Annotated in this window: 57 protein-coding genes, 5 pseudogenes and 1 riboswitch (1 of these 63 cut by a window edge); of the genes and pseudogenes, 13 read left to right on the top strand and 49 right to left on the bottom strand. The window is 54.6% G+C overall.

The genetic code is table 11. The annotated features are described in order from the left end of the window. On the top strand, positions 1–284 hold a 284-nt coding region (locus CD000_RS08600), incomplete at its 5' end, for a zinc ribbon domain-containing protein (RefSeq protein ID WP_233130419.1). 60 nt (positions 285–344) lie between these two features. Here the strand turns inward: CD000_RS08600 and CD000_RS08605 are convergent. The 5 genes and pseudogenes from CD000_RS08605 to hutG all read right to left on the bottom strand — a co-directional run. Next, positions 345–932 (bottom strand): annotated as a pseudogene (locus tag CD000_RS08605) (YjiH family protein); the annotation flags it as partial. Positions 933–1,030: 98 nt separating this feature from the next. Further along, the gene (hutI, locus tag CD000_RS08610) at positions 1,031–2,305 is read right to left on the bottom strand and encodes an imidazolonepropionase (protein ID WP_096225457.1); all 1,275 of its coding nucleotides are present in this window, start codon (positions 2,303–2,305) and stop codon (positions 1,031–1,033) included. A 14-nt stretch (positions 2,306–2,319) separates the two neighbouring features. Then, entirely contained in the window at positions 2,320–3,975 is a 1,656-nt protein-coding gene (hutU, locus tag CD000_RS08615; protein ID WP_198962496.1) for a urocanate hydratase, read from the bottom strand. Between the two features lie 168 nt (positions 3,976–4,143). Beyond that, complete coding sequence (locus CD000_RS08620; RefSeq protein ID WP_096225459.1) at positions 4,144–5,625, bottom strand: helix-turn-helix domain-containing protein; 1,482 nt, start codon at positions 5,623–5,625, stop codon at positions 4,144–4,146. A 4-nt stretch (positions 5,626–5,629) separates the two neighbouring features. Next, complete coding sequence (gene hutG, locus CD000_RS08625; protein ID WP_096225460.1) at positions 5,630–6,598, bottom strand: formimidoylglutamase; 969 nt, start codon at positions 6,596–6,598, stop codon at positions 5,630–5,632. Positions 6,599–6,738: 140 nt separating this feature from the next. On the opposite strand from hutG, the gene CD000_RS08630 reads away from it, so the two are divergent. Then, positions 6,739–7,155, top strand: coding sequence for a PaaI family thioesterase (locus tag CD000_RS08630; RefSeq protein WP_096225461.1), 417 nt, complete (start codon positions 6,739–6,741; stop codon positions 7,153–7,155). Positions 7,156–7,510: 355 nt separating this feature from the next. Here CD000_RS08630 and CD000_RS08635 read toward each other — a convergent pair whose 3' ends face one another. The 9 genes and pseudogenes from CD000_RS08635 to CD000_RS08675 all read right to left on the bottom strand — a co-directional run bounded on the left by CD000_RS08635 (position 7,511) and on the right by CD000_RS08675 (position 14,164). Then, positions 7,511–7,993 (bottom strand): PaaI family thioesterase, encoded by a 483-nt coding sequence (locus CD000_RS08635; RefSeq protein WP_096225462.1) that lies wholly within the window; start codon positions 7,991–7,993, stop codon positions 7,511–7,513. Positions 7,994–8,173: 180 nt separating this feature from the next. Then, positions 8,174–8,557 (bottom strand): VOC family protein, encoded by a 384-nt coding sequence (locus CD000_RS08640; protein WP_014195529.1) that lies wholly within the window; start codon positions 8,555–8,557, stop codon positions 8,174–8,176. A gap of 16 nt (positions 8,558–8,573) precedes the next feature. Continuing rightward, positions 8,574–8,909 carry a hypothetical protein gene (locus tag CD000_RS08645; protein WP_096225463.1) on the bottom strand — a complete coding sequence of 112 codons (336 nt, stop codon included), beginning with the start codon at positions 8,907–8,909 and terminating at the stop codon, positions 8,574–8,576. 68 nt (positions 8,910–8,977) lie between these two features. Then, positions 8,978–9,082: riboswitch (SAM riboswitch) on the bottom strand. Positions 9,083–9,132: 50 nt separating this feature from the next. After that, positions 9,133–9,942 (bottom strand): annotated as a pseudogene (locus CD000_RS08650) (ABC transporter substrate-binding protein); the annotation flags it as partial. After that, positions 9,903–10,640, bottom strand: a pseudogene (locus tag CD000_RS08655) (ABC transporter permease); the annotation flags it as partial. The pseudogenes CD000_RS08655 and CD000_RS08650, both read right to left, overlap by 40 nt. 109 nt (positions 10,641–10,749) lie before the next feature. Continuing rightward, on the bottom strand, positions 10,750–12,240 hold the full coding sequence (gene glpK, locus CD000_RS08660; protein ID WP_096225464.1) for a glycerol kinase GlpK: 1,491 nt from the start codon (positions 12,238–12,240) through the stop codon (positions 10,750–10,752). A 49-nt stretch (positions 12,241–12,289) separates the two neighbouring features. Then, a complete protein-coding gene (locus tag CD000_RS08665) occupies positions 12,290–13,108 on the bottom strand; it encodes an MIP/aquaporin family protein (RefSeq protein ID WP_096225465.1) in 819 nt (272 codons plus the stop codon). Positions 13,109–13,316: 208 nt separating this feature from the next. Further along, the gene (locus tag CD000_RS08670; RefSeq protein ID WP_096225466.1) at positions 13,317–13,718 is read right to left on the bottom strand and encodes a sporulation protein; all 402 of its coding nucleotides are present in this window, start codon (positions 13,716–13,718) and stop codon (positions 13,317–13,319) included. 194 nt (positions 13,719–13,912) lie between these two features. Then, positions 13,913–14,164, bottom strand: coding sequence for a hypothetical protein (locus CD000_RS08675; RefSeq protein ID WP_014195521.1), 252 nt, complete (start codon positions 14,162–14,164; stop codon positions 13,913–13,915). Between the two features lie 320 nt (positions 14,165–14,484). Between CD000_RS08675 and cspD the strand changes: the two genes are divergently transcribed. Both cspD and CD000_RS08685 read left to right on the top strand, forming a co-directional pair. Continuing rightward, the gene (cspD, locus tag CD000_RS08680) at positions 14,485–14,685 is read left to right on the top strand and encodes a cold-shock protein CspD (protein WP_003251474.1); all 201 of its coding nucleotides are present in this window, start codon (positions 14,485–14,487) and stop codon (positions 14,683–14,685) included. A 129-nt stretch (positions 14,686–14,814) separates the two neighbouring features. After that, positions 14,815–15,084 (top strand): DUF2564 family protein, encoded by a 270-nt coding sequence (locus CD000_RS08685; RefSeq protein WP_096225467.1) that lies wholly within the window; start codon positions 14,815–14,817, stop codon positions 15,082–15,084. A gap of 153 nt (positions 15,085–15,237) precedes the next feature. On the opposite strand, the gene CD000_RS08690 is transcribed toward CD000_RS08685, so the two are convergent. Together CD000_RS08690 and CD000_RS08695 are read right to left on the bottom strand one after the other, a co-directional pair. Next, positions 15,238–15,453, bottom strand: coding sequence for a zinc-finger domain-containing protein (locus tag CD000_RS08690; RefSeq protein ID WP_020756082.1), 216 nt, complete (start codon positions 15,451–15,453; stop codon positions 15,238–15,240). Positions 15,454–15,459: 6 nt separating this feature from the next. Beyond that, positions 15,460–16,125, bottom strand: a complete 666-nt coding sequence (locus tag CD000_RS08695) for a ribonuclease H family protein (protein WP_011230849.1) — start codon at positions 16,123–16,125, stop codon at positions 15,460–15,462. Positions 16,126–16,357: 232 nt separating this feature from the next. On the opposite strand from CD000_RS08695, the gene CD000_RS08700 reads away from it, so the two are divergent. Then, positions 16,358–17,284 carry a DMT family transporter gene (locus tag CD000_RS08700; protein WP_096225468.1) on the top strand — a complete coding sequence of 309 codons (927 nt, stop codon included), beginning with the start codon at positions 16,358–16,360 and terminating at the stop codon, positions 17,282–17,284. A 97-nt stretch (positions 17,285–17,381) separates the two neighbouring features. Here CD000_RS08700 and CD000_RS08705 read toward each other — a convergent pair whose 3' ends face one another. Then, the gene (locus CD000_RS08705; protein WP_096225469.1) at positions 17,382–17,861 is read right to left on the bottom strand and encodes a divergent PAP2 family protein; all 480 of its coding nucleotides are present in this window, start codon (positions 17,859–17,861) and stop codon (positions 17,382–17,384) included. A gap of 81 nt (positions 17,862–17,942) precedes the next feature. Here CD000_RS08705 and sspL point away from each other — a divergent pair, with 81 nt between their 5' ends. Beyond that, positions 17,943–18,080, top strand: a complete 138-nt coding sequence (sspL, locus tag CD000_RS08710) for a small, acid-soluble spore protein L (RefSeq protein WP_096225470.1) — start codon at positions 17,943–17,945, stop codon at positions 18,078–18,080. Positions 18,081–18,120: 40 nt separating this feature from the next. Here the strand turns inward: sspL and acnA are convergent, their stop codons facing one another. Continuing rightward, the gene (acnA, locus tag CD000_RS08715) at positions 18,121–20,841 is read right to left on the bottom strand and encodes an aconitate hydratase AcnA (RefSeq protein ID WP_096225471.1); all 2,721 of its coding nucleotides are present in this window, start codon (positions 20,839–20,841) and stop codon (positions 18,121–18,123) included. A gap of 235 nt (positions 20,842–21,076) precedes the next feature. On the opposite strand from acnA, the gene sspO reads away from it, so the two are divergent. Then, a complete protein-coding gene (gene sspO / locus CD000_RS08720) occupies positions 21,077–21,226 on the top strand; it encodes a small acid-soluble spore protein O (protein ID WP_020959472.1) in 150 nt (49 codons plus the stop codon). A gap of 474 nt (positions 21,227–21,700) precedes the next feature. Here the strand turns inward: sspO and CD000_RS08730 are convergent, their stop codons facing one another. Further along, on the bottom strand, positions 21,701–21,961 hold the full coding sequence (locus CD000_RS08730; protein ID WP_011230844.1) for a hypothetical protein: 261 nt from the start codon (positions 21,959–21,961) through the stop codon (positions 21,701–21,703). 125 nt (positions 21,962–22,086) lie between these two features. Here CD000_RS08730 and CD000_RS08735 point away from each other — a divergent pair, with 125 nt between their 5' ends. Next, positions 22,087–22,233: a small acid-soluble spore protein P gene (locus CD000_RS08735; RefSeq protein WP_011230843.1), complete on the top strand. Its 147-nt coding sequence runs from the start codon at positions 22,087–22,089 to the stop codon at positions 22,231–22,233. A 210-nt stretch (positions 22,234–22,443) separates the two neighbouring features. On the opposite strand, the gene CD000_RS08740 is transcribed toward CD000_RS08735, so the two are convergent. From CD000_RS08740 to CD000_RS08765, 6 genes are all read right to left on the bottom strand, one after another. Continuing rightward, positions 22,444–22,770 carry a PTS sugar transporter subunit IIA gene (locus CD000_RS08740; RefSeq protein ID WP_096225472.1) on the bottom strand — a complete coding sequence of 109 codons (327 nt, stop codon included), beginning with the start codon at positions 22,768–22,770 and terminating at the stop codon, positions 22,444–22,446. 11 nt (positions 22,771–22,781) lie between these two features. Continuing rightward, a complete protein-coding gene (gene chbG, locus CD000_RS08745) occupies positions 22,782–23,519 on the bottom strand; it encodes a chitin disaccharide deacetylase (protein WP_062898544.1) in 738 nt (245 codons plus the stop codon). Between the two features lie 17 nt (positions 23,520–23,536). After that, positions 23,537–24,892: a PTS cellobiose transporter subunit IIC gene (celB, locus tag CD000_RS08750; protein WP_096225473.1), complete on the bottom strand. Its 1,356-nt coding sequence runs from the start codon at positions 24,890–24,892 to the stop codon at positions 23,537–23,539. 17 nt (positions 24,893–24,909) lie between these two features. Continuing rightward, a complete protein-coding gene (locus CD000_RS08755; protein WP_013145675.1) occupies positions 24,910–25,212 on the bottom strand; it encodes a PTS sugar transporter subunit IIB in 303 nt (100 codons plus the stop codon). 166 nt (positions 25,213–25,378) lie between these two features. After that, entirely contained in the window at positions 25,379–28,057 is a 2,679-nt protein-coding gene (locus CD000_RS08760; protein WP_062898542.1) for a sigma-54-dependent transcriptional regulator, read from the bottom strand. Between the two features lie 125 nt (positions 28,058–28,182). Next, positions 28,183–28,857 (bottom strand): cell wall hydrolase, encoded by a 675-nt coding sequence (locus CD000_RS08765; RefSeq protein ID WP_198962497.1) that lies wholly within the window; start codon positions 28,855–28,857, stop codon positions 28,183–28,185. 271 nt (positions 28,858–29,128) lie between these two features. Between CD000_RS08765 and CD000_RS08770 the strand changes: the two genes are divergently transcribed. Beyond that, positions 29,129–29,563 carry a DUF2621 domain-containing protein gene (locus CD000_RS08770; RefSeq protein ID WP_033010350.1) on the top strand — a complete coding sequence of 145 codons (435 nt, stop codon included), beginning with the start codon at positions 29,129–29,131 and terminating at the stop codon, positions 29,561–29,563. A gap of 189 nt (positions 29,564–29,752) precedes the next feature. On the opposite strand, the gene CD000_RS08775 is transcribed toward CD000_RS08770, so the two are convergent. The 3 genes from CD000_RS08775 to CD000_RS08785 all read right to left on the bottom strand — a co-directional run bounded on the left by CD000_RS08775 (position 29,753) and on the right by CD000_RS08785 (position 31,566). Continuing rightward, positions 29,753–30,232 carry a CcdC family protein gene (locus tag CD000_RS08775; protein WP_020278238.1) on the bottom strand — a complete coding sequence of 160 codons (480 nt, stop codon included), beginning with the start codon at positions 30,230–30,232 and terminating at the stop codon, positions 29,753–29,755. A 201-nt stretch (positions 30,233–30,433) separates the two neighbouring features. Beyond that, positions 30,434–30,790, bottom strand: a complete 357-nt coding sequence (locus CD000_RS08780) for a response regulator (protein WP_011230839.1) — start codon at positions 30,788–30,790, stop codon at positions 30,434–30,436. Positions 30,791–30,858: 68 nt separating this feature from the next. After that, entirely contained in the window at positions 30,859–31,566 is a 708-nt protein-coding gene (locus tag CD000_RS08785; RefSeq protein WP_021322230.1) for a cytochrome c biogenesis protein CcdA, read from the bottom strand. Between the two features lie 168 nt (positions 31,567–31,734). On the opposite strand from CD000_RS08785, the gene CD000_RS08790 reads away from it, so the two are divergent. Next, entirely contained in the window at positions 31,735–31,914 is a 180-nt protein-coding gene (locus tag CD000_RS08790) for an aspartyl-phosphate phosphatase Spo0E family protein (RefSeq protein ID WP_011230836.1), read from the top strand. 57 nt (positions 31,915–31,971) lie between these two features. Here CD000_RS08790 and CD000_RS08795 read toward each other — a convergent pair whose 3' ends face one another. The 8 genes from CD000_RS08795 to yneA form a co-directional block, all read right to left on the bottom strand. After that, positions 31,972–33,750 carry an ABC transporter ATP-binding protein gene (locus CD000_RS08795; protein WP_096225474.1) on the bottom strand — a complete coding sequence of 593 codons (1,779 nt, stop codon included), beginning with the start codon at positions 33,748–33,750 and terminating at the stop codon, positions 31,972–31,974. A gap of 89 nt (positions 33,751–33,839) precedes the next feature. Beyond that, positions 33,840–35,579, bottom strand: a complete 1,740-nt coding sequence (locus tag CD000_RS08800) for an ABC transporter transmembrane domain-containing protein (protein ID WP_096225475.1) — start codon at positions 35,577–35,579, stop codon at positions 33,840–33,842. 124 nt (positions 35,580–35,703) lie between these two features. Further along, positions 35,704–35,916 (bottom strand): YneF family protein, encoded by a 213-nt coding sequence (locus CD000_RS08805; RefSeq protein WP_096225476.1) that lies wholly within the window; start codon positions 35,914–35,916, stop codon positions 35,704–35,706. Positions 35,917–36,005: 89 nt separating this feature from the next. Continuing rightward, entirely contained in the window at positions 36,006–36,443 is a 438-nt protein-coding gene (gene sirA, locus CD000_RS08810; protein ID WP_011230832.1) for a sporulation inhibitor of replication protein SirA, read from the bottom strand. Between the two features lie 252 nt (positions 36,444–36,695). Continuing rightward, positions 36,696–38,702: a transketolase gene (tkt, locus tag CD000_RS08815; RefSeq protein WP_047757756.1), complete on the bottom strand. Its 2,007-nt coding sequence runs from the start codon at positions 38,700–38,702 to the stop codon at positions 36,696–36,698. 118 nt (positions 38,703–38,820) lie between these two features. Beyond that, positions 38,821–39,051, bottom strand: coding sequence for a DUF896 domain-containing protein (locus CD000_RS08820; RefSeq protein ID WP_096225477.1), 231 nt, complete (start codon positions 39,049–39,051; stop codon positions 38,821–38,823). Positions 39,052–39,180: 129 nt separating this feature from the next. Next, complete coding sequence (locus CD000_RS08825; RefSeq protein ID WP_011230829.1) at positions 39,181–39,834, bottom strand: YneB family resolvase-like protein; 654 nt, start codon at positions 39,832–39,834, stop codon at positions 39,181–39,183. Between the two features lie 19 nt (positions 39,835–39,853). Further along, positions 39,854–40,159, bottom strand: a complete 306-nt coding sequence (gene yneA / locus CD000_RS08830; RefSeq protein WP_011230828.1) for a cell division suppressor protein YneA — start codon at positions 40,157–40,159, stop codon at positions 39,854–39,856. Positions 40,160–40,311: 152 nt separating this feature from the next. Between yneA and lexA the strand changes: the two genes are divergently transcribed. Further along, the gene (gene lexA, locus CD000_RS08835) at positions 40,312–40,935 is read left to right on the top strand and encodes a transcriptional repressor LexA (RefSeq protein ID WP_011230827.1); all 624 of its coding nucleotides are present in this window, start codon (positions 40,312–40,314) and stop codon (positions 40,933–40,935) included. 63 nt (positions 40,936–40,998) lie between these two features. Here lexA and glnA read toward each other — a convergent pair whose 3' ends face one another. The 4 genes from glnA to hflX all read right to left on the bottom strand — a co-directional run bounded on the left by glnA (position 40,999) and on the right by hflX (position 45,385). Continuing rightward, a complete protein-coding gene (gene glnA, locus CD000_RS08840) occupies positions 40,999–42,333 on the bottom strand; it encodes a type I glutamate--ammonia ligase (protein WP_011230826.1) in 1,335 nt (444 codons plus the stop codon). A gap of 41 nt (positions 42,334–42,374) precedes the next feature. Then, on the bottom strand, positions 42,375–42,776 hold the full coding sequence (locus tag CD000_RS08845) for a MerR family transcriptional regulator (RefSeq protein WP_011230825.1): 402 nt from the start codon (positions 42,774–42,776) through the stop codon (positions 42,375–42,377). 76 nt (positions 42,777–42,852) lie between these two features. Further along, a complete protein-coding gene (locus CD000_RS08850) occupies positions 42,853–44,124 on the bottom strand; it encodes a methionine gamma-lyase family protein (protein ID WP_096225478.1) in 1,272 nt (423 codons plus the stop codon). 13 nt (positions 44,125–44,137) lie between these two features. Further along, positions 44,138–45,385: a GTPase HflX gene (hflX, locus tag CD000_RS08855; RefSeq protein ID WP_096225479.1), complete on the bottom strand. Its 1,248-nt coding sequence runs from the start codon at positions 45,383–45,385 to the stop codon at positions 44,138–44,140. A 159-nt stretch (positions 45,386–45,544) separates the two neighbouring features. Between hflX and CD000_RS08860 the strand changes: the two genes are divergently transcribed. Next, positions 45,545–46,162: a trimeric intracellular cation channel family protein gene (locus CD000_RS08860; protein ID WP_096225480.1), complete on the top strand. Its 618-nt coding sequence runs from the start codon at positions 45,545–45,547 to the stop codon at positions 46,160–46,162. A gap of 119 nt (positions 46,163–46,281) precedes the next feature. Here CD000_RS08860 and CD000_RS08865 read toward each other — a convergent pair whose 3' ends face one another. The 8 genes and pseudogenes from CD000_RS08865 to miaA all read right to left on the bottom strand — a co-directional run bounded on the left by CD000_RS08865 (position 46,282) and on the right by miaA (position 53,662). Next, a complete protein-coding gene (locus CD000_RS08865; protein WP_096225481.1) occupies positions 46,282–47,160 on the bottom strand; it encodes a DMT family transporter in 879 nt (292 codons plus the stop codon). Between the two features lie 98 nt (positions 47,161–47,258). Beyond that, complete coding sequence (locus CD000_RS08870) at positions 47,259–47,828, bottom strand: Uma2 family endonuclease (protein ID WP_050368544.1); 570 nt, start codon at positions 47,826–47,828, stop codon at positions 47,259–47,261. Between the two features lie 149 nt (positions 47,829–47,977). Further along, a pseudogene (locus CD000_RS08875) lies at positions 47,978–48,378 on the bottom strand (thiolase family protein); the annotation flags it as partial. After that, positions 48,363–49,982: a long-chain fatty acid--CoA ligase gene (locus CD000_RS08880; protein ID WP_096225482.1), complete on the bottom strand. Its 1,620-nt coding sequence runs from the start codon at positions 49,980–49,982 to the stop codon at positions 48,363–48,365. The pseudogene CD000_RS08875 and the gene CD000_RS08880, both read right to left, overlap by 16 nt. A 3-nt stretch (positions 49,983–49,985) precedes the next feature. Beyond that, positions 49,986–51,113, bottom strand: a pseudogene (locus tag CD000_RS08885) (AMP-binding protein); the annotation flags it as partial. Between the two features lie 85 nt (positions 51,114–51,198). Beyond that, the gene (spoVK, locus tag CD000_RS08890; RefSeq protein ID WP_033012147.1) at positions 51,199–52,131 is read right to left on the bottom strand and encodes a stage V sporulation protein K; all 933 of its coding nucleotides are present in this window, start codon (positions 52,129–52,131) and stop codon (positions 51,199–51,201) included. 318 nt (positions 52,132–52,449) lie between these two features. Next, positions 52,450–52,680 carry an RNA chaperone Hfq gene (gene hfq / locus CD000_RS08895; RefSeq protein ID WP_096225483.1) on the bottom strand — a complete coding sequence of 77 codons (231 nt, stop codon included), beginning with the start codon at positions 52,678–52,680 and terminating at the stop codon, positions 52,450–52,452. 34 nt (positions 52,681–52,714) lie between these two features. Further along, positions 52,715–53,662 carry a tRNA (adenosine(37)-N6)-dimethylallyltransferase MiaA gene (miaA, locus tag CD000_RS08900; RefSeq protein WP_096225484.1) on the bottom strand — a complete coding sequence of 316 codons (948 nt, stop codon included), beginning with the start codon at positions 53,660–53,662 and terminating at the stop codon, positions 52,715–52,717. A 306-nt stretch (positions 53,663–53,968) separates the two neighbouring features. Here miaA and CD000_RS08905 point away from each other — a divergent pair, with 306 nt between their 5' ends. After that, positions 53,969–55,519 (top strand): IS1182 family transposase, encoded by a 1,551-nt coding sequence (locus CD000_RS08905; RefSeq protein ID WP_198962498.1) that lies wholly within the window; start codon positions 53,969–53,971, stop codon positions 55,517–55,519. Positions 55,520–55,629: 110 nt separating this feature from the next. On the opposite strand, the gene CD000_RS08910 is transcribed toward CD000_RS08905, so the two are convergent. Beyond that, positions 55,630–56,279, bottom strand: partial view of a methyl-accepting chemotaxis protein gene (locus CD000_RS08910; RefSeq protein WP_096225485.1) — the 3' end only. The gene runs 1,048 nt beyond the window's last position; the window shows 650 of its 1,698 coding nt (coding positions 1,049–1,698); its start codon lies beyond the right edge, outside the window — the gene reads right to left on this strand; the stop codon is at positions 55,630–55,632.

The raw sequence follows: 56,279 nt of genomic DNA on the forward strand, positions 1-56,279 counted from the left end.
AATTTTACGGCATTGAATTCTTGAAACAGGAAGAATCCTATACGTCTCAAGCCAGCTTTTTTGACGGCGATGAGATTCCTGAATATAATGCCGACAATCCAAAAGAATATAAGTTCAGCGGCAAACGTATTAAGCGCGGCTTGTATCGAACAAAGTCTGGCAAACTAATTAATGCTGATGTCAATGGCGCATTAAACATCTTAAAGAAAAGTAAAGCTGTAGACCTGAGTGTCTTATGCTCTAGCGGCGAAGTGGACACGCCTCAAAGAATAAGGATTGCTTGAAGCAGTCAAACTTCTTTGGAAGCCCCCACTTCAAATTTTCGCTAGAAAATTAAGTGGGGGTAGTTCACTGGTGATCAATAGACCGATCGAGTAGCTGCCGACAAAGGAGGCGACGGCGTCGATCGCCGAACGGCCCGGCGTTTTCCAAATCGGACGCATGATCGGCTGCATCCACACACCGACGAATTCAAGCAGCCCGTAGCCAACAAGAAGAGCGAGAAAAACCGAGCCAATCGGCACAAGCAAGCCGACGGAAACGACGAGCTTATCGTACAAAAACGGCCCCATATTCGGTTGAAACAGCCATGCCGGACCAATCCGAAACACAAGCATAACGGCCACGATCAATCCAAGTACTTTGAGAATGGAAAAAACAGCGGTGACCGCGTCTTTGTTCCACGTCTTACTATAGAACGGATAAACCGCTCCAAGGGCAATAACGATAAGCGCATAATACGGGACGAGTCCCGGAAACTGCGCGCGAATCCATGTCACAATATGATCGAGCAAAATTGACGATGTGCCGCCGATCGAAACCGGGACGAAAAATACGAAAATGCCGATGGCGCTAAAGACGAAAAACTTCCATGCCCCGCTTGCCGGCGTTGGTGTCGGCGTGGATGGCGCCATGGTTGGATTCGCTTTCATTTCTCTCCACCCCCATTGTTCTTCGTTACGCAAGACTGGTACAACCGGAAGCATCCCGCTTCCGGTCGCCAACCGCTTCAACGGAAGACCATTCCCCTTCAAGCGCGCACCTTTCCTCCCGCCACCACCACCTTCCCATCCTTGATCACCGTCTCCGCATGGTTGACGCCGTAATAGTACATGATTTGCACGTAGTTCGGGACGTTGAAAACGACCAAATCCGCTTTCTTGCCTGGTTCAAGGCTGCCGATCATATGGGCGCGGCCGATGGCGTGGGCGGCGTTGATTGTGGCGGCGGCAAGCGCCTCGGCCGGGGTCATGCGCATATGCAAGCAAGCAAGGCTCATGACAAGCGGCAGCGAGACGGTCGGCGACGAACCAGGGTTGCAGTCGGTCGCTAAGGCGACGGGAACGCCGGCGTCGATCAGACGGCGGGCGTCGGCGGCTTGGGTCATGAGGAAAAACGCCGTGCCTGGCAAGAGAACGCCGATGACGCCGCCATCGGCCATGCGGCGGATTCCTTCGTCCGACGCCCGAAGCAGGTGGTCGGCGGAGATGGCGCCGACTTCGGCTGCCAGTTCCGCCCCGCCATACGGCTCGATTTCATCGGCGTGGATTTTCGGCGTCAAGCCGTGCTCTTTGCCTGCTTCGAGGATGAGGCGCGCCTGGTCGGGGGTAAAGACGCCGCGCTCGCAAAAGACGTCGTTGAACTCGGCGAGCCCCCGCCGGCTCACTTCGGGAATCATCTCGTCGATGACAAGGCGGACGTATTCATCCGGATCGTGCTTCCACTCCGGCGGAACGGCATGAGCGCCAAGAAACGTGGAGACGATATCGACCGGGTGGGTGTCATCGAGACGCTTGGCGACTTCAAGCTGCTTGATTTCGTGCTCAAGGCTTAAACCATAGCCGCTTTTTGCTTCGACGGTCGTGACCCCATGAAGCAAAAACTGATCGAGCCGCCGCTTGCTTTCTTCATACAACATCTCTTCCGACGCCTCGCGCGTCGCTTTTGTCGTGGCATGAATGCCGCCGCCTGCGTTCATGATTTCCATGTACGTCGCTCCATGAAGGCGCATCGTCCATTCGTGTTCGCGGCTGCCGGCGTAAACGAGATGAGTATGAGGATCGACAAGCCCAGGCGTCACCGTTTTGCCCTTAGCGTCAATGACTTCCGCTTCGGCGAGCCGATCGGCAAATTGGCGGGCCAGTTCATCGTCCGCACCAACCGCCACGATCGTGCCGTTTTCGATCCAGACGCTGCCGTTTTCGATGATGCCTAGATCGCTCATCTTCTCCTTGACAAGCGGAGCCGCGGAGCTTCCCGCCAGCGTGACGAGCTGGCGGGCGCGGCGGACAAAAAGCGGGCGCATATGGATCCCCCTTTCTACTTGAGCATCGGCATATCGATGCCTTTTTCTTTCGCTGTCCGAATGGCGAGCTCATACCCAGCGTCGGCGTGGCGGACCACACCAAGCCCCGGGTCGGTCGTCAACACGCGCTCCAGCCGTTTTTCCGCCTCTTTTGTGCCGTCGGCGACAATGACCATGCCGGCGTGAATCGAGTAGCCCATGCCGACGCCGCCGCCGTGGTGAACCGACACCCAGCTTGCGCCGCCGACCGCATTCAACAGCGCGTTTAAAATCGGCCAGTCGGCGATGGCGTCGCTTCCGTCTTTCATTCCTTCCGTCTCCCGGTTCGGCGAAGCAACGGAGCCCGAATCCAAATGATCGCGGCCGATGACGATCGGCGCTTTCAGCTCGCCTTTGGCCACCATGTCGTTGATGATTTTCCCGAACTTCGCCCGCTCGCCGTAGCCGAGCCAACAAATGCGCGCCGGCAGCCCTTGGAATTGAATGCGTTTTTGCGCCATGCGAATCCAATGGCAAAGACGCTCATTGTCGCTGAATTCACGCAAAATGACTTCATCGGTTTTATAAATGTCTTCCGGGTCGCCGGATAATGCCACCCAGCGGAACGGCCCTTTTCCTTCGCAAAAGAGCGGACGGATGTAGGCCGGCACAAAACCCGGGAAGGAAAAGGCGTCGTCCACCCCTTCGTCTTTTGCCACTTGGCGGATGTTGTTGCCGTAATCAAACGTCACCGCCCCTTGCTTTTGCATCGCCAGCATCGCTCGAACATGCGCGGCGATCGACTGTTTTGCACGGGCGATGTACTGCTTCGGATCGCGCGCCCTGAGTTCGGCGGCCTCATCAAGCGTAAGGCCAGCCGGGATGTAGCCGTTTAACGGATCATGGGCGGACGTTTGATCGGTCAAGACGTCCGGAACAAAGCCCATTTCGACGAGACGCGGCAACACTTCAGCCGCATTGCCGATAAGGCCGATTGACAGCGCTTTTTTCTCTTCCTTCGCTCGTTTCGCCATCTCGAGCGCCGCCTCCAAGCTGTCGGTCATCGTGTCGAGATATTTCGTATCAAGGCGGCGCTGAATGCGGGCCGGATCGATTTCGATGGCGAGGCAGACGCCGCCATTCATCGTCACCGCGAGCGGCTGCGCCCCGCCCATGCCGCCAAGGCCGGCAGTCAGCGTGATCGTCCCGGCCAGCGTGCCGCCAAAGTGCTGGCGCGCCACTTCGGCAAACGTTTCATACGTCCCTTGGACGATCCCTTGGCTGCCGATGTAAATCCAGCTCCCGGCCGTCATTTGTCCGTACATGATCAACCCTTTTTTGTCAAGTTCGTGGAAATGGTCCCACGTCGCCCATGCGGGCACGAGGTTGGAGTTGGCGATCAGCACGCGAGGGGCGTCCGGATGCGTGCGAAACACCGCCACCGGCTTGCCGGATTGAATGAGCAACGTTTCATCGTTTTCTAAACGAAGAAGGGTGTCCACAATCGCCTCGTAACATTCCCAGTTGCGCGCCGCCTTGCCGATGCCGCCGTAGACGATCAACTCATCCGGCCGCTCGGCGACATCGGGATGCAAATTGTTGTTTAACATACGCAACGCCGCTTCTTGAATCCATCCTTTCGCCCGCCGCTCTGTTCCCGCGGGCGGGCTGACGGTCCGTTTTTCTGCCATCGTCATCCTCTCCTTTTTCCTCTTTGCTTTTTATTGTAAGGAAGCCAAGAGGATGGAGATAGATTCTCGTCTTTTCAAGATGATCCATTTTTTTTGAAATTTCTTTTTTCTTTTCGCTTCATCTATCCATTTCTTTTGATATATGTTCATTTCTTTTGAAAAAACCGCCTACCGCGGTGATGACGGTTTCAGCCGTTGTTCATCGCGGTAGGCGGTCGGCGTCTGGTTCAGTTCGGCTTTAAAGACGCGCATCAAATAATGGGCGGTGCGAAACCCGGTTTGTTCGGCGATTTCTTTAATCGACAAATCCGTCTGCCGAAGCAGCCGTTTCGCTTCCTCAAGCCGCCGGTTGGTCAGCCACTGGCGAAACGTCACGCCGCGCTTTTTCGACAACAAATGGCTGAAATACGCGGGGCTGCGCCCGGCGGCGGCCGCGACCCGCTCAAGCGTGAGCGACGGATCGCGAAAATGCGCCTCCATATAGCGGAGGCCGCGCTCCACGGCGTCGACGCGCGCGTCTTCCTCGGCCTGCTTGGCCTCATGGAACAATCGATATAAAAATAAAATCAATTCTTGAACGATGCGATACAAGACGGGATTGTACAAAATGTCTTGAAAAATGCGCATATACTCCCGCTCGGTTCCGCCGCGGTCAAGGCCGTATGTTTTCATAAACCGGCGGATTTGCGCCAAGATGCTCGTCAGCCGCGTCCGCACCATCTCCGGGCTCGGAAACGGCGGCTTCCAATGGGAGAATTCGCGCCGCAGCCATCGCTTCACCCCTTCATGGTCGAACCGCTCGAGCATCTCGATCCATTGCCGCTGCTCCTCCGGCGTCAAAAAGGGATCGAGCTCACGCCACTGTTCGTATTCCGAAGCGGGAGCGATCACCTGGCGATAGCCAATGAAAAACGTCGTCTCGAGCAGCCGGCGGGCCGCTTGGTATTGCCCGCGCACCGTTTTCCGACCATCAGGCGGCATCACGACAACCGCGAGCGGCTCATGATGCTCCTCTTCCCAATCGCGCAACAGCTTCCACGCCTCTTCTTTCCCGTCGCCCGGCAAATCGGGAAGCAGGCAAACCGCCATATGGGTGAGCGGCAATACGCGCGCCCGTCCGCGAAACGGATAGCTCGTTAAAAAGCGGATCACTTCTCGAGACAAGGCAGGCTGTTCCGCCTGCACAAGCCATACATGGGTGGAAGCTGCGGCGGGGTCATCGTAAAATAATGCGCGGTAGTCGTCATGGCCGTCAAAACCCGCTGTCAGGCTCGAGCGGCTGTTGGAGGAAAGCGAAACCGCCGTCCTCAACGCTTGTTTCAGCCTGGCGGGCTCAAGCGGCTTGACAAGCAAATCGACGCATTGCCAGTCGATGGCTTGTTTCGCCCGCGCAAACGTCGCCTCGGCCGTTGCGGCAATCACGCGTTGGCAAAACAAGCGGACGTGGGCGGTCGCCTGCGGCCATCGTTCATACGGAATCATGTCGAGTTCGACGTACAATAGCTCCGGCGCCTCCCGCTCCAAGACGGCCATCATCTCCTCGACCGTAGCCGCCGTATACACCCGCTCAATCGGCAAGGAATACGCGGACACGAGCCAGCGGATCGCTTCTCGTTCCTTGTCGTCCCGTTCGGCAATGACCAATTTCACGTTCTCACCGCCTTGGCTGCAAGCGTTGAAAATGAAGGAGCGCCTCCATGCAAAAGGCGGCCGCCAACGCCACCGTTTTTCCGCCTTCATCCAAGAGCGGATTGACTTCGCAAAGGTCGACGCTGATCGTTTTCGGATGGGAAACGATTCGGCGGATGAGCGCGCGCGCCAGAGACGGGGCGAGCCCAAACGGCGACGGCGCGCTCACCCCCGGCGCGGCGGCTGCACTGATGGCGTCCATGCAAATGGTGAGCATCACCGCATCATGATCGGCGGCAAATTTCTCAATTTGTTCATAGGCGGCCTCGATCGGCCCTGCGGTCAGCTCGTCTTCCAGCATGTAACGGCACCGATACGTCTCGGCGTCCGCAAACAGCGCCGCCGTGTTGCCGAGCCGCTGAATGCCAAGGCAGAAGTAGCTCACTTGATCGTCTTGATCCAATATTTGCCGAAACATCGTCCCGGATGTCGGCCCGTCATCGTACGGGCGCAAATCAAAATGGGCGTCAATGTTGAGGATGCCAAGGCGGGCTTCGGGCCCGAGCGCTTCGCGAACGCCCAAGTAATGGCCGTACGCCGTCTCATGGCCGCCGCCGATCACGATAGACGCCATCCCGTTTTTCAGCAGGCGGGCGACCGCCTTCCCAAGTTCAGTCTGGCTTTGTTCGAGCCGTTCATCGACGCAAACGACATCGCCTGCGTCATAGACAACGACCCCTTCCGGAAGATGCCAAGGCAGCCGGGCCAGCGCCGCTTTGACGGCGGCCGGCGCCTCTTTCGCCCCTTGGCGGCCTTGGTTGCGGCGCACTCCTTCGTCGCACGCAAACCCGATGAATGCCGCCGCTCGTTCCACCGTCTCCAATGGCTTGGACAAATCGAGCAGGCGAATGCGCTGATGAAGGCGAAACGCCTGCTCATCGCTCACGCTGTCAATCCGTCCCGTCCAACGGCCGGCGTCTGGCGGTTGATACATGAGACCATCTCCTTTCCATCATCCGCTGCTTGTTTCTTTCGCCACAGCTTTGCCGTTCTCCTCCCCATGCACGCGAAAAGAGGAAATCGCCGCCGTTTGGCGAATAAAAAACATGATTGACAACAGAAAGGGTGTTCCACATGAAGCCAATGACCAACTTGCACGCTGTCATCGCCGGTCAAAGCGCGCCGCCCCCATGCGACGAAACGCTCGGCGTCCGCCTGACGGAAGCCCGAGACGGCTATGCGAAAGGGGTATGGACGATCCATGAATCGCTCCTCAACGGCAACGGGGTGATCATGGGCGGGTTCGTCGGAGCGGCGGCGGACATTCTCATGGCGTATGCGGTGACGACCTTGCTTCGCGATGACCAAATGCACGCCTCCATCAACTTGCAGACGACGTTTCACCGCCCAGCGGCGGCTGGAGAAGCCGAAATCGAGGCGCGGGTGGAAAAGTTCGGGAAAACCGTCGCCTATGTAACCGCCATCGTGCGGCAAAACGGCAAAGAGGTGGCGAGCGCCACGTCGTCGGTGCTGATCATGGACAAACCGTGAAGGTGATGGATCTCCAAAAGGCGTTTTTGCGCATGCTCGTTCTCCTTGGATTCGACGAGTCCAAACAGCAGCTGCTGTTGTTGTTTTGAAACGCATGGAAAGCGATGATCAGAGGAATCCGAGAAAACCGGTGAAAAACGATGATGTTCGCCAAATCGGTGGTTTTGTTGAAAAAGGAGAACCAATTTCACAAGGTTTCCCCACTTGAGAAGAGGCGTTGTCGAGTTGCCTTTTTCATGACATCATCAGTCCTCAATGGCGAAACGAGGTGAGGCGCAGCCGTTTTCGACCAGTTGCCAAGCGCCGGAGAAAGCGCTGTCAAAAACAGCCGCTCTCCGGCGCCTTTCGTTGCTTGTTACCCACGGACAAACGTTTTCGGCATTACGACGGCGACGACTTGCCCGCGGGCGCACAGTTCGCCGTTGGCGAACACTCCGGTGTCCACTTTCCATTTTTTCGGATGAATCTCCATCACAGTGCCGACGGCGACAAGCGGCACTCCATGCAGCGTCGGCTTGACGAAATCGACGTGAAGCGACGCAGTGACAAAGCGCGGCGGCGTTTCCCCGCTCCCTGGTTCATGGCCGTTTTTCCGATGCAAGGCAAGCGCCGCTGAACCGGTGCCGTGGCAATCAATGAGCGAGGCGATCAGCCCGCCGTACACAAACCCTGGAATCGCCGTATGTTCCGGACGCGGCGTATACACCGTCACCGTTTTGTCGCCCCGCCACCCGGTGCGGAAATGGTGACCTTGTTCATTCAGACGCCCGCAGCCATAGCACCAAGCGAATTCATCAGGGTAGTCGTCTTGAATCGCGTGCACGATCATTTCTTCCACGTCATCCTCCCCCTCTCTTTTTCTAGTATACCATTGAATCGAGAAGACGACGACTCCTACATGGACGGTTGTTGTCTAGCGGCAGGCAAGGCCATACGAAGAAAAATGGAACGAAGCGCCAATCGCCAGACGGCAAATTCATAGGCGGCCCAAACAGCTGGCCGCCTAGCGTGACGCCATTTATCGAGCAGGCTCGTAAAACTCGATCCATTCGCCGTCGGGCCCGAGGAAGAACAAATATTTGGCCCCGTTCGGAAGTGTCGTTATTTCTTCCCACACAAGCGGCACACCGAGCGACTGAAGCCGTTCTTTCTCCTGCTCAATGCCTTCCACCGTAAACGCCACATGGTGCACTTTTCCTTCCGTCGGCAAATCCGGATTGTATCCTTCGATCAGCTCGACAATGATCGAGCCGCCAATCCCTAAAAACGCCAATTTCATCGTGCCGTTCGTATGAATCATTTCGTCGAGCAGCTCCAAGCCGACAACATTTTGATAAAACTCTTTCGATGCTTCGATGTCTTTCACTTGAATGCCGACATGTTCAAATTTTTTGACTGCCATTCGTCCCTCTTCCTTTCTATGACTCCATTAACCATACAGCTTGTAAATACGGCGTCATCTGCATCGGGAAAATCCCTTTTTTCCCAAGCTCTGTCCATATGTAGCGGTCAAGGGCGTACGGTCCGTCCGCCTTCCATTCGTCCGCCTCGCTGTCGGTCAACAACACTGAAAAGGTTGTCCCTTGCGCTTTCCCATACAAGTGGGTATATCCGCCCCCGCGGTCGACATGAACCGCCGCTTCAGGGTCAAACCGAATCAGCTCCGCCTGCACGCAGCGCATGACACAAACGGCGAACGCAGCGGCACGGAGATGAGCGGCCATGCAAGCGCGGAGCGAAACCGCCTCCTCCACTGTTTCTCCTTCACCCCCTATCGACAAAAACCCCTTTCGCCTCGGAATGATGCGAAAGGGGGCAACCGTTCTTATCATCCAAAGCGAGACCGCTTTGCGGGTGTTAGCACCTTGCCGGCGGCAGGTTGCTGTGGGGTCATCAAGCCCGTTCTCTCGCCCACTCTTGATAAGACGTATGCAATTTGTCTTCTATCTTATCATACATCATCAAAGGCAACAATCGTCATTGTTCGACTTCCGGTTGCTCGGACGTGACGCCGACATCTTTCCACGTCAGCTTCGAGCTCGGGTCAACCGTGAAGTTAGCGACGCGGTTGTTGACGGCATAAATGGCCGAACGATACAACGTCGGGATGACCGGCACTTCTTCGTTCATCAACTTTTGCCATTCACTGTAAATTTTCCGACGATATTCTTTGTCAAACGCCTGTTCGGAATGGCCTTTTTCCAACAGTTCATCGTTTTTCTCATTCACCCAGCGCGAGTAGTTGAACATGACGTTGCGGCCGTACAATCCGTACGGGTCGACGTCCGTTCCAGTTCCCCAAGCGGCGGCGTAGACATCCACTTTCGGATCGTCTTTTTCGACCATATCGTAGAAGGAGTTGAACTCCGCCAAGCGTCCGTCTACAAGCTGAACATCGAGGCCCACATCTTTCCAGGATTGCATATAAAATTTGGCCAGCGGTTCAGCGATGTCCCCACCGCTCATCGCCAAGAAGTTGATCTTGAATTTTTTACCGTTTGGATCTTCGCGGAGGCCATCGCCATCTACATCTTTATATCCCGCTTCATCCAGCAATTGTTTCGCTTTTTCCGGATTGTACGTATATCCTTTGATGGAGCTGTCATGATAGCCCGGGAACGACGGCGGAATGAGCGTGTTCGCCGGGAAGCGCAAGCCATGATACAGGCGGTCAGCCACCTCTTGGTTGTTGACGGCATACGCCATCGCTTGGCGCAGTTTTTTGTTTTGGAATTTCGGATTGTCCATTACGTTTTCCTGCTTTTTCGCATCCCAATGGCCGAGTTTAACGCTTGGCCGACGAAATTTATGCACAGCATCATCACTAAAATAAGCAATGACGCAGGCAACCAAACCCACCATTTGTTTTGCAAAACATCCGGGTTGGTCGCATAGCTGACCAACGTCCCTAAGCTCGGCGTGCTCTCCGGCAGCCCGAAGCCAAGATACGTGAGCCCGGACTCGATGCCGATGTTGCCCGCCAAATTTAACGTCAAATTGACGATAATGATCGAGCTGAGGTTGGGCAAAATTTGAAAAATAATGATTTTCCAATCTGGCGTGCCGAGCGTTTTTGACGCGCTGACATAATCCAGCTCGCGCTCGGCCAGCGTTTTGGCGCGGATCAGCCGGGCTTTGCCCGTCCACAAAAACGCGCTCATGATCAAAATGAACGTCAATACATTATATTTAGGCACAATGGCGACAAAAACAATAACGAGCATCAAAAACGGCAGAACGAGAATGAAATCGATGATGCGCATAATGACATTGTCAATCCAGCCGCCGAAATAGCCGGCCACAAGCCCCACCACAAGGCCGATCGCACCTGTGATTAGCGTAATCGCCAGGCCGATCGTAAAGTAATTGCGGGCTCCAATGATCAGCTGGCCGAACACATCGCGGCCGCCATAATCGGTGCCAAGCCAATGTTCCGCCGATGGCGGCGAATGAATGGCCAAAAAGTCTACCTTTACAATTTCCTCTACTCGACAAACAGAGGAGGGCGATGCTGTTTCATTTTTTCCGCCCCGTAACGTGCAAGCCAAAACGCAAAAACGCAGATGCCCATGACGAGACATCTGCGTTTTTCCATCATTTAAACGACCGCGCCGCTTGCACTGCTTTTTTCCATCCTTCATAGAGAGCGGTACGCTTGTCGTCATCCATCTTCGGCTCAAACCGGCGCTCGAGCTGCCATTGGGCGGCGATGTCATCTCGGCTGTTCCAGTAGCCGACCGCCAGCCCGGCCAAATACACCGCACCCAAGGCCGTCGTTTCATTCACAACCGGACGTTCGATCGGAACGGCAAGCAAATCGCTCTGGAATTGCATAAGGAAATTGTTTTTTACCGCCCCGCCGTCAACGCGCAACGTGGTCAGCGAGATGCCGGAATCGGCTTCCATGGCGGCGAGCACATCTTTTGTCTGGTAAGCGAGCGATTCCAAGGTGGCCCGGATGAAATGCTCTTTCGTTGTGCCGCGCGTGAGGCCAAACACCGCCCCGCGCACTTCGCTGTCCCAATACGGCGTGCCAAGCCCGACGAACGCTGGGACGACATACACCCCGTCGGTCGACTCGACTTTTTCGGCGTACGCTTCGCTGTCAGCCGCCGTTTTGATCATCCGCAAGCCGTCGCGCAGCCATTGAATGGCCGAACCGGCGACGAAAATGCTGCCTTCAAGGGCGTATTCAACCTTGCCGTCAATTCCCCAGGCGATCGTTGTGAGCAGCCCGTGTTTCGATTGCACCGCTTTTTCCCCCGTATTCATCAGCATAAAGCAGCCGGTGCCGTACGTATTTTTCGCCATCCCTTCCGTAAAGCACGCCTGGCCGAACAAAGCCGCCTGCTGGTCGCCCGCGGCGCCTGCGATCGGCACCTCCACGCCGAAGAAATGATACGGAACCGTTTTCGCGTATACTTCCGAGGACGGGCGCACCTCAGGAAGCATCGCCTTTGGCACGTTTAAAATCGCAAGCAGCTCGTCATCCCACTCGAGCGTATGAATGTTAAACATTAATGTGCGCGACGCGTTCGAGTAATCGGTTACATGGGCGCGGCCGCCGGACAGCTTCCAAATGAGCCACGTATCAATCGTGCCAAAGAGCAGCTCTCCTCGCTCCGCCCGTTCGCGCGCCCCCTCGACATGGTCCAAAATCCATTTCACTTTTGTCCCGGAAAAATAGGCGTCAATAAGCAAGCCGGTTTTTTCGCGGAATAGCGGGTCATACCCTTTCGCTTTCAGTTCATCGCAAATGCCGGCCGTCTGCCGCGACTGCCAGACGATGGCGTTGTAAATCGGGTTGCCGGTGTCTTTCTCCCACACCACCGTCGTCTCCCGCTGGTTCGTAATCCCGATCCCTGCCACTTGTTCCGGCTTCACTTGCGCCTCGGACAAGACGCTGGCAATGACCGCAAGCACCGATCCCCAAATTTCATTGGCGTTGTGCTCGACCCAGCCGGGCTGCGGAAAATATTGCGTAAACTCTTTTTGCGCCATATGGACGATTTCGCCCTTTTGATTGAACAAAATCGCGCGCGAACTCGTTGTGCCTTGGTCGATGGCTAAAATGTATTGATTCATGACATTCTTCCCCCTTCACCTTTATTTGCTTACAAACCCGGTACGCCAACTAGAGAGAACGGCGGCTTGCGGCGCTGGCTGTTTTTCCTTTTGCCATCTTCGCCGCCGCCAAAACGACTGCGGTTGCCGCCAGCACTCCCCATAATGCGCCTGTCGGTTTTCCCAAGAAAACGGCTTTATAGACCAAACTGCCTAACGCGCCGCCAAGCAGCGGTCCGACGATCGGCACCCACGCATACGCCCAATTCGATGACCCTTTCCCTGGGATTGGCAACAAAAAGTGGGCTAACCGAGGCCCAAAGTCGCGGGCCGGATTAATGGCGTATCCCGTCGTGCCGCCGAGCGACAGGCCGATCGCCACGATCAAAAAACCAACGACAAACGGATTAAGCCCATCGGCGAACTGGTTGGCGCCAATGGCCAAGATGGCCAACACCAACACAAACGTGCCGATGATCTCGCTAAGCAAGTTGGCAGCCGCATTCGGCACGGCCGGACCTGTCGCAAACACGCCAAGCTTGACGCCCGGGTCGTCCGTTTCTTTCCAATGCGGCCAATAGTGGAGGTAGACAATGACCGCTCCCATGACGGCCCCAAGCACTTGCGCCGCAATATAGCCCGGCACGTCTTTCCACGGAAAATCACCGGCGAGCGCCAACGCGACTGTCAGCGCTGGATTGAGATGGGCGCCGCTATACTGGCCGACAGCGTATACGGCCACGGCCACCGCCAACCCCCACCCCATCGTAATAACAATCCAGCCGGAGTTGGCCGCGTATGATTTTTTCAAGTTGACCCCGGCGCATACACCAGCGCCGAAAATGATGAGCAAGGCTGTGCCGATGAGCTCCCCTAAAAATGGCGACATTTGTTCTCTTCCCCCTTTTCTTCATTTCGTGATTTCTTCTTCCATTTCCTGTTTGTCCAGCCCCTCCGGAGGGTGAACTGTTGGGCGAAAAAGCAAAAACCCACACACTTCCCCGCTCATCAACGAGGAATATGTGTGGGTCTCCGCTTCTCCACCACAACGTTATTAACTTGCTTTTAGCATATCATCTGTTGAAAACGCTGTCAACCTATTTCTTCGACAAAATTTGCACATAATCGAAGTCGAGCGTATCGACCGCGTCTTCGATATGAAGGCGGGTGATGAACCGGTACGACCGGCCCGGGCGCGATGGCGGCAAGGTTTCCGGAATCGTGTAGGAAAACGGGATCTCCTTTTTCTCGCTCGGCTTGATCGAAAACGCTCCGGCCGCCGGAATGACGGCGACAATGGCATCCAGTTCCTTGCCGTTTTCGATTGTTTTTTGCACGAGCTCCACATCGAGCCGCTCGATCCTTTGTTCCACCGTTCCGCCGTAAATGTGGACGATCCCTTGAATCATTTCCCCCTGGCGCCATAACGATTTATTTAAGATCAAGTCGACGCGCGCCGACCCGACTCCGACTCTTGACATCATTTTGCGCAATAACACCGTAGTCACCTCTTTGTCTCTCTTGTCATATCATCATACGAAAAAACGAAGCCGCCTGTTTCAACGCGAGCCAAAAAATAAACAGACGATGCTGGCGCGGCACGTCTGCCCCTGGGAGAAACAGGGACGAATGCGGCTTGTTTTGTTACCGCTTACATTCGAGATTACCGCATTCGCCTTCCGCTGTCAATTGGTTATTCGTACACATTTTCGTTTTCGATAATGTAATCGATTCGAATGACCGGGACGTCCTGTTGCTCGACTTCCGCGACAATCAAGCCGACGCGGTCATTATAGATGCAAAACATATCCTGCCCTTTGCGAAACGCCGACTCTCCGTACGAAAGGACCATGTGGTAAATTTTATTGTCGCTGAAATAACGGCGGCTGACCCGGCTCCCTAACCGGACGATCACTTCTTTTCCCGCGATTTTTCCGCGGTACATCCGCTCTCCCCCTTTTTGTCGTTCCTATTCCAATGTATGGGCGTTGTGGCCCGCTCATGACTATTTTCTCCCCGGACGGCCTGTTTTCCTTTGCTGAACAGCATTTTTTCAGCGGGGGACACTTTTTTTCGGAAATTTCCTTTCTTTTGCTTGACGCGGCAGCTCCGAATAGTGTATAGTAAAGTCATCACATAACAGAATATATTTCAGGCATTCATCATGAGGACGCACCTTGGTTGGCTGTGAAGTATATTTTGTTATTTGATAAAAATCTTGAGGTTAGCCGAACAGGCTAAAGGTATTAGGAGGAATTCAGTATTATGCAACGTGGTAAAGTAAAATGGTTTAACAACGAAAAAGGCTACGGTTTCATCGAAGTGGAAGGCGGTTCGGACGTATTCGTTCACTTCACGGCGATCCAAGGTGAAGGGTTCAAAACGTTGGAAGAAGGCCAAGAAGTTTCGTTTGAAATCGTCCAAGGAAACCGCGGACCGCAAGCAGCGAACGTTGTCAAATTATAAGGCTTCGTTGACATAGACGAGAGAACGGGAGCGGAACGAGAGGCACCCTGCTTAAGCAGGGTGCCTTTTTCATTGCGATTTGCATAGATTCAACCAAGCGGCGAACAATAAAAAAAGGGAGGTGTTCATATGGCCAAACGCGATGCCGACGTACATACGGGATACAATGACTTAAAGCAAGTGGAAATGTTCGTCGAGACGGCGGAGAAAATGGTCGGTCAAGCGACGATGCAGCTCGACCCTGAGATGCTTCACCATGCCGAACAAGCGGTGAAAAACGCCCGCGACCAACTTGCGCGCGCCCGCCAAGAAGCAACGGGCGTCGACGGTGATTTTCTCGCCCGTTGCGAACAAACATTGGCCCGCGCCGAGCATCAGCTTCGCGAGGCGCAACAATAACCCCATCCGACAGAGCTTCGCTTGCGAAGCTCTTTTCACTGCGCCGAGCACAGAGGGGGGATAGACGGCGGCCGATGTGCGGCCGCTCCCGGACAGCGCCATGTCATGCGGCTTGGCATCGCGCCCGCAAACCGGCTTCCGTTCAGGCCTCCGCTATTGGCGCGGCCGCGGTGGGACGGAAAGCAGCTTCTCCCCGTACTGCCGCATTTGTTCCCCGACCGTGCATTGCTGGATGCAAAACGATTGGGCGTACGTTTTGCCGTACTCTTTCCGGAACGTGCTTTTTAAAAAGCAGCCATCGCAGTACGTTTCCTCCAGCCAAGCAATTTGGTCCAATATTTCTTTGCGTCGGTTCCGCTTCTTTCCCATACGACCTTACCCTTTCCCTGTCAATTCCGTTCGGCTTGTGATGATCTGCCCTTCAAGCGCCTGGCGGGCGAGCGAATCCGCCTCTTTATTTTGTTTGCGCGAAATCGGCTCGTACGCCGGTTCGATGTGAAGCTCGCGCATTTTCGCTTCAATGCGGTCAAGCCAGATGTTGAAATCGTCCTCAAAACACGGCCAATCGCCGGACAGCTGCTTTAACACGACGTGGGAGTCGCCGCGGAACGTCACCGGCAAATGATGGACGCCAAGTTCCTCGAGCAGCTGCATGACAAACCAAAACGCCGCATACTCTGCCTCATTATTGGATTTGATTTCGCCGAGCCGGCGGTTGGCGCGCAGCCGGTAGCGATGGTCGTTTTGCTTATAGTATACGACCGCGCCGGCGCCGCCTTGGGACGTCTCATGGTCAAAGCCGCCGTCGAAATACACAACGATCTCATGCGGCTCGCCGGCGATCTCCTCAAGCAGCTTTTGCAGCTCTTTTTTTGACCACACCGTGCCGTTTCGATCGACGAACTCCACTGTTTTCGTCCGCCCGGTTTTTTCAAAATCATCCGCCAAAGCGAGCGCCTTTTTGGCATCGACCCAATCGGAGACAAGAAACGCCTCTTGTTTTTTCGGCGTGATATACGTCCAGTGGATTTGTACGTCCAACGCATTGTCACCCTTCCGCGTGGCGATGATCGGAGCTGGTTTTTATTTTACCACACTTGCGCCCTTGTTCATTACCTAATATTATGCGCAATTTCTTCTTGTATCAACCATTTTGCCGCAGGCGCCCATCTTTTTTCCAAAATATCTATCTTTTTCGGCCTACTTGTGGTACACTAGCGGCTAGCACCCAAAATGAGATGGGGCGCAAGCATATGAAGAGGGAGGATTCGAATTGAAGCGTCAAACCATAGCCGATCTGAGTCTGCTAATGGCGACCTTCGTCTGGGGGACGACGTTTGTCGTCGTCCAAAACGCCATTTCCTTTTTGGAGCCGTTGTCGTTTAACGCTGTGCGCTTCAGCCTAGCCGGCTTGCTGCTGCTCGCCTGGGCTGTTGTCCGATCCCGCTCGCTGTTGTCCGACCTTTCATGGCGGGTCATCGGCGCCGGGGCGTGGATGGGGCTTTGGCTGTTTTGCGGCTACGCATTCCAAACGATCGGACTGTTGTATACCACTTCCTCGAAAGCCGGCTTTATTACCGGACTGAGCGTTGTGCTCGTGCCGCTCTTTTCCGTTTTCATTTTAAAGCAAAAGCCGACCGCCAACGCCGCCATTGGGGCAGCGCTCGCCGCCTTTGGCTTGTATTGGCTGACGGGCGGAGCCGAGTTGTCATTCAACCGCGGCGACTTGTTCGTCTTTTTTTGCGCTGTTTCGTTTGCCATGCACATTATTGTCACCGGCCGATATTCATCGCGTTATTCGACCGTGCTGCTGACGACAGTGCAAATTTTTACCGTTGCTGCGCTTTGTTTCCTTTTTGCCGTTTGGTTTGAAGATGCCGCCGACATGTGGAACATAGCCGTGCTTCGCCGTCCGGAAGTGTGGGGGGCGCTTGCCGTGACGTCGCTGTTGGCGACGACCGCCGCCTTTTTCATTCAGACGGCGGTGCAAAAATATACAACCCCCACCCGCGTCGCGCTCATTTTTGCCATGGAGCCGGTGTTTGCCGCCTTAACTGCCTATCTCTGGGCCGGCGAGCGGCTGTCGCCGTCTGCCTGGCTCGGCGGTGTGGCGATTTTCGCCGGCATGATTCTCTCGGAACTTCCGAGTGCGCGCTTATGGGGGAAACGGTGGCGGGAAAAACGGAACATCTCCTCCTAGCGGCGGCAGAAGCTGTCCCGCCTAAAAAGCGGGACAGCTTTTTTCTGCTAGGCGTCTCGCTTCCCGCTTATTCCGATCCGTGTACGCCTCGTCCTCTTCACCACTTAAAAGGTTCGCGCCGGCGGCGGCACGCCCAATGCGAAATTGCGCCAGTCGCCATTCCAAGGAGCGCGCCGCCGACGACTTCGATCGGTTGATGGCCAAGACGGGCGCGGAGCTGTTGCTGACGCTTTTTGTATACGTCCTGTTTTGGATCGTCTTCAAGCTTTTTTACCTCTTCGGCAAGCTCGTTCAGGCGCAAGGCTAGTTCGCCCGCCTGGCGCCGCACGCCTTGCGCATCATACATGACGATCAATCCGAACAACGCCGCCAGGGCAAAATCAATCGTTCTCACCCCCCGCTCCAAGGCGATAAATGTCGCCAACGACGAAACGCCGGCAGAGTGGGAGCTTGGCATTCCTCCTGTTTCGAAAAACAGTCGCCAATCCCAGTGGCCTGTCTCAAGCTGCTTGATCGGAATTTTTAAAAATTGTGCCAGTGCAATCGTCGCGAGCGCTGTTTTTAATCCTTTGTTCATCGTTCCTCTCTCCTTTGTCGGCCGTGCTTTGCTTATATTTTCACCCCGATCGGCCATACTATCCGAGTGGAGGTGAAAACGATGGCGAAAAACGGCGGCCGCAACCGCGGCACAAAGGCGCCGGGCGTCAATCCGCAAGGCTTCGGCCAGGACGGAACGCTCACACCGGATCCGAAAAGCAGGCTTGAAAACGCCGCCAAAAAGCTGAACACAAAATAAAGCAGGCTTCCGCATCGGGAAGCCTGCTTCTTTATTGCCGTCATTGTTTTACTTTCGCCAGTTTTTCGCGCAACACCATTTGCAAAATGCCGCCGTGGCGGTAGTAGTCGATTTCGACTTCGCTGTCAAAGCGGACGATGACCTCAAATTCTTTCTTTTCACCCGTATCCGGGTTCGTCGCCGTCACTTTGACGAGGTCGCGCGGTTTGACGTTTTCATCAATGTGGACTTCGAACACTTCTTTGCCGGTCAAACCAAGCGTTTCGGCGTTTTCGCCTTCTTTGAACTGCAACGGCAAGACGCCCATCAAGACGAGGTTCGAGCGGTGGATGCGCTCAAAGCTTTCGGCGATGACCGTTTTGATGCCGAGCAAGAACGTCCCTTTCGCCGCCCAGTCGCGCGAGCTGCCCATGCCGTAGTCTTTGCCGGCGATGACGACAAGCCCGGTGCCGTCTTGTTTGTATCTCATGCACGCATCGTACATCGACATCACTTCGCCGGTCGGCCAGTACGTCGTATAGCCGCCTTCCGTGCCCGGCGCGATTTGGTTGCGGATGCGGATGTTGGCGAACGTGCCGCGCATCATCACTTCGTGGTTGCCGCGCCGCGAACCGTACGAGTTGAAATCTTTCGGCTCGACGCCTTTCGAGATCAAATATTGGCCTGCCGGTGTGTTCTTGCCGATCGACCCTGCTGGCGAGATGTGGTCAGTCGTGACCGAGTCGCCGAACTTGCCGACGACGCGCAAGCCGGTGAGCGGTTCGACTTTGCGCACTTCCGGCGACAAGCCTTCAAAGAACGGCGGATTTTGAATGTACGTCGAGTTTTCATCCCATTGGTACAGCGGCTCATCCGTCGTTTCGATGGCGTTCCAGCGCGGATTGCCGTCGAACACGCGCTCATATTCTTTGCGGAACAGTTCCGGATCGACCGCTTGCTTGACGACATTCTTCACTTCTTCCATCGACGGCCAAATGTCGCGGAAATAGACGTCGTTGCCGTCTTTGTCTTTGCCAATCGGCTCGTTCAACAAGTCAATGTCGACCGTGCCGGCGAGCGCATAGGCGACAACAAGCGGCGGCGATGCCAAATAGTTGCCTTTGACAAGCGGGTGGATGCGGCCTTCAAAGTTCCGGTTGCCGGACAGGACGCTTGTCACGAGCAGATCGCTTTCCGTGAGCGCTTTTTCGAGCTCCGGCGCAAGCGGACCTGAGTTGCCGATGCATGTCGTGCAGCCGTAGCCGACGAGGTGGAAGCCGAGCTGCTCAAGATACGGAAGCAACCCCGAGTCACGCAAGTAGCCGGTGACGACTTTCGAGCCCGGCGCGAGCGACGTTTTCACGTATTTCGGCACTTGCAAGCCTTTTTCGACCGCTTTTTTCGCCACTAAGCCGGCGGCGACGAGAACGTACGGGTTCGACGTGTTCGTACAGCTTGTGATCGCCGCGATGACGACAGCGCCCGTTTTTAATTTCACTTGTTCGCCGTTCAGCTCGACCGTAATTTCCCGCTCCAAGTCCGCTTCCGTCAAGCCAAAGCCTTGGTTGCCTTGCGGCGCTTTCACCGCGTCGCGGAACGACTGTTTCATTTTCGAGAGCGGGATCAAGTCTTGCGGCCGTTTCGGGCCAGACAAGTTCGTTTCAATTTCCGACAAGTTGATTTCCACAACATCCGTAAACACCGGCTCCGGTGCATCCGGCGTGTAGAACAAACCGTTCGCTTTGCAATACGCTTCGACGACTTGAACGTGATGTTCGTCGCGGCCGGTCAAGCGCAAGTAGTCAAGCGCTTCGGCGTCAACCGGGAAGAAGCCGCACGTCGCCCCGTATTCCGGCGCCATGTTGGCGATCGTCGCCCGGTCGGCAAGCGGCAAAGTCGCCACTCCTGGTCCGAAAAATTCAACGAATTTGCCGACGACGCCTTTTTTCCGCAGCACTTGCGTCACCTTAAGCGCCAGGTCAGTCGCCGTCGCTCCGTCCGGCAGCTTGCCTGTCAAACGGACGCCGATGACTTCCGGAACCGGGAAATACGACGGCTGGCCGAGCATGCCGGCTTCCGCTTCAATACCGCCGACTCCCCAACCGAGGACGCCGAGGCCGTTGATCATCGTCGTATGCGAGTCCGTGCCGACAAGCGTATCCGGGAACGCCTCGTATTCGCCGTTTTCTCCTTCGACCGCGTGCACGACGCTTGCCAAATATTCCAAGTTTACTTGGTGGACAATTCCGGTCGCCGGCGGAACGGCGCGATAGTTGTCAAACGCTTTTTGCGCCCATTTCAAAAATTTGTACCGTTCGGCGTTCCGTTTGAATTCCAAATCCATGTTGTACTCTAGCGCATCGTCCGACCCGTAGCGGTCGACTTGCACCGAGTGGTCGATGACGAGATCGACCGGAATTTCCGGGTTGATTTCGTACGGGTCGCCGCCTAGATCCGCCATCGCTTTGCGCATCGAAGCCAAATCAACGACAGCCGGCACGCCCGTGAAGTCTTGCAAAATGACGCGCGACGGCTTAAACGGCACGTCGATGTCCTTCATCTCGGGCGTTCCCCATTTGGCCAAGTTTTCGACGTGCTCTTTCGTAATGACGCGCCCGTCGACTTGGCGGAGCACCGATTCAAGCAACACTTTGATCGAGTACGGCAGGCGGCTCACCTGGCCGATGCCCGCTTCTTCAAGCGCTTGCAAACGGTAATAATTGTATTTTTTACCGTTGACTTCGAATGAAGAGCGGGCGTTGAACACATCTTGTTTCGCCATATGTATAACCCCCTTCACTTCACAATAATACTATACTATTTTTCCGCGCGAAAGTCGAAAAAATAGCACGAATTCTCCCAATCCCCATAAAGTTCGGCACGACTTTATCTTATTATAGAACAGAACGAGTTGTAAATAATGTTTTTCAACGAGCCGCCATCTTATTTCCTTGCTGCGGCAAAAAAAGAATAAGGCGGCCGTTTCGTCGCAAACTAGAAGCGGAGGTGAACAAAACATGGGCAAACGGAAAGCGAACCACGTCATCCCCGGCATGAACGCTGCAAAAGCGCAAGGGATGGGCGCCGGCTACAATGAAGAATTTTCCAACGAACCGTTGACCGAAGCGCAGCGGCAAAACAACAAAAAACGAAAAAAGAACCAATAGCGTGGCGGCCATTCCGCCATCCCGGACTGCCATAGCGTCAACTACCCCCACTTCGCGAACGCTTGAAGTGGGGGCTTGCAACTCCCCAGAAGTGCAAACGGACTTCGTCCTCCTTCCTTGACTTGGGGTTGCATCAGGGGGCAGGTTGACGACTACCCAACGACGCAGGTCATGCCTGCATCGTTACCGATTCTCTCGGTGTGTCTGTTGGCAGTACTTGGCTTCCACACACAACAGACGGACCTACGCTCGATGTTTTACGGTTACAACGTTTCCTGTAACCAACTCCATACATCGAGTAGCCGTGATTGGAGTGCCTTTATTGAACGGTTTTCTCCACGCCTTTATTATATCATACACAAAAGAAAGGGGGGAACGCGCATTCCTCTCCCACTTACTCCCTTTGGTCGTTGAAGTGGGAGTCTCCTGCGCGAAATAGGATGAAAAAAGGGAATGTCCGCCGCCGGCATTCCCTTACTCGTTTTCATTGACTTCGTCAACGATCGCCTGCAAATCGCTGCGGAATTTTTCGAGCTGCACGCGCTGCGTTTCCGAGGCAACTTCGAGCGCGTTTTCAATTTGGGCGAACGCCTCGTTTACTTCTTGCCGAAGATGGGCCAGCTGGTGGCCGTAGTCGGCTTGATCACGCACCAAGTGATCGTGCCATTCTTTCGCTTCCATCGTCGCCTTTTGCGCTGCTTGAAACGCCTCTTGCTTCGTTTTATGGTAAACCATGGCTCGTCCCTCCTTCGCAGTCATTGCGGTCGTTCACTACTTATCGTTTCAAACCAGGCGCAAATTATGCGCCGAATAAGCGAAAGCACAACGCCGCATGCTAACGGACAAAGGAGGGACAACAAATGACGAACAAAAACGACGGCAAAGATATGCGCAAAAACGCCCCAAAAGGCGACAATCCTGGGCAGCCGGAGCCGCTTGACGGTTCGAAAAAAGTGAAGAACCGCAATCACACGCGGCAAAAGCACAACACAAGCCACGATATGTGACGCAAACAAGCGGAGTTTTCCTTCTCCGTTCAGCCGAGACCGGCGGCAGCCGGGAGGGCTGAACGGCTGGCGCCCTTATGTTCACATAATAAAATTATTGTAAAATCAACAAAGCGGGCGGTCGCTAGAACAGCCCGTTGCCGCCCGCCTTGGGTTCATTCCCGTTGAAGCGAATCATCCTCACCCGGTCAACAAGCCGGCCGACGACAATTATGATTCGGTTGTTTGCCGCTTGAACGCTTCATACAGCTCCACGAATTCAGCGGCTAAATCCTTGACCGTGATCGCCGTCATTAAATGATCTTGGGCATGCACCATCAGAAGCGTCACCACCGGCTGCCCGCCGCTCGCTTCTTGTTGCAGCAGCTCGGTCTGCAACCTATGGGCCGCCTGCAGTTCCGCTCCCGCCTGTTCAAGCAGCCTGCGCGCCTCGGCAAATTCCCCTTTTTTCGCCGCCGTAATCGCCTCCATTGCATAACTGCGGCCGTTTCCGCCATGAAGAATCAGTTGGAATACAGTTTGTTCATACGTTTGCATAACGCCATCTCCTATAGTTGATAGAATTCACGGTACGTAATTAACTGGACACCACGCTCTGCGATCTCCTTAGAGAGCGCTGGATCGGTCAGTACAGCCAACTCCTCGATCCGCTGCCGGCAATAAGAGCTTCCCGCAGCAAGAGGGGCGTCCATATAGGCCGGATGGCACATCACTTCTGCCGTCTGCCCGTCGCCAATCCGGTCGATGAGCGTCAAAAAATGGTCCTTTGTCAATCCATCCCCGTAAAAGTCGGGAAAAAAGACATCGACGGTTGCCAGCCGGTGCGGCCGTGTCGTCCGCACCGGACGGATCGGCAGCCGATAGCGTTCAGCCAATTGTTCCACAACCGGAAACACATTCGGGTGCTCATGGACGTGATGATGGCTGTCGATATGCGTTGGAGAGAGCCCAAGCGAGAAAAACCGCTCGAGTTGGGCAGCAAGCTCCCGCTCGATATCGCTGCGCCTAGCGCCAGCAAGCGCCTCTCCACGCCTAGGAAACTCCCCGTTCTCGTTCACAAGCGACGGAACATCGGCCAGCGGCCGGCCGCACGTCAGCACAAAATGAATGCCGACGCCGAGTTCCGGATGTTCCTTCGCCAATCGGGCGGCGTGTTCTGCCGCTGGCATGTTGGCCATCAGCGTCGCCGACGTGACGACACCATGTTGAAACGCTTCCAAAATTCCGTAGTTGACCCCTTTCGAGTAACCGAAATCATCGGCGTTGACTATGCAATAGCGCGGCATTTCGTTCCTCTCCTTATTTACAGCGATTGCGTTGTTCCCGCTCCGCTTGAGATCGTTGGATCGGTCTGCTCTTCGGCCGCTTTTTGTTTGTCCCAAATCGAGAAAAATGGATAGTAGATGGCAAACGCGATGAAGAAGTTGACGATTTGCAAAATGCTCCCGGAAATTTTGCCCCCCGTCGCTAAATAGCCACTGATCACGATCGGTGTCGTCCATGGCACGGCCACCCCGCTTGGTTTGGCGACAAGCCCAGTCGCCATCGCGGCGTAGGAAACAACAACAAGCACGACAGGCACGAGAATGAATGGAATGATAAGCAATGGATTCATGACGATCGGCATACCGAACGTGATCGGCTCATTAATATTGAAAATGCCAGGTGCGATCGCGAGCCGCCCTAAGCTTTTCAGCTGCCGGCTGCGGGCCCGAAACATCATCGTCAACGCCAACGCCAATGTCGCTCCTGAACCGCCGATGTAAATCCAAAGATCAAAAAACTGCTGCGTAATGACGTTGGGCAGTTCGGCATTCGGATTTTGCTGGAACACCATCCGGTTTTCGTCCATCAGCGACAACCAAATCGGCCCCATTACTCCTCCTACGATCGCCGCCCCGTGCAAACCGGTCGACCATAGCAGCTGCACAAGCAGTACAGCGACAATGGCGCCAAATAAACTGCCGCCGAGCACACTGAGCGGTTTGTTTAGAAGCACAGATACAATATTATGGAAACTTTCAAACGGTGTCATTTCCAAAATAAGGCGGGCCACCCAGACAACGACGAGAACAGCGGCCCCCGGAATCAAAGCAACAAAAGAGCGGGCCACTGCAGGCGGCACCCCATCCGGAAGTCGAATGACAATATTTTTTTGGATGATTTTTCGGTAAATTTCCGTCGATACGATCGCCAAAATCATGGCGACAAACAAACCTTTGCTGCCGACCCATTGCACCGGAATGCCGCCGCTGACCATAATGGCTTCTTTCGCTCCTTCCGGCGTGAACGGCACTTTATACGGAGTTGCGAGCAAAAAAGCGGCAAGTGAAATCGCCCCGGCCGAAAGCGCATCAACTTTGTACTTTTCCGCCAACCGGTAAGCGACGCCGAAGCTGACGACAAGCGCCATAATGTCGAATGTCGCCCCGACCGGATACAACAGCTTATCGAGCCAATGTTCGCCAAACCATTTCGCCATCCATTCGTTATAGCCGGGGATCGGCAAAAAACCAATGATTAAAAATAAAGACCCGATAATCAAGAGCGGCATCGACAAAATGATTCCATCACGAATGGCTTGCAAATGGCGCTGTTCGGCAATCCTGCCGGCGATAGGCATCACACGCTCTTCCAACACACGAATAAACCGATCCATCCGCCCCTACCCCCTGTTTATTTTTTTAACCGCAGCGCAAAGTCCAGCACCCCAGAGCCGTTGACACGCCCGTAGTCAGCTGGATTGATGACATCAACCGGAATGCCGCGCGCCTCACCCTCTTTTTTGAAGGCGGCGAGCTTATAGCGGATTTGTGGGCCAATCAGCACAACATCCGCCTGGTCGAGATGACTTTTCGCTTCATCAGCTGACACAGCCCAAATGTTCGCCTCGATCCCTTTTTGCTTTGCCGCCTCCTGCATCTTCGTCACGAGCAAACTCGTCGACATGCCGGCGGCGCAAATGAGTAAAATGTTCATCGCTTTTCTCCTCCTTTGTTTTGTGATCGCCATCTTAACAAGCAAATTCCATGCCAACAATAAAAAAGAAGTGAAAAGCGAGATCGGCTCATTGTGTGTCAGTCAGCGGCAACTGTGTATTGAAACCGTTTTCAATCAAACAGCGCAAAACAAAGAAGCAGACGCCTTATGTGTCCCGTTTTTGCTGCAGCGAGCGGAAAAAGCGAATAATGTGACACAATTCATTCTCACCGATGCGAACGCCGTACCGCTGTTCGAGCGGAAACAACCCCTCCTTCACGATCGTATACAGCGGTTCGTGTTCACGGCAACCACCGTCCGTCCCAGCATCGCTTGATGGTTCACCGGCCAACAACCGATCAAGCAGGCAGCATAAATGAAGGACAAGTCCGGCCATATCGCTGGACTGCGACGGAAACCCAATCTCTTGGCTGATCGACGCGAGCACCGCACGGATCACCGGAATCGCCCGTCCTGAGGACAGATGGCGAAGATGGCCGTCCAGTTCTCGGGCCATATGCATATACATTTCTTCATCATCGACAAGCGCTTGTATTTCTTTCATGGCTTTCAGACTGAGCACTTCGTCCAAAGCAAAGTGCGGAACCCGTTCATCGAGGCGGAAATGGCTGACGATGGCGACGATTCGAACATGTTTGGCTATGTTTGACAACCTATTTTGCGCTTCTTTTTCATCAACGATATGAATAGGGATAATTTCCCACAATTGTTCATCAAGCTGCAAGTAAGTTTCCAATATATGCTTTAATGCAAGCGCACTTCCTTTTCCCGTCAAACAAGCCGTAACAATCGCCAGCCTATCTTGCTCCGCCCCGTCCTCTTCCCAAAACGGTTGGCTCATATAATATGGCGCAGCGGTTTTCACTTCGTTATAAATGTCGACAAGCGAATAGCCGAGCATCGCTTTGCGGGCGGCTTCCAATACATGCGGCGTACTCGCTGCAGAAATGACTTTCACTGGAATGGCAAGCTCTTTTTCTAAAAAATGGGCAAAAGACACGAGCGATCCCATATCAACAAGCAGCAATGCCCCTTTCGTCGATGCAACCGGCTGCAAGACCGCTTTTACTTGCTTGTAAACTTGTTTCGGGTCCGCATCGAGCGGCATATCGACCGCTTGCACGCATGCGGCTGCCAACAATTTGTTGACGACATCCGCCATAGCCGACGCAACGCCGTTGCCATGCATGATGACAACCACCGCCACCCGCTCTTCCTGTTCCTCCTGTTCTTCGTCACGGTGCGCGAAAAACATGGTCAAAAACCCCGCTTCATCGATGGGAAAATCAATGCGCATCTGTTCTTCCATAAGCTGCAAGCAGTCCAAGGCAACGGCAAACTCTTTTTTATAAGCGGTGCGCACCTGATTGAGCTGTGGGTGGGTCACGGCGTTCCCGGTCCGAAGGCGATTAAGCGCCGTTTGAATATGCAAAGCGAGCGCATACATCACCTTTTCCGGGAAACGGCGTTCCAGTCTGTTCTCCGCGTAGGCGATTAGCGCCTCGGTTAATGACAGGACGTCAGGTGCGATCATTTTCTCCAGATCGCAGCGATCGCGAATGCGGCGATGAAGACCTTTCATATACTGCGAAACATAACGTTCAATGTCCATCTCAAGCAGCAAATCCAGTTCATCGCCGGTGACGCCCTGCTTTTTCAACTCACTGTATTTGCGCTCAATATTGTCATAAATCGATTGCTGGTCATCATTCACCAGTTCTGGTCGGCATTCGCCTCCATGCGCTGAAAACACGCACCGACCGTGCGGCAGCGGAAAGGAGGCGGCCTGCGGATGCTTTTTCTCGAGCAGCAGCCCGCTTTGCACCTCAAACGACAAGTCAGCGCGCTGGATGCGGACGTTTTCTTTTTTTCCGGTGACATAGTCGGCATACGCCTTGGCGCAAACGAGCTGAATGTCGGCTTTCAGCTGTCCGACGTTGTTTGGACAGGGGTAAAACAAAAAGGCGCGCAACGCATTGGCAGAGACATGAATGTCTTTCCCGAGGCGCACCGCTTCCTGTTGAAAAAATTGCATGACGAGACAGTACCGTTCCTCAAGCGTCCGCTTCTCAAGCGGCGGCAGCCAAATATGCATCGGAATGCGGCGACGAAACGTTTTCAGCAAGTTGGATTCCGGGTTTTCAGTCGTTGCGCAAATCAACAGCACATCAGCCTTTCGTTCCGTGTCCGTTTCCCCTAGCCGGCGGTAGACGCCGCGGTCAATGAATGTAAACAGCATCTCCTGACCTTCCGCCGGCAGGCGGTGCACTTCATCTAAAAATAAAATGCCTCCATCCGCCTTCTCAAGCAGCCCTTTTTGTTCATGCGCTCCCGTGTACGCTCCTTTCCGGATTCCAAACAGTTGCCCAAGCAACAGTTGCGGGTTGTTGGCGTAGTCAGCACAGTTAAAAGTCACAAACGGCGCCCCCGGCGGAAAACGGCCAGTTGCGACGGCAAATTCATGGAGCAACTCGGCAAACATCGATTTTCCCGTCCCAGTTTCCCCGACAATCAGCATCGGCAGTCCTTTCGGCGGATACAAGAGGGCAGCTTTGCCCTGCTCGATGGCCATGGCCAAACTCGGCTGTTCGGCGGCAAGCCGGTCCAACCGCGGCGCTGTCGCTCTATTGCCGGCGACCGCAAACCGCACCGGCCTTCCCGGCCGTTTTTGCACTTTTCCTTCCCTCCACAACCGATTCAAATCGCGGCTGACGTTAGCTCGATCCAATCCGAGAGCGTCAGCTAGCTCCTCTGCGCTCGCCCACGACTCTCCGCTCTTCTTCCACTGACACAGCGTGTTATAGATGAGATCGATTCTTTTCACGATCGCTCCCCTCCTCGTTACACACATTCGCAGCCGCCGGTCGAAATTCCTGCCGAATCGTGATGAAACAACGCGGGCCCGCCGCTATGCACAAAACAAAAGAACGAGGCCTTATTCGACCCCGTTCATCTCGCGAAGACATGGTGCCCGATGCGAATCGTCACCGGACGCGATAACATCCACTTGTCTTTGGTGATTTTCGGATTGTAGAAATAAAGCGAGCCACGGCGGTCGTTTGGGAATAAGGCCAGCGCCTTGTCAACCGCCTCGTAATCTTGCTTGGTCGGCTGAATGCGGGTCAATTTCCCCGTTTTCACCGGCACAAACGCATAGCCGGATTTCGTTTTTTGATAAATGACGCCGCGCACCGTCTTTGGAAACTCTGGGTGCGTTGTACGGTTTAAAACGACAAGCGCCACTTCCACCTTGCCGGCAAACGGCTCGCTCGAGCCAGTCTCCGCCTGCACAAGCTGGGCGAGCAGCTTCCGGTCGGCGGCGCTTAATGAGATCGATTTCTTCTTTGCCGGCGCCGAAGCCGATCGCTTCGCCGCAGCCGGCACTTTTATCTTTTCGCCGGCATAAATCACATCGCTTTTTAACCCGTTTAACAACTTTAACGAAGCAACCGTAGTATGATATTGTTTGGCGATCTTCGACAACGTATCCCCTTTTTTCACTTGATAGTATGTATACGAGCCAGCCGCTTCCGCCGACAGCCCATGAGAGCTTAACGCCATACAGCAAATGATCGTGAGCGCTGCAATCGTCTTTTTCACTTTCACTCTGCGCATCCCCCTCATCGTTGCCTTTTGGCTTTTTTTCTTTGTTTACTAGATTAGCAGGCAAAGAAGGGAACGTCACTGTATATCTTTTCCATACAAAGCGGCCGGCGGCTTTCAATCCATTGGCGCTGTAAGGTGGGACAAGCTTTTTTACAGTTGCATTACAGTTGCGTTACGCTTCGTAACAAGCCGCTGTTTGAAACTTGCCAAACAGCAAGCTTTTCGACATAATAGTAGACGAATCTTGCCTATGGCAAAAACAGTTGATCATCATGTTGGGGTGGGGATCGTGCTGACCGGATGGTTTCTTTGGTTTATTTTGCTTTGGGTCGTCTTTTTGCTTGTCATGATGTCGATCGGCGGCTTTTTCATGTTCCGCAAGTTTTTGAAGCGGCTGCCGAAAGAAGATGGGAAATCGGAGCTCGACTGGCAGGAATATTACATTGAACAGACGCGTCATCTATGGGGGGAAGAAGAAAAAGCGCTGCTTGAGGAATTGGTTCGCCCTGTGCCGGAATTGTTCCGCGACGTCGCGCGGCAAAAGATCGCCGGCAAAATCGGCGAGCTTGCGCTCAAGGAACAGGCGCCGCGCATCACACGCGACTTGCTGATCCGCGGCTATATCATCGCAACCCCCAAGCGCGACCATAAGTTTTTGATCCGGACATTGCAGGCGAAGAACATCGATCTCGCCCCTTATAAACATTTATTGGAAACCCGCTGACGTTCCGCCTTTCGTCTAAGGCTGACCGGCGGCTTTCGTCTGTTTCAGCATGGAAAAAGCGGCCCAAACAAGCAGCTTTTTAGGCCGGGACCGACGACTTCAGCTCCGTCTGCGGGACAATTCCAGGGAAGCGAAGTGAAGCGGCTTGGCGCAACAAAAAAGGGAGCTGTCCATCAGCGGGACAGCTCTTTATGTCAGCACTGGCGGTTTCAGCTGCGCCGCCAGCTTTCTATACGAAACGTACATCGCAATCCGCCATGGGACGATCATCGAAAACGCGAGCAAATAAAACATGCCGCTTAACTGGCGGTAGTCGATCGTTCGTCCTAAATACGTTTTCAAGCCAAGACGAATGACAATCAACCCGAGCAAAATCCAAATAAAGGATTTTGAGCGTTTCAAATAAATATCGCTGCCGCGGATTTCAAATTTTGACGTTTTAATGAGAAACAGCGAGAAAAACAGGCCGAGAATGACCGCTTCGATGAGCTCCCCGCGCGTAACGCGAAAGACCGGATCGATGAACATCAGCGCCCCGGTGCTCATAAACAGCGGCGGCAAAATAATTTTTTTGGCATTCGTCGGCTTTTCCGACGCCTTCATGCGCACAAAAAAGATGAAAAACGCCATCACAACGGCGATGAGCGATGTAATGAACGCCAAAGCCATCACCTTCTTCCGACAAAATTCACGGACAACGCTATGATAGCAAAAACCGCTCCGCTTGCCTACCGTCCTCTAAAACCGCCCCCGCCTTCGCCAAACATCGCGCTCGCTTCATCCCTCTCGCTTGCCAAGAGGAACGCAGCCAGCTGTTTTCCAGCGGTCATAAGCCGGCGCCTTCCTATGCCGTACGAAGCCAAAGCCCACTTACAAAAGACGGGCAATCGCCTCGAGCACGCGGGTTTCTTCAAACGGCTTGACGATGAAGTCAGCCGCTCCGGCTTCAATGGCCTCAACGACCATACGCTGCTGCCCGAGCGCCGAGCAGATGATGATTTTCGCCCCGGGATCGATCTCCTTAATCGCCCGCACCGCTTCAATCCCATTCATGACCGGCATCGTAATGTCCATGATGACAAGATCGGGGCGCAGCCGGCGATACAGCTCGACCGCCTCTTTGCCGTTTTCCGCCTCACCGGCTACGGTGTGATCCGTTTTTTCCAGTATGCGCGCCAGCGTTACCCGCATAAACTTCGCATCGTCAGCAATTAAAATGGCAGCCATCTTTCCATCGCCCTCTCCTCAACGATATTCCTCCAACAACAGCCGCACAAAGGGCGGCTCCATCGCCGCTAAAAACCAGTAAATCCGCCAAACAAGCTTGTCATATAAGCAATCAGCTTTGTCATCCAATCAAAGTACAAAACGACGCCCATCGCCACCATGACATAGCCGCCCGCCTTCATGATGGATGCGCTATGGCGGCGGATCCATTGCAGCTTGCCGATAAAAAACGACAACATGAAAAACGGAATGGCAAATCCAAGCGTATAAGCAAGCATATACATCATTCCTGAGCCCGGGTTGGTGGCGGCTAGAGCGACAACCGCCACCAAAATCGGCCCCATGCACGGCGTCCAACCGGCGGCAAACGCCATGCCGATCAGCACGGAGCCGACATATCCCGATGGCCGTTCACGAAACGAAATGCGCCGATCTTTCAGCAAAAACGCCGGCTTCCACAGCCCGGCGACGACGAGGCCAAGAGCGACGATCACGACCGCGCCGATTTGCCGGATCGCATCTTGATAATCAACAAACAGCCTTCCAAGCAGCGAGGTGCCAAAGCCAAGCGAGATAAAAATGAGCGAGAAGCCGAGCAAAAAGCAAAGCGTATGCCATAAGCTGCGGCGGTTCAGCATCGCGTTTTCCTCTTTCAACTCGCTGACCGACACGCCGGTGATATACGATAAAAACGCCGGATAAAGCGGCAAGCAGCACGGGGAAATAAACGACAAAAACCCGGCGCCGAACGCTAAAAATAGATTGAGATCATTCATTGGTGAACCAGCCCCTGCTTTTTTACTTTTTATTTTAGCAGAATTCCTTCTTCCCGTAACACGTTTCTCATTGTTCCTGGTCAATTTTTCTATTTTCCATTTTTGCGTTCACTGATAAAATAGTATAAAGCACCATACACAATACTTCAAGCAAAGGACGGTCGATTCGTGCCGAAATGCAAATTGTTGACCTTGATTGAACAAAAGCGGATGGAGCTTGTCGACACGGTGGCCAAAACGGGGTTAAACTCGGCGGCGGCCATGAAAATCAGCAAAGAACTTGACACGTTGCTCAATGCCTATCAACGCGAACAAACCAAGCGGCGAAAGCAAAGCGCCTCCCGCTAGGCGGGACATGGCGCTTTCTTCTTTTTGTTCCAAGCAGGGGCGGCAAAACGCCGCCATTTACGCATGGACGTCGACGAGGCCGTTTTGCAGCAAGTACATTTGGTAGTAAAGCCCTTTTTGCGCCAGCAGTTGCTGATGCGTACCGCGCTCGATGATTTCGCCGCAGTGGAGGACGAAAATTTGATCAGCGTCTTGAATCGTTGACAACCGGTGGGCGATGGCAATCGTCGTCCGCCCTTTCCGCATGTGCATGAGCGCATCTTGAATCGCTTCCTCTGTTTCGGTGTCAATATGGGCGGTCGCCTCATCGAGCACCAAAATTTTCGGATCAGCAGCGATCGTGCGAGCAAAGGAAAGAAGCTGGCGCTGACCGCTTGATAACGTCGCCCCGCGCTCGGCGAGCACATGGTCGTAACGATCGGGCAATTGCTCAATAAACGCATCGGCCTGCACGAGCCGAGCGGCCTCCTGAATGGCTTCGTCGTCCAGTTCCTGATTATACATGCGAATGTTCTCTTTGACCGTCCCGTAAAACAAAAACGGATCTTGCAAGACAAGGCCGAGGCGGCGGCGCAGCTCGGCGCGCGAGTAATCGCGGATCGACCGGCCGTCAAGCAAAATGTCGCCGCGGTCAAACTCATAAAAACGCATGAGCAAGTTGATGATCGAACTTTTGCCGCTGCCGGTATGGCCGACAAACGCGACCGTCTGCCCCGGCCGGATCACAAACGACAGCTGTTTCAGCACATCGCGCTTCCCGTCGTATGAAAAGCTGACATTCCGAAATTCGATTTCCCCGCGCTCGATCGCATACGGCGACCGATTTGGATTGGCCGGCGCCTCTTCTTGATGATCAAGAAGGGCAAACACGCGAGAGGCGGAAACGATCGCCTGCTGGTAAAGCGACAGCCGCGTCATCATTTGCGTTACCGGCTCGAAAAAACGCTCCAAATAGTTGACAAACGCATACAGCACGCCGATCTCAACTGGGCCATCAAGCGCCGTGATGCCAAAAAAGCTGAGCACGACCATGATCGACAACATATACACCACATCGATCGCCGGTCGAAGCAGCAGTCCATCAAGGTGGATGTTTTTCATCCCCGCCTTGTAATGCGCTTCATTGACGGCGGCAAACTCTTGATATAAACGGCGCTGCTGGCGGAACGCTTGAATGACGGCCATTCCTTGCAGCGATTCGTGCAATTTGGCGTTCAGTTCGCTCAGCCGTTCGCGCATCTCTTGATAAAACACTGAGCTGTAGCGGCGGTATGTGTGCATGATGAACGCGATCGCCGGGAGGATGAACAGGCAAAACAACGCAAGCTTAGCATCAAGCGAAAACATAGCGACAAACACGCCGATGACAAACAAGCCGTTTTGCACAAAGGCCGCTAGGACGCTGATGAACATGTCCTTGATCGCTTCTGTATCGTTCGTCACCCGCGAAACGATGCTGCCGCCCGGCGTCCGGTCAAAATAGCTCATCCCGAGCCGGTGCACTTTCGCAAACACATCCATCCGCAGCGCTTGAATGACGTACAAAGCGAGCCGCTGAAACTCGACAAGCTGGAAGTAGGAAATGATCGTTTTCAAGACGAGCACGCCGAGATAGGCGGCGGCCAGCGCCGCCACCGGTCCAAAAGCGAGGCGGCCCGGCACCAAATAGTCATCAATGAACACTTTCACCAAATACGGGCCGGAAAGCTCCCCGGCCGTTGCCAACAGAAGAAGCGTAAAGGCAAGCGCCGTTTCTTTTTTGTATCTTCCCATATAAGTGAGCAGCCGCCATAAAACGCGCCGCTGCTCTTTTGTTGTCAACCATCGGTCGTTCATCCACTTCCCCCTATTTCACAAACAACTTGTATTTTCAAGCTTTTCGCTCCGCTCGTTTTTGGCGGGAGCTCGAACGTTCAGGTCTGTTGTTACTCCGCAAGCGCCTCAAGCTGTTGGCGCCGGTGCATGTCACGATACCAGCCGTCTTCTGTCATCAGCTGCTCGTGCGTTCCGGCCTGCACAATTCGCCCCCCGTCAAGGACGAGAATCCAATCGGCATGCTCAACCGCGCTTAAACGATGAGCGGCGATGATCGTCGTTTTTCCGCGCCGCTCCTGTTTGAGCGCCGCTAAAATCCGCGCCTCGGTCTTCGCATCCACGGCCGACAACGCGTCATCAAAAATGAGCACTTCCGGGTCAATGAGAAGCGCCCGGGCGATTGACAGCCGCTGTTTTTGCCCACCGGATAGGGAAACGCCGCGCTCTCCGATGACCGTCTCATACCCGTCGGGAAACTGCAAAATGTCATCATGAATGTCGGCCAGCCGCGCCGCCCGGACGACCTCGTCCTCTCTGGCTTCCGGCTTGGCAAAGGCGATGTTGTCGCGGATGGAGGCAGAAAACAAGAAATGGTCTTGCGGCACGTAGCCGATCGCCGAACGGAGCGCGAAAAGCGTATAATCGCGGATGTCGCGGCCGCCGAAGCGAATCTCGCCGTCATAGCCGTCAAACTCGCGCAGCAGCAGGCGAAGCAACGTCGTTTTTCCCGCCCCCGTTTTGCCGACGACGCCAAGCGTCGCCCCACGCTTGAGCTGAAAACGAATGCCCCGAAGCGCCGGCTTCGCCTCCCCCGGATAGGCAAATTGACGAACATCATACTCAATGTCGCCTTGCGGAGAGATGTGAAGGGCATCCGGACGTTCGTTGATTTCATCTTGTTCAGCCAACAGCGCCCGCACCCGGTCGTACGAAGCACGCCCTCGCTCAACAATGTTAAACATCCAGCCGAACGCCAACATCGGCCAAATAAGCAGGCCAAGGTAGGTCGTAAACGACACAAGCTCGCCGATCGTCAATTCGCCCGCCAAAACCATTTGACTGCCAAACGCCACAGCGAGAAAAAATGACAGCCCAACAAGCAGCCCGATCGTCGGATCAAACAAGGCGTCAATTTTGGCGACGGCAACGTTTTTCGCCACGACGTCTTCCGATTGACGGCGAAACGCCTCGACATCGTGTTCCTCATAGCCGAACGCCTTGATGACGCGGATGCCGTTGACGCTTTCCTGCACCTTGTCGTTCAGCGACGAAAACGCCGCTTGCGCCGTTAAAAACCGACGATGGAGCATCGTCCCATAGCGGCTCGTCGCCCATGCCATCACCGGCAGCGGCAGCAGGCTGATCAACGTCAGCTTCCAGCTGATCGATATCGCCATCGTCGCCAGGACAAACCCGCCAAGCGTCACCGAGTCGACGAGCGTTAAGATGCCGCTTCCGGCCGTCTGCTGAATCGCTTGCAAATCGTTGGTTGCATGGGCCATTAAATCGCCGATCCGCTTCCGCTGGTAAAACGACGGCGACATGTTCGTAAAATGCTGATACAGCTCGTTGCGCAGCTGGCGGGCAAGCTTGACCGCCGAACCGAAAATGAAAATGCGCCAAGCGTAGCGGAGCCCGTAAAGCGCCGCCGCAACGGCGGCGAGGACGGCGATCCAGCGGATGAGCACTTCTTTTGTCATCGTGCCGTTTTTCATATGATCGACCAACAAGCCGATCACTTTCGGCGGGACTGTCTCCAAAAACGCCACGATGACAAGCACGAAAATACCGGTGATATACGCCTTCTTTTCTTGGCGGAAAAACCAAAACAAATCGCGAAACACGCGCATAAGGCCCGCCCTCCTTTCATTTGGCTGACGAACAATCGCTATATTATTGTAACAAAACTAGAAAAATTTTGAAAGAACATTTTAGCAAAATAAAAAGACACTCTCGATCGAGTGTCCGTTTCGCTTATTTCAGTTGATTGTTCATCATTTTCATCATCTGGTTGATTTTCTTCTGCGACGGAGTCATGCCCATTTGCATCATCATCATGCGAATCATTTGTTCATTGATCGGCGGGTTTTTCTTCAAATAATTGATCATCGTTTTGCGGGCGACGAAAAATCCGATCGCCACCCCGGCGATGAGCGCCAGCACGCCAACGAGAATCGTATCCCACATAACAGCGATTTTCCTCCTTCTTGTTGTCTCCCTAACAGTGTACTAAACGATGCGTCATTAGACAATATTTCGCGACAAAAATCTTTTCATTACGCAAATTTTCTTCCTTGCCGAGGCGCAGACAGCCAGTAGTAATCGACAAAATCGGCGTCGACCGCCAAAAACGTCGGCGAAAGCCGAGCGAGCGCCCGCCCGATGTCCGCGGCAAGCGGCGCGCTGTCAGCGACAAGAAGCAAGCGGCGCTTTTGCACGACAAGCAACGCTTCCTCGCCGGCGTCGTTTTGCAAAACAAACATATTGCGCTCCAAATTTTTGCCGACGCGGCCGGCAAAATATTGCTTTAAGCCAAGTTCCAGGCGCGAAAATGACAGCCGTTCGGTGATAAATTCGACTTGCTTGCGGCAAATCGCCTTCAGCGGCGCTTTCGCGTATTGATGCTCACGAAGCAGTTCAACAATTTTTTCTGCCCGATGGCGGTAATGCGACGCCACATCGTCATTCAACAAATAAATCCAATAGCGGACCATGCCCCATCCCCCATTTCTGTTCATCTATTTTCTATTATAGAAAAGGAAAGGGGAAAAATATGTCTATTAACGGCAAGTTTTTTCACTAACATTGTCGATTTTTGTTTGCGGTGGCCATGCGGCCGCAAACAGGCCAACACGTCATGAACAAGCCTTTGCCCTCGATTCAACCCCGAAAATACTTGACCAAGGCGCAGCCATCTTTCACAAAAACAAGCTGCCCCTGCAACAACGCAAGGGCAGCTTTCCCGGTTACTTGCCGAGCAGCGCTTTTGTGCGGCGGACGACGTTGTCAACCGTAAAGCCATACTCGGCCATGATTTTCTCTCCCGGAGCGGAAGCACCGAATCGGTCGATGGCCAAAATGTCGCCCTCGGCGCCGACGTAGCGCTCCCAACCGAGCGACGCGCCCATTTCAATGGCGAGCCGCTTCGTCACGGCCGGCGGAAGCACTTCATCGCGGTACGATTTTGGCTGCGCTTCGAAGCGGTCCCACGATGGCATGCTGATGACGGAGACATGGATGCCCTCAGCGGCGAGCGCTTCTTGCGCTTTGACGGCCAGACCGACTTCCGAGCCAGTCGCCAACAACAGCGCCTCCGGAGCGCCGTTGTTCGCCGGTGAAACGACGTACGCACCTTTTTTCACGCCTTCATACGCCAACTCAGCTGTTGCCGCCAACGTCGGCACATCTTGACGCGTCAAGACGAGCGCAGTCGGCTTGTCCGTCGATTCGAGCGCCAGCCGCCATGCTGCCGCCGTTTCGTTTGCGTCAGCCGGACGGATGACCGACAAGTTCGGCATCGCCCGAAGCGAAGCGAGATGTTCGATCGGCTCGTGCGTCGGCCCGTCTTCGCCGACGGCGATGCTGTCGTGCGTCAAGACGTAGATGACCGGCAAGCCCATCAGCGCCGCCAAGCGGATCGCCGGACGCAAATAGTCAGAGAACACGAAGAACGTGCCGCCGAACACTTTCAACCCGCCGTGAAGCGCCATGCCGTTTAACGCCGCGCCCATGGCAAACTCGCGCACGCCAAACCAAATGTTGCGCCCTTCGTAGCTGTCCGGCAAGAAGTTGCCGCCGCCTTTGATGAGCGTTTTATTCGAGCTTGCCAAGTCCGCCGAACCGCCAAACAATTGCGGCACCGCTTTGGCGATGGCGTTGATCACTTCCCCGGACGATGAGCGGGTCGCCAGGCTTTTGCCCGCTTCATACACCGGCAGCGCCGCCTCCCAGCCATCCGGAAGCTTCCCTTCAATCGCCCGCTTCAGCTCGGCGGCCAGCTCCGGATGCGCCCGTTCGTACGCGGCGAACTGTTCGTTCCATTCCGCTTCTTTTTTCGCACCGGCCTCTTGCACCGTTTCTCGGAAATGGGCATATACTTCTTCCGGTACATAAAAATCTTCAGCAAACGTCCAGCGGTACGCTTCCTTCGTCAGCTTCGCCTCTTGGGCGCCGAGCGGAGCGCCGTGGACGCCGGACGTGCCCGCTTTATTTGGCGCGCCGTAGCCAATCGTCGTTTTTACTTCAATAAGCGTCGGCCGGCTGAGGTCCGCCCGCGCCTCCTCGAGCGCTTTGGCGATTTCTTCAATATTGTTGCCGTCCTCAACGCGCAAATATTGCCAGCCGTACGCTTGGAAACGTTGGGCGACGTTTTCCGAGAACGACAGGTTGAGCTCCCCGTCCAGCGAAATGTCGTTCGAGTCATACAGGACGATCAGACGGCCGAGCTTCAAGTGGCCGGCGAGTGACGCAGCTTCGCTCGCCACTCCTTCCATCAAATCGCCGTCGCCGCAAATGGCGTACGTATAATGATTGATGATCTCAAACCCGTCGCGGTTGTATGTAGCAGCCAAATGCCGTTCCGCCATGGCCATGCCGACCGCCATCGCAATCCCTTGGCCGAGCGGGCCGGTCGTCGCTTCCACGCCCGGCGTATGGCCGTATTCCGGATGGCCCGGCGTTTTGCTTCCCCATTGACGGAATTGTTTCAAATCATCCATCGATACGTCGTAGCCGCTTAAATGAAGCAAGCTGTACAATAACATCGACCCGTGCCCGGCTGACAAGACAAACCGGTCGCGGTTGAACCAGTTTGGATTCGCCGGGTTATGATTCATAAATTTCGTCCAAAGCGTGTACGCCATCGGCGCCGCGCCCATCGGCATGCCCGGGTGCCCGGATTTCGCTTTTTCGATCGCGTCAATCGACAGCGTTCGAATGGTGGTAATCGCCAACTCCTCGATTGAATGCGCCATCGTCTTCCTCCCTTTCATCAACATGGTGTCATTTACTATCATATAGAAAATCAGATTCCTTGTACAACGTTTATTTCCTCCTTCGGGACAAACGAGACGCCGTCTGTTTTTTCGCGGCTTAATGGAAGCGCCGCCGCTGGCTTTCCTTTAATTTTTTCGGCGTCACGTCGTGGCCGTTCGGGTCAATGACGGTCACTGTATGGAGCATATCGGTCATCGCCTTGCGGAACGCTTGAATGTACTCACGGCGCAGCTTCGCTTGCTCGAAAGCCTCTTCGGCCGACAAGCCGGCCGTTTTCGCTTTTTTCGCCAGTTCATTGATGCGGGCTAGTTTATGTTTGGCAAGCATTGATCATCTTCTCCTATCTGCCATATTCTCACTCTGTTTTATCTTATCTCATCAACCGGGAAGATGGCAACGATGGCATCTTGGCTTCCTTTGCCCGCTCGCCGCTTTAGGGCCAGGCGCAGTACACGATCAACGCCGCCTTTGTTGCTCGTCCATATATTCCTGGTAACGCCGATGGACGGTCGCCTTGGACACCTCGTAGCCGAAGCTTCGCATCGTCGCGGCGATATCGGCAAACGTCAGTCCGCGCTCGCGCAAGCGGACGATCTCCTCAACCGGCAGATCGATTCGATCGCGCCCGGCGTTTTCGCCCCGGCGCCTTAGGTTCCGCTCCGGTCGGTAGCCGCTGGCGATGGCTCGCTGCATGCCACGCTTAATTTTGGCGTTATGTATTTTTCTTTGGTACTCCTCGACAATAGCGATGATGGATAACACCATCTCATCGGCCTCCGACAGCGGCATCTCCCCGCGGTGGCTGGCGCTGTATATTTTCACCCCTTGCTTTTTCAAGCAATGCAGCACCGCCATGCGCGCATGGCCGCGCCCAAGCCGCGTTTCATCTTGAATGAGCAGCACATCGACCTCGCCTTCCTCGCAAAGCGAAAGCAGCTCCAACACGCCGTCGCGGTCGGCTTCATAACCGCTCGCCTGCTCGGCGATCACTTTCACGACTTCAAATCCACACTCGGCCGCCAGCTGCTCGAGCTCATCTCGTTGCCTCGCGAGCGACGTTTCCTGTTCAGCTTTGTCCGTGCTGACGCGGCAGTAAATGACCGCCCTCATGGCCAATCCCTTCTTTCCATCACTGATTGACGGCCACCGAGCCGCCCTGCTTTGATTTTAACACAGGAATGACAATTTGTTCACCGGCGGCAAGACGCGGGCTCGGCAAATGGTTGACATCGACGACCCAGCGGATGAACTCATCAGGCGGCATATGGTGTTCCTGTTCGTACTGTTTTGCCAGCCCCCAAAGCGTATCGCCGGGAGCGACCGTGATCGTCACGTATTCTTTTTTATCGACCGGGCTGCTGGCGTAAACGAACCCTGCCAACACGAGCGCAAACAAAAATGAAAACAAAACATAGTGCAGCAACGTTTTCCTCATTCCCTCCCACCCTTTCTAGAATGTTTGTTCGCTTTCCTTCATTATAGCCAGGAACATTTGTTTGTGTCAATAAAAAACTCGAACTTATGTTTGTTTTTTCGTCTTCCGCATGGTATAATGAAGGCAAATGATGTGGCGAGAGGTGTGAAACAATGACGAAACTGTCAAAACGACAACAGCAAATTTTAGAGTTTATTAAACAGGAAGTAAAAACAAAAGGCTATCCTCCGTCGGTGCGGGAAATTGGGGAAGCGGTTGGACTGGCGTCAAGTTCGACGGTCCACGGGCATCTCGCGCGCCTAGAAAGCAAAGGGTACATCCGCCGCGACCCGACAAAGCCGCGCGCCATTGAAATTTTGGACAACGATATGGCCAAGGAGAGAGAAAAAGAGGAGATCATCTCGGTGCCGATCATCGGCAAGGTGACGGCCGGCCAACCGATTACAGCGGTGGAAAACATCGAAGGCTACTTTCCGCTGCCGAAGCGGCTCGCCGCCGGCGAGGAGCAGCTGTTTATGCTTGAAGTGATGGGCGACAGCATGATCGAAGCCGGCATTCTCGACGGCGACTACGTCATCGTCCGCCAGCAGTCATCGGCCAACAACGGCGACATCGTCGTCGCCATGACGGAAGACAACGAGGCGACGGTGAAGCGGTTTTTCAAGGAAAAAGACCACATCCGCCTGCAGCCGGAAAACGCCCATCTTGAGCCGATCATCGTCCGAGACTGCACGATTCTCGGCAAAGTGATCGGCGTCTATCGCCTGTTCGACTGACTCGTGCCGGCCTGCGCCCATAAAAAAGCTGCCCCGTTTTTTTCAGGGCAGCTTTTTTATGAATCAGTAGAGTTCCATATATTGGTCCAATTCCCATTGATGAACCGTTGTCCGATACATATCCCACTCAATTTCTTTCGCTTCGACGAAATGCTCGAATAAATGTTTGCCGAGCGCGTGAATCATCACTTCATCGGACTTCAAGTTTTCCAACGCTTCATGCAGCGTTGCCGGCAAATCGACAATGCCTTCTTCGAGCCGTTCTTCTTTCGTCATGACGTAAATGTTTCGATCCACTGGCGCCGGAGGAGTGAGCTTGTTGCGAATGCCGTCAAGCCCAGCGGCTAAAAGCACCGCCATGGCCAAGTATGGGTTGGCCGACGGGTCGACGCTGCGCACCTCAATGCGCGTGCTCATGCCGCGCGAAGCTGGAATGCGGATGAGCGGGCTGCGGTTGCGCGCCGACCAAGCGACGTAGCACGGCGCTTCATAGCCTGGAACAAGCCGCTTGTACGAGTTGACGGTCGGGTTCGTCACCGCCGTAAAGTTCGGCGCATGCTTCAGCACACCGGCGATAAACTGCCGCGCCGTATCGCTCAACTGCAAGTCGCCGTTCGGATCGAAAAAGGCGTTTTCACCGTTGCGGAACAGCGACAGGTTGCAATGCATTCCTGAACCGTTAATCCCAAAAATCGGCTTCGGCATAAAGGTCGCATGCAATCCGTGTTTGCGGGCGATCGTTTTGACGACGAGCTTAAACGTTTGAATGTCGTCGCACGCTTTTACGGCATCAGCGTATTTAAAATCGATCTCATGCTGGCCCGGGGCGACTTCATGATGGGACGCTTCGATTTCAAACCCCATTTCCTCAAGCTCGAGCACAATGTCGCGCCGGCAGTTTTCCCCAAGATCGGTCGGCGCCAAATCGAAATAGCCGCCGCGATCGTTCAGCTCCATCGTCGGGTGTCCTTTTTCGTCCAGCTTGAAAAGGAAGAATTCCGGCTCAGCTCCTAAGTTAAAGGCGTTGAAGCCAAGCGCCTCCATCTCTTTCAGCATCCGCTTCAAGTTATAGCGCGGACAGCCTTCAAACGGCGTGCCGTCCGGGTTGTAAATGTCGCAGATAAAGCGGGCGACTTTTCCTTTTTCTGAAGTCCACGGGAAAATGACGAACGTATCCAAGTCCGGATACAAATACATATCTGACTCTTCGATGCGGACAAATCCTTCGATCGACGACCCGTCAAACATAATTTTGTTGTTAAGCGCTTTCTCCAGCTGGCTGATCGGAATTTCGACGTTTTTGATCGTGCCCAAAATATCGGTGAATTGCAGGCGGATGTACTTGACATTTTCCTCTTTGACGATGTGTAGAATGTCGTCACGCGTATATTTTGCCATGTCCAAACTCCTCCCCCGGCTTCGAAATTATTTCTCAATCCTTAGTGAAAGAAGCGAGCGAGATCTCCTTGGCGAAGCGATGCGCGCTGGAACCGCCCGGCCTGCAGCAATTCATTCCGCAAAATTTCGCGCAGTTCTTCGTCCGACAGCTTCGGTTTTCCTACTTTTTCGACTTTCTCCGCCTGCTGGTGGCGTCCTTCCTCCCGCGCGGCAAAAATTTGCTTAATGCCCGCCAAGTTGACGCCTTGGTCGATCAAATCTTTAATTTCCAGCAAGCGGTCAATGTCATTGAGCGAAAACAGCCTCCGGTTGCCTTCAGTGCGCGCTGGCGAAACGAGGCCGTGCTCTTCATAATAGCGGATTTGCCGAGCCGACAAGTCGGTCAGCTGCATCACAATCCCAATCGGAAACAATGGCATGGAACGACGAATTTGGCTGCTCATGCCAATTCCTCCTCGCTTTTGATACCTTTATTTTACCATAATGTTAGGAAATGAGTCAATGAAACGTGATGTTTCCTCACAAACAAATCAACCGCTGTTCAAGCAAACGCTGAATGGCGGAACAGACGGCGATTTTCACATGCGAATACGTCAATCCGCCTTGCACATACGCGACATATGGGGGGCGCAACGGCCCGTCGGCCGTCAACTCAATGCTTGCCCCTTGGACGAACGTGCCGGCGGCCATGATCACTTTGTCTTCATAGCCGGGCATGTCGCTCGGATACGGAATGAAATGAGCGTTGACCGGGGAGGAAGCCTGAATCGCTTGGCAAAACGCCACCATTTGTTCCGGATCGTCAAAACGGACGGACTGAACCAAATCCGTGCGCTTCGCCTTCCACGATGGCGAGGTTTTTAGTCCGATCCGCTCGAGCATCGCCGCCGTAAAAACCGCCCCCTTGAGCGCCTGACCCACGGTGTGCGGCGCAAGGAAAAAGCCTTGATACATATCCGGCAAGCTGTAAAGCGACGGACCGACTTCCGCTCCAATGCCCGGCGAGGTCATCCGATAGGCGCACGCCTCCACATATTCCCGCTTGCCGACAATGTAGCCGCCCGTTTTCGCCAAGCCCCCTCCCGGGTTTTTAATGAGCGAGCCGGCCATCAAATCGGCGCCGACATGGCATGGCTCTTTCTCCTCGACGAATTCTCCGTAGCAATTGTCGACAAACACGACGACATCCGGTTTGATCGACTTGACGAATGCAATCATGTCGCCGATCTCTTCGACAGTAAACGACGGCCGGTCCGCATAGCCGCGCGAACGTTGAATGCCGATCATTTTCGTCCGCTCATGGATCGCTTCGCGAACGGCCGGAAAATCGACCATCCCTTCCGCTGTGAGCGGCACACTGCGATAACGAATGTCAAACTCTTTCAGCGAGCCGACGCCGCGGCCGCGGACGCCGACGATTTCCTCAAGCGTATCGTACGGAGCGCCCGTGATGTAAAGCAATTCATCGCCCGGGCGCAAAACGCCGAACAAAGCGATGGCAATCGCGTGCGTGCCGGAGATGATTTGCGGGCGCACAAGCCCCGCTTCCGCCCCGAATACGTCGGCGTAAATGCGGTCAAGCGTATCGCGGCCGATATCGTCATAGCCATACCCGGTCGACGGAATGAAATGCCCGTCGCTCACTTGGTGGCGGCGGAAACTGTCGAGCACGCGATATTGGTTCGCATCGACAATCCGGTCGATGCGCCGATGGATCGGCGCAATTTGCCGTTCGACTTCCTCAACGAGTGCAGCGATCATTTCCCCATGTTTCCATTGTGTCCAAAACATCGATGAACCCTTTCTACCGTTGGAATGATTGCAGCTCCCCATACAAGGGGTGCGTCGGCAGCACGTACCCTTGACAGTCGTACGTGCCCCCCTGTTCATTATAATGCCATTCATGCAAAATGGTGTCCGATTTTAGCTGGGCGAGCAGTTTTCCTTCCCCGCTCGGGATCGATACGTCATAATGAACCATCTGCTGTTTCACCGCTTCTTCAAGAAAATAACGAAGCCGGTCAATGTCGGCGGCGGAAAGCGCGCTGATCATGATGGAAGCAGTCGTTGTCGGAATGAATTCCGACGCTTTTTGATCGCTTTTATTGTACACCGTGACCATCGGAATGGAAGAAGCCCCTAATTCAGTGAGCAGCCGCAACACCGTTCGCTCGTGCGCAACGTAATCCGGATGAGACGAATCGACGACGTGAAGCAATAGATCGGCTTCCGTCACTTCCTCGAGCGTCGAGCGGAATGCGGCGATAAGCGTCGTCGGCAAGTCTTGAATGAACCCGACCGTATCGGTGACAAGCACCGTGTAGCCGCATGGCAAGACACATTTGCGCGTCAGCGGATCAAGCGTGGCAAACAGCAAGTTTTCCTCGAACGAATCGGCGGCGGTCAGCCGGTTGAAAATCGTCGACTTGCCGGCGTTCGTATAGCCGACGAGCGCCACTTGAAAGGCTCGGTTTTTTTGCCGGCGCTCGCGGTACCGCCCGCGGTGCTCGGCGACGCGCCGCAGTTCCGCTTTAATGTCGTCAATGCGGCGGCGAATATGGCGGCGGTCGGTCTCAAGCTTCGTCTCCCCCGGCCCGCGCGTGCCGATGCCGCCGCCCAAGCGAGACAGCGCCTCCCCTTGGCCGCTAAGGCGCGGCAGCATATATTCGAGCTGGGCGAGCTCGACTTGCAGCTTTCCTTCTTTTGAGCGGGCGCGCTGGGCAAAAATGTCTAAAATGAGCTGCGTCCGGTCAAGGACTTTCACCTCGCCAAGCAGGTTTGTCAAATTGCGCGCCTGGCTTGGGGAAAGCTCGCTGTTGAAAACGACAAGATCCGGTTCGAGCTCCTTGACAAGGGCGGCGAGCTCTTCCGTTTTTCCTTTGCCGATATACGTCGCCGGATGCGGCGCTTCGCGTTTTTGCGCCAGTTCGGCAACCACTTCGCCGTTTGCCGTCGCCACGAGCGACGCGAGCTCTTCCATCGAATAGCGGAACCGTCCGTCGTCTACACCAGCCAGCTGACAGCCGACGATAATGGCTTGTTCACGGGTCATGGCATCCCCCTTCCTTTCCTCGCGGCGAACATGCTCTCTACGTTTATGATACCAAATCCCATCATCGGTCTGCTAGTTCGTTCCAAAAAAACGATTGATTTTCCGCCGCTTTTGCCTCTACAATGATACAAGAACAACGCACGGAAAGGAACAGCACGAATGACGTGGGAAGTATTGAGCATCATCGGCACGATCGCCTTTGCCATTAGCGGGGCGATCGTCGCGATGGAAGAGGAGTACGATTTGCTTGGGGTGTACATTTTGGGAATCGTCACCGCCTTTGGCGGCGGGGCGGTGCGCAATTTGCTGATCGGGGTTCCCGTGTCGGCGTTATGGGAACAGCAGCCGCTCTTTCTTGTCGCTTTGGCGGCCATGACAGTTGTGTATTTGTTCCCAAAGCAAATGCTGCCGCCGTGGAAGCGGTGGGGCAACTTTTTTGACGCCCTTGGGCTGTCCGCGTTCGCCATTCAAGGAGCGCTGTATGCCGTCAACATGGGTCATCCGTTAAGCGCGGTCATCGTCGCCGCGGTGTTGACCGGAAGCGGCGGCGGCATCATCCGCGATGTGCTCGCCGGACGGAAGCCGCTCGTGCTGCATGCGGAGATTTACGCCGCCTGGGCGATTTTGGCCGGCCTTGCCGTCGGGTTGAAATGGACGGATTCGCCCGTAGAGCTGTATATGCTGTTTATCGCCGTCGCCGCTTTGCGCATTTTGTCCTACACATACGGTTGGAAGCTGCCGCGCCGGGCGGTTGGGGAAACAGCGGGCGAGCCATGATCAAACGGCAAAATTGATTCGTACGAAAAGAGAGACGGCTCCTCGCTTTGATAATAGATGCAATTCAAAGCTTTACCATTTTTCTTTTTTACCGGTCATTTCATTTGCCGCTGCATTCCTTACGCACTTTGCCCGCTTCGCACCGCCACGGCCACTCCGGCAACAATGAGCGCCCCGCCGAGCCAAAACGAGACATCGAGTTGCTCTTGTAAAAACAGCCGGCCAAAGAGCGAGCCGACGAGCGGCTGGAAAAAGAAAAAGAGCGAGCCGACGCCGGCGTCAATCATTTCCATCCCTTTGTTCCAAAGAAAAAATGCTCCCGCTGTCGATACAACGCCAAGATACAACACCCCAAGGGCGACGGGAACACTCCAATGGCTCGCAGCAAGCCCCGGCCCTTCGGCGAGCATCATCGGCGTCATGCCAATGAGTGCCACAAAAATGGCATACGTGGTGATCGAAAACACGGACAAGCGGGCCGAAGCGATTTTCACCAGCACCGACAACAGCGCCCAAGTGACCGCCGCGCCGACTAACGCTATATTTCCGGCGAACGTCGACTCCTCGCTGCCCCCGAGGCCGACGATGACGATGACACCCGCTGTCGCCAGTAGCAGCGCAGCCATTTTCCGCCATGTGAGCGCCTCACCAAGCAGCCAGCGGGCAAACAAAACGACAAACGCCGGGGTCGAGGCGGTGATGAGGGAAGCGGTATGGGCGTTCGACCATTTTGTGCCGACAAACTGCAACGAAATGGAAACGACATAGCCGATGATTCCGATTGCGATGACCATCCCCCAGTCGCGCCCGCTCTTTGGCGGGCGCTCCCGTTTCGCCGCGGCGATGGCACCAAGCACAATCAAGGCGACGGCGTAGCGCAGCCAGACGAGCGTAAACGGCGGAATGTAGTCCAACACGTATTTGCTCACCACATACATCCCGCCCCAAATGCCAGCGGCAAGGGATAAATAGAAGGAAGCGAGAAAGGCTTGCTTCATGACATCGATCCCCTTTGCGTTCTTCTTTCTGCTGCTGACTCCAAAAGCAAAGCCGTTATTTTCAGAGCTAACAGCCAAACAAGACGGTGCTCGATCAGCTAGACGTCGCTTTCTTCCGGAGGAAACACAGGGGCGAGTGGAACCGTCAAATCCGGTTGCCAAAACGAAACCAGCTCATCGCTTGGCCCGAAAACCGCTCGCTGCTCGAATCGTCCATCTTGCCAGCTGAGCACTTCGATCGTTCGATTGCTGGGGTCTACCATCCAATATTCATGCACCCCATATTTTTCGTATAAATAGTATTTCTGGTTTCGATCGCGCAGGGCGGTGCTTGGCGACAGCACTTCCACAACGAGATCGGGAGCCCCTTTCATTCGCCGATTCCCGATTTGCTCAACCCGACAAACGACTGATAAATCCGGCTGAACAACCGTTTTCGCCATCCGTTCCGGCTCTTCAGGATCAAGCTGAACATTAAACGGGGCAAGAATAACATGACAGCCGCGCGTCTGAAAATACGAAGCCAATGCAAGGTGCAGTTGTCCGACCACATACTGGTGCTCAAACGACGGAGACGCCAATAAATAGGGAACGCCATCGATCAGTTCCCAATTTCCTTCCCAATGTTCAATGTCGCGATACGTGTAAAACGGCTTCTCCTTCTGCACTGCGCTTCCCCTTTCACTTGCTTTTCTTTCATCTTATCACATCGCTCCAGTTCCGTCCCATATTTTTATTTTCTCGTCATGACAGAAAAAACAGCGGGCGCCCCCGCTGTCGAGTGTGTGTCAAACAAATGTTTTTCCGCACGTTGCCCTTACTCCCGCTCAATGATCGTCGCCGTCGCCATTCCGTGGCCGATGCAAATCGTCAATAGCCCATAGCGGCCGCCGCGCCGTTCCAGTTCATGAACGAGCGATGTCATGAGCTTCGCAAAAGTGGCGCCGAGCGGATGGCCAAGCGCAATGGCGCCAAGGAACGCTGATGGCTTTCGTACGCGTAGGCGTCGAGCTCCTCGCGCGTTAGGCCGTATTTTTTGGCGATCCGCTCAGCCGAGACGCCTTGGTGGATGAATTCGTATTTTTCATGCAGCGACGGCGGAATCGTCCGTTCGTTGCCATCGCTTAAAATCGGCACTTTCGTCATGCTTTCGACTCCGGCGGCGATGACCGCAATGGTGTCTGCCACGGTGTCCGCCTCCTTTACTCCTTCGCCGCATCGGCATAGCGCGCTGCCATCTCATCGCGCAGTTTCCGCTTTAAAAACTTGCCGACGCTCGTTTTCGGAATTTCATCGAGAAACACAATGTCATCCGGCAGCCACCATTTTGTAAATTGCGGGCGCAAAAAGTCGTACAGCTCTTCTTTTGTCACGCTTTTGCCTTCTTTCAGCACGACGCAGGCAATCGGGCGCTCTTGCCATTTCGGATGCGGCACAGCGACGACCGCCGCTTCGAACACCGCCTCATGGGCCATGAGCGCATTCTCCAAATCAACCGATGAAATCCATTCGCCGCCGCTTTTAATGACATCCTTCGTCCGGTCGACAATTTTCACAAACCCTTCTTCGTCCACGGTGACGACATCGCCGGTATGCAGCCAACCGTCGCGGAACGCGTCTTTCGTCCGGTCGTCGTTGTAGTATTCGGCAGCAATCCACGGCCCGCGCAAGCAAAGCTCGCCCATTTCCTGCCCGTCCCAACGAACCGGCCCGTTTTGGCCGATCACTTTCATCTCAAGCCCTGGAACAAGCAGCCCTTGCTTGGCGCGAATGTCCAGTTTCTCCTCGTACGACAGCCCGTCTTGATAGCTTTTCGGGCGCGAGACAAGCACAAGCGGGCTCGTTTCCGTCATGCCGTACGCGTGAATGAACGGAATGCCGTATTTTTCTTCAAACGCACGGATGATCCCTTTCGGCGCGGCTGAACCGCCGCAAATGACACGCGTCAGGCTGCTGACGTCATAGTTTCCTTTCTCCAACTCTTGCAAAAGCCCAAGCCAAATCGTCGGCACGCCGGCGGTGATCGTCACTCGTTCGGCGTCAATGAGCTCGGCAAGCACTTTCGGTGTAAACGCCGGGCCCGGCATAACGATCGTCGAACCGAACCAAGTAGCGGCAAACGGCAGCCCCCACGCGTTGACATGGAACATCGGTACGACCGGCATGACGACATCGCGCTCGCATAACCCTTGCGTATCAGCCAGCCCGAGCGCCATCGCGTGCAAGACGGTGCTGCGGTGCGTATACACAACTCCTTTTGGATTTCCCGTTGTCGCCGACGTATAACACATACCAGCCGGTTGGTATTCATCGAGGTCTTTCAAGAACGGAAATGTTGGATCGCCCTCGGCAAGCAGTTTCTCGTAATGATACACTGGCGACAACGTTGTTTCCGGCAGCTCGTCGGCATCGGTCATGACGATGAAAGCGCGTACGTTCGGGATCTCGTCCTTGATCGCTTCAATTGCCGGCAGCAAATCGTCATCAATCAGCAGGACGCGGTCATCGGCATGATTGATGATGTACGCGATATGCTGCGCGGAGAGGCGGATGTTGATCGTATGGAGCACCGCTCCAATGCCGGGAATGGCAAAATACGCTTCCAAATGGCGGTGATGGTTCCACGCGAACGTGCCGACGCGGTCGCCGACCTCGACGCCGAGCTGTTTCAATACGCTTGACAACCGCCGCGTCCGCTCGCCGATCTCCTTGTATGTATGGCGGACGACGCCTCCTTTCATGCGCGAAACGACTTGCTTTTTTGGGAAAAACAACTCCGCCCGCTCAAGCATCATGGAAATGTTTAACGGTGTTTTCATCATCGGTCATTCCTCCCCCTTTACCAAATGCACATGTTCATTGACTTTAGGCGGCTCCCCGCCGCCCCATTGGCCGTCCGGCCCATGTGCGGCCGTCCATGCGCCGCCCGGCTGCAGCCGAACGAGATGGCGGAGCCGGCTGTCAGCAAACAGCGCCTTCGCCTCATCCGGCTCACCGAGCACGGCGGCATCAAGCACTTTCGGATGTTCGTACAACACGTCCTCGACTTCGCGCGGATAGACGTTTTCCCCGCCGCTGATCACCATGTCATCGACACGGTCGGCGACATACAAGTAGCCGTCTTCATCAAGGTAGCCGAGATCATCCGAATGATACCATCCTTTGTACAGCGCTTTTTCCGTCGCTTCCTCGCGCTTGTAGTAGCCGGCCATCATGCACGGCCCGCGCATCACAATTTCGCCGACTTCATATGGCGGCAGCACCTCGTCCGGGTCGGACGGCCCGTCCTCACGCGCACGGACGACGCGGATTTCATGGTTCAGGCAGGCGCGCCCAGCGGAACCCGGTTTCTTGAGCTGCTCATCTTCAAGCAAAAACGTCACCGCCGGTCCCATTTCCGTCATGCCGTACGCTTGCACAAGCCCGATGCCAAGCCGCTCTTGGAATTGTCTGACAAGCGCCGGGGCCATCGGAGCGGCGCCGTACAAGCCAAGACGGAGCGACGACAAGTCGTAATCGCTTACATTTTCCTGAAGGATCATGTTCCACATCGTCGGGGCGCCGAATAAAACCGTAATCCGCTCCCGCTCAATCGTTTCGAGCACGAGCCTGGCGTCAAAATGGTGCAAAATGACGCTCGCCGCTCCGGCGTGCACGCGCGGCAGCAAGCAGCAATGCAGCTCGGCGCAATGGAACAGAGGCGCTGCCGCCAGTCCGCGGTCCGTCTCGCGGATGCGCATCACCCCATGGCAAAGGACGCTTTGCTCGATCATGTCGCGGTGACGGTGCATCACTCCTTTTGGACGTCCCGTTGTGCCGCTTGTATACATAATGGCGTACAAATCACCCTCTTCCACCCGAACGGACGGCGCTTCCTCCCGGGCCCGCTCCGCCTGTTCATGGGCGCTTTTGGCAAACGGCGGCGGATCGCGATCGATCGACCAAAAGGCGATGCCCCCATTGTTTATGTATTCGCTCTTTTGGCCGGCATTCCTCTTTTTACGGCACAAAAAAAACGAAAAGGAGACCCCTTTCGTTTTACGCATGGAAGACGAAATCGCGGTCGCGGATCGTCATCAGCTCTTTTTTGTCATAGCGCCCTTCGTGCAGAAGACGGACCGCCTGCTTGCGGATCGCTTTTTCGATCAAATTGCGCACATAGCGGCCGTTGCTGAATTTGAGGCGTCCGGCGGTCTCAAGCGTCCCCTCGAGGTGGACGTACAGTTTCCGCTCGGCTTCCGGCGTCATGTCGTATTCGCGCTCACGCAGCATTTGTTTGGCGATTTGCACGAGCTCTTCGACGGTATAGTCCGGAAACTCGATCGTCAGCGGAAAGCGCGACGGCAACCCTGGGTTCAACGATAAAAAATAGTCCATTTCTTTCGGATAGCCGGCTAAAATGACGACCAAATCGTCGCAATAGTCTTCCATTCCTTTCACAAGCGTATCGATCGCTTCCTTGCCAAAGTCTTTTTCCCCGCCGCGGGCGAGCGAATACGCCTCATCGATAAACAAAATGCCGCCGCGCGCTTTTTTGATCAAATCGCGCGTTTTGCTCGCCGTATGCCCGATATATTCCCCCACCAAATCGGCCCGCTCAGCCTCAATAAAGTGTCCTTTCGACAGGACGTTCATCTCAAAAAACAGTTTGCCGAGCAGGCGCGCCACCGTCGTTTTTCCCGTGCCGGGATTGCCTTTAAAAATCATATGGAGCGCCTGGCGGTTCGCTTTTAAGCCGTTTTCTTTGCGCATCCGGTTAATGTACAGCCAGGCGTAAATTTCCTTGACAATTTTTTTGACATGATCGAGCCCGATCAATTGGTCAAGTTCTTTCTGGATGTTGCGAAGCGCCTGATGCTCTTCGCCGTCGAGCCAATCGTTCCGCTCGTCTTTTACTAAATGGTTGACCGTTTTCGAATTGAGCACAATATTAATTTGCCCTTTCGCCTTGTTCATCGTCAATTCCGACAAAGGGCGTCACCTCGCTTCCCGTTTTCTGTCATCCGCACACGTTCCGCATTCGCTGCCGGCGCCTCGCGCTTTTGCTATTAGTATACGTACGCCGCCGCCGATCCGTGACAATCGCCCAAGCGAACAACCGGCCGGTCGCAGCGGGAAAAGTTTGTATATTTTTATTCAAAAAAACAGCCGTTTACGCATTCAAATTGAAAAAGCCGCTCAGATCAACGGAACAGCGGAACGGGAACAAGGTGCAGACCGACGGGCATCGAAAAAGACGCCCCCCATTAGGAAAGGCGTCTTCTCTCGGCGGCGTATGTACCGTCGGCATTACTGGTGCTCGGTTTCAAACTGGATGTTCCGCTCCGGCGCAAACGTTGAAATGGCGTGTTTGTAGATGAGCTGTTGTTTTCCTTGCACTTCCAAAAGCACGGTAAAATTGTCAAATCCTTTAATATACCCGCGCAGCTGGAAGCCGTTCAATAAGAAAACCGTCACTTGGATGCTTTCTTTGCGCAGCTGGTTTAAAAACTGGTCTTGAATATTGATCGTATTTTTCATCAAACGTCCTCCTCTTTTCTCTCTAAGGATATAATTATATATTCGCTTCAAGTTGAAGCTTTCCTGCTACATAGCGAGAAATTTCCTCCACCTTGGCGGCGAACTGCCCAGCGTCGGTCATGTCAAACCATTTCACCGGCATTTGGTTGCGAAACCAAGTGAGCTGCCGTTTCGCATAGCGGCGCGAATTTTGTTTCAGCAGCTCAATCGCTTCATCAAGGGAAACGCGGCCGTCAAAATAGTCGTACAGCTCCTTGTAGCCGATGGCTTGCACCGCCTGGCAGTCGCGCAGGCCGCGGTCATAAAGCGCCCTCGCCTCTTCGATCAACCCTGCGGCGATCATCTCATCGACCCGCTCGTTGATGCGGCGGTAAAGCGCCTCCCGCTCCGCCGTCAAGCCAACAATGGCCGCCTCATACAAAAGCCGCTTTGACTGCCCTTGCTGCCACTCGCTGAACGGCTTTCCGGTGCAATGATACACTTCTAAGGCGCGGATGACGCGGCGGATGTTGTGCGGATGAATGCGGGCCGCACTTATTGGATCAACCGCCTCAAGCCGCCGGTGAAGCGCTTCGGCTCCTTGCTCGGCCGCCAGCTGTTTGAGCGCCCGGCGGTACGCTTCGTCGGAAGGGGCGGCGGAAAATTGGTAATCGTAAAGGGCTGCCTGAATGTACAGCCCGGTGCCGCCGACGATGATCGGCAGCCGGCCGCGCGCCGAAATCTCGGTGATGAGCGCACGGCAAAGCCGCTGAAATTCGACGACGGAAAACGGTTCGCACGGCTCTTTGATGTCCAGCAAATGATGCGGGATTCCTTCCATCTCATCGGGCTTCACTTTCGCCGTGCCAATGTCCATCCCTTTATAAATTTGCATCGAATCGCCGCTGATGACCTCTCCGCCCAGCTTTTTCGCCAACGCGATGCCGAGCTTCGTTTTGCCGACCGCCGTCGGCCCGACGATGACGGCGACTTTTTCAGCCATAGCGCGTCACTGCTTTCTGTTGTGGGACTTGTGTCAACCATCATTATACATAAAAACAGCTGTGCATGGAACCATTTCTTTCATACGTTTTCGCCATCCACAAATCGTTTTATACATGGCAGCGCGAAAAATCGCCTTTCTTCCCTTTCGCCATAACCATATGGAAAAAAATGGGGCTGACCCAAAACGCGAATGCGTTTTGGGATCAGCCCCCACTTTTTTGCCTCAAATATAGAAGAATCGCCCTTTTTTCTGGTAGAATAGAGTCACCAAAACCACTACCACCGAAAGAAGGGCGATTCGTTTATGAAACATGATCATATTTCCTTTAAAGAGTATACCATGGACAACCTCTCTTTGCCAAGCAACATCGCCGATCTCATTCCACGGGATAACATGGCCCACGTGGTTCATGAGATGGTTGAACGCATCCCGATGGAGACGTTTCTTGCTTACTACAAAGGAGGGGGCGCCTCCGCCTATCATCCGAAAATGATGACCAAAATCCTCCTTTACGCTTACACCCAAAAAATGTATCATGGCCGTGAGATTGCACGGCAGCTCGAAGTCCACCTTCCCCTCATGTGGCTAAGTGGATTTCAAAAGCCGGACTTCCGCTCCATCAATCGGTTTCGTTCGGAGCGGATGAAAGACCTGATTGACGACCTGTTCCGGGAAATGAGCACGCTGCTCGTGGCCGACGGCTATGTCAAGATGGAAGATTATTTTGTGGATGGAACGAAAATTGAAGCGAATGCCAACCGGTACACCTTCGTTTGGCGCAAATCGGCTGAGAAGTACCAGGAGAAACTCCAAGCCAATGTCGATCGGCTGATTGCCCAGATCGAGGCGATCGTGGAAGAAGAAAAGGCGGAAGACATCGACCCTTCGCCGGCCTTTACGTCAGAAGAAATCCGAAAGAAAACCGAGGAGTGGGAAAAACGGTTGGAGGCCGAGCCGGACAACCAACCGTTGAAGAAGGCCATCAAGAAGATGAAGGAGGACTACTTGCCCCGCAGTGAAAAGTATGAACACCAACTCCATGTATGCGGGGATCGCAACAGCTATTCCAAGACCGATGTGGATGCCACCTTCATGCGGTTGAAGGAGGATCACATGCGAAGCGGCCAGCTCAAGCCGGCCTATACCGTACAGGTGGGTTCTTCCGGCCAATTTATGTTGGGGTATTCCCTTCATCAGAGGCCGGGCGACACTCGTTGTCTTCTCCCGCAGTTGGAGACCGTTCGAGATAAGTACGGCGTGGAACCCGAACGTTTGATCGCTGACGCGGCTTATGGCTCGGAAGAGAACTACGTGAAGCTGGAAGAGAAGCACATATCGGCCTTGATCAAGTACCATACGTATGAGAAGGAGAACACGCGCAAGGTCAAGAAAAATCCGCATCATCAGCAGAATTGGACCTATGTGGAAGAAGAAGACGTTTGGATTTGCGCCAATGGGAAAAAGCTGGTTCGCACCGGAACTTCGAAACAGACCACGGAATCAGGATACACCTCGGTCACCCGACACTACCAATGCCATGAATGCGAAGGATGTCCGTTCCGTTCGGCCTGCACGACTTCCAAGTATGGACGAACCACGCAATGGAACCCCGTCTATCATGAACAAAAACAGAAAGCCCGCGAACGGTTGGAGAGTGAAGAAGGGCAAGCCCGATACCGCCAACGCCAAACCGACATTGAGAGTGTATTTGGGCAAATCAAACAAAATCGCGGGTTTCGTCGCTTTGTCCTGCGAGGCCTCCAAAAAGTTTCCATCGCATGGGGGCTGGTTTGTGCTGCCCACAATCTTCTCAAAAAAGCCGCTAGGGACAAGCAATTGTCCTTGGTGGCGTAAATGAGGGGGAGAACAGAGTCGGAATTTTGTTCCGTTTGGTAAAATATACAAAAACCAGAGAGGGCTGACTCCAAAAGTCCGCTTTTTGGCGGACTTTTGGGTCAGCCCCATCATAATGAAAACTTGTTGACAATCGCCTGCAAATCGTCCGCCATTTTCGAGAGCGACGCGGCCGAAGCTGAAATTTCCTCCATCGAGGCCAGCTGTTCCTCGGTCGCCGCCGACACCTCCTGCGCACCGGCCGATGTCGACTTGGTCACGTCGGCGACAAGCCGGACGGAGCGCACCATTTGCTCCGAAGAAGAGACCATGTCGCTGACCGTGGTGGATACGTCGCGGATTTGCGCCGCAACTTCGTCCACGGCGGCGCGAATGCGGGTGAACATTTCTCCCGAGGCGCGAATGACGTTCGTTCCGGCCGTCACTTCGTTGACGACCGACTCCGTCGATTGGACGGCATGGACCGTTTCTTCTTGAATGGCAGCGATCAATTCCGCGATTTGCTGCGCCGATTGGGCCGATTGCTCGGCGAGCTTCCGCACTTCGTCAGCAACGACGGCAAAGCCGCGCCCGTGCTCGCCGGCGCGCGCCGCCTCAATCGCGGCATTTAACGCAAGCAAATTCGTCTGCGCCGCAATATTGCGGATCGCTTCGATGATGGAGCCGATTTGCTCGGAACGGTGGCCAAGCCCTTTAATGAGGTCAGCCAGCCGCTCGACCGTATCGTTCACTTTGTTCATTTGCGCGACGCCCGCCTCGA

Origin of the sequence: Geobacillus sp. FJAT-46040 (assembly GCF_002335725.1) — a bacterium.
In the GTDB taxonomy this organism is placed as follows: domain Bacteria; phylum Bacillota; class Bacilli; order Bacillales; family Anoxybacillaceae; genus Geobacillus; species Geobacillus thermoleovorans.

What these genes read in the sequence shown, in the direction of transcription:
- CD000_RS08780 (WP_011230839.1), bottom strand. Translation starts at nt 30,790, where the DNA reads ATGGCTGCCATTTTAATTGCTGACGATGCGAAGTTTATGCGGGTAACG.
- CD000_RS08820 (WP_096225477.1), bottom strand. Translation starts at nt 39,051, where the DNA reads ATGCTTGCCAAACATAAACTAGCCCGCATCAATGAACTGGCGAAAAAA.
- CD000_RS08640 (WP_014195529.1), bottom strand. Translation starts at nt 8,557, where the DNA reads ATGGCAGTCAAAAAATTTGAACATGTCGGCATTCAAGTGAAAGACATC.
- CD000_RS08755 (WP_013145675.1), bottom strand. Translation starts at nt 25,212, where the DNA reads ATGAACATTTTACTCATTTGCGCCGCCGGCATGTCGACGAGTTTGCTC.
- sspO (WP_020959472.1), top strand. Translation starts at nt 21,077, where the DNA reads ATGGGCAAACGGAAAGCGAACCACGTCATCCCCGGCATGAACGCTGCA.
- CD000_RS08825 (WP_011230829.1), bottom strand. Translation starts at nt 39,834, where the DNA reads ATGAGGGCGGTCATTTACTGCCGCGTCAGCACGGACAAAGCTGAACAG.
- yneA (WP_011230828.1), bottom strand. Translation starts at nt 40,159, where the DNA reads ATGAGGAAAACGTTGCTGCACTATGTTTTGTTTTCATTTTTGTTTGCG.
- hutG (WP_096225460.1), bottom strand. Translation starts at nt 6,598, where the DNA reads ATGTATCAACCGCCAGACGCCGGCCGTTGGACGGGACGGATTGACAGC.
- CD000_RS08800 (WP_096225475.1), bottom strand. Translation starts at nt 35,579, where the DNA reads ATGCGCGTGTTTCGCGATTTGTTTTGGTTTTTCCGCCAAGAAAAGAAG.
- CD000_RS08775 (WP_020278238.1), bottom strand. Translation starts at nt 30,232, where the DNA reads ATGGCTTTGGCGTTCATTACATCGCTCATCGCCGTTGTGATGGCGTTT.
- CD000_RS08765 (WP_198962497.1), bottom strand. Translation starts at nt 28,857, where the DNA reads ATGAGGGGGATGCGCAGAGTGAAAGTGAAAAAGACGATTGCAGCGCTC.
- tkt (WP_047757756.1), bottom strand. Translation starts at nt 38,702, where the DNA reads ATGGCGCATTCAATCGAGGAGTTGGCGATTACCACCATTCGAACGCTG.
- hutU (WP_198962496.1), bottom strand. Translation starts at nt 3,975, where the DNA reads ATGGCAGAAAAACGGACCGTCAGCCCGCCCGCGGGAACAGAGCGGCGG.
- CD000_RS08630 (WP_096225461.1), top strand. Translation starts at nt 6,739, where the DNA reads ATGAAGCCAATGACCAACTTGCACGCTGTCATCGCCGGTCAAAGCGCG.
- CD000_RS08730 (WP_011230844.1), bottom strand. Translation starts at nt 21,961, where the DNA reads ATGGTTTACCATAAAACGAAGCAAGAGGCGTTTCAAGCAGCGCAAAAG.
- CD000_RS08845 (WP_011230825.1), bottom strand. Translation starts at nt 42,776, where the DNA reads ATGAGCAGCCAAATTCGTCGTTCCATGCCATTGTTTCCGATTGGGATT.
- CD000_RS08705 (WP_096225469.1), bottom strand. Translation starts at nt 17,861, where the DNA reads ATGAACAAAGGATTAAAAACAGCGCTCGCGACGATTGCACTGGCACAA.
- CD000_RS08740 (WP_096225472.1), bottom strand. Translation starts at nt 22,770, where the DNA reads ATGCAAACGTATGAACAAACTGTATTCCAACTGATTCTTCATGGCGGA.
- celB (WP_096225473.1), bottom strand. Translation starts at nt 24,892, where the DNA reads ATGGATCGGTTTATTCGTGTGTTGGAAGAGCGTGTGATGCCTATCGCC.
- glpK (WP_096225464.1), bottom strand. Translation starts at nt 12,240, where the DNA reads ATGAATCAATACATTTTAGCCATCGACCAAGGCACAACGAGTTCGCGC.
- hfq (WP_096225483.1), bottom strand. Translation starts at nt 52,680, where the DNA reads ATGAAAAATACGATCAATATTCAAGACCAGTTTTTAAACCAGCTGCGC.
- CD000_RS08865 (WP_096225481.1), bottom strand. Translation starts at nt 47,160, where the DNA reads ATGAAGCAAGCCTTTCTCGCTTCCTTCTATTTATCCCTTGCCGCTGGC.
- cspD (WP_003251474.1), top strand. Translation starts at nt 14,485, where the DNA reads ATGCAACGTGGTAAAGTAAAATGGTTTAACAACGAAAAAGGCTACGGT.
- lexA (WP_011230827.1), top strand. Translation starts at nt 40,312, where the DNA reads ATGACGAAACTGTCAAAACGACAACAGCAAATTTTAGAGTTTATTAAA.
- acnA (WP_096225471.1), bottom strand. Translation starts at nt 20,841, where the DNA reads ATGGCGAAACAAGATGTGTTCAACGCCCGCTCTTCATTCGAAGTCAAC.
- glnA (WP_011230826.1), bottom strand. Translation starts at nt 42,333, where the DNA reads ATGGCAAAATATACGCGTGACGACATTCTACACATCGTCAAAGAGGAA.
- CD000_RS08850 (WP_096225478.1), bottom strand. Translation starts at nt 44,124, where the DNA reads ATGTTTTGGACACAATGGAAACATGGGGAAATGATCGCTGCACTCGTT.
- CD000_RS08675 (WP_014195521.1), bottom strand. Translation starts at nt 14,164, where the DNA reads ATGTACCGCGGAAAAATCGCGGGAAAAGAAGTGATCGTCCGGTTAGGG.
- CD000_RS08795 (WP_096225474.1), bottom strand. Translation starts at nt 33,750, where the DNA reads ATGAACGACCGATGGTTGACAACAAAAGAGCAGCGGCGCGTTTTATGG.
- CD000_RS08735 (WP_011230843.1), top strand. Translation starts at nt 22,087, where the DNA reads ATGACGAACAAAAACGACGGCAAAGATATGCGCAAAAACGCCCCAAAA.
- miaA (WP_096225484.1), bottom strand. Translation starts at nt 53,662, where the DNA reads ATGGCTGAAAAAGTCGCCGTCATCGTCGGGCCGACGGCGGTCGGCAAA.
- CD000_RS08905 (WP_198962498.1), top strand. Translation starts at nt 53,969, where the DNA reads ATGAAACATGATCATATTTCCTTTAAAGAGTATACCATGGACAACCTC.
- CD000_RS08805 (WP_096225476.1), bottom strand. Translation starts at nt 35,916, where the DNA reads ATGTGGGATACGATTCTCGTTGGCGTGCTGGCGCTCATCGCCGGGGTG.
- CD000_RS08785 (WP_021322230.1), bottom strand. Translation starts at nt 31,566, where the DNA reads ATGAATGATCTCAATCTATTTTTAGCGTTCGGCGCCGGGTTTTTGTCG.
- sirA (WP_011230832.1), bottom strand. Translation starts at nt 36,443, where the DNA reads ATGGTCCGCTATTGGATTTATTTGTTGAATGACGATGTGGCGTCGCAT.
- CD000_RS08685 (WP_096225467.1), top strand. Translation starts at nt 14,815, where the DNA reads ATGGCCAAACGCGATGCCGACGTACATACGGGATACAATGACTTAAAG.
- CD000_RS08880 (WP_096225482.1), bottom strand. Translation starts at nt 49,982, where the DNA reads ATGATGAAAACACCGTTAAACATTTCCATGATGCTTGAGCGGGCGGAG.
- hflX (WP_096225479.1), bottom strand. Translation starts at nt 45,385, where the DNA reads ATGACCCGTGAACAAGCCATTATCGTCGGCTGTCAGCTGGCTGGTGTA.
- hutI (WP_096225457.1), bottom strand. Translation starts at nt 2,305, where the DNA reads ATGCGCCCGCTTTTTGTCCGCCGCGCCCGCCAGCTCGTCACGCTGGCG.
- CD000_RS08860 (WP_096225480.1), top strand. Translation starts at nt 45,545, where the DNA reads ATGACGTGGGAAGTATTGAGCATCATCGGCACGATCGCCTTTGCCATT.
- chbG (WP_062898544.1), bottom strand. Translation starts at nt 23,519, where the DNA reads ATGCCGCGCTATTGCATAGTCAACGCCGATGATTTCGGTTACTCGAAA.
- sspL (WP_096225470.1), top strand. Translation starts at nt 17,943, where the DNA reads ATGGCGAAAAACGGCGGCCGCAACCGCGGCACAAAGGCGCCGGGCGTC.
- CD000_RS08690 (WP_020756082.1), bottom strand. Translation starts at nt 15,453, where the DNA reads ATGGGAAAGAAGCGGAACCGACGCAAAGAAATATTGGACCAAATTGCT.
- CD000_RS08665 (WP_096225465.1), bottom strand. Translation starts at nt 13,108, where the DNA reads ATGTCGCCATTTTTAGGGGAGCTCATCGGCACAGCCTTGCTCATCATT.